The sequence below is a fragment of the Mycolicibacterium tusciae genome (assembly GCF_002086795.1).
In the GTDB taxonomy this organism is placed as follows: Bacteria; Actinomycetota; Actinomycetes; order Mycobacteriales; family Mycobacteriaceae; genus Mycobacterium; species Mycobacterium tusciae.
In genome coordinates, this window is the sequence record NZ_MVIM01000019.1 from 1 (window position 1) to 57311 (window position 57311).

Here is a 57311-nt window from a genome sequence, read left to right on the forward strand (position 1 = left end):
CTGGCCGGTATCTACGCCCAAGTCCTCGGACTAGAGCGCGTCGGGGTCGACGAATCATTCTTCGAACTCGGCGGCGATTCCATCCTGTCTATGCAGGTGGTGGCGCGCGCCGCCCTCGGTGGGGTGCGGTTGAAACCTCGGGACGTCTTCGTCGAGCAGACCGTGTCTCGGTTGGCCCGCGTAGCCAGGGTGTCCTGGGTCGTGGTCCGGGACGGCGACGAGGGTGGGCAAGGCACCGGCAAGGTGGAAGCCACCCCGATCATGCGATGGCTTCAGCAGGCCGAGGGCGCGGTTGATCAGTTCAACCAGACCGTCGTCGTGCAGGCTCCCGCGGGGGTGACCGAGACCGATGTGGTGAACGTACTGCAGGCCTTACTGGATCGACATGCCATGTTGCGGGCCCGCGTCGACGACAACTATTACCGCGGTGACGCATGGTCGTTCACGGTGCCCGAGGCGGGGTCGGTGAACGCCGGTGGGTGTCTCCAAACGGTCGATGTGTTGTCCGAGGCGGCGATGGCGGAGGCCCGCTCGCAGTTGAACCCGTTGGCCGGGGCAATGCTCAGCGGCGTGTGGGCGGCCTCCACAAACCAGTTGGCGTTGGTCGTCCATCACTTGGCAGTCGACGGGGTGTCATGGCGAATCTTGTTGGAAGACCTGAATATCGCCTGGGCCCAACAATTGAGCGGGCAGCCGGTAGCACTTTCTGCCGGAGGCACGTCGTTTGCCAGATGGGCGATGCTGTTGGCAGAACACGCGCGGGATCCTGCAGTTGTGAAGCACGCCGAGGTGTGGCGGCGCGTGGCGGCGACGCCTGCGGCGTTGCCTGCGGTGGAGCCTGCAGTCGATACCTTTGCCAACGCTGGGCACATGTCGGTGGACCTTGACGCCGAGTCGACGCGCATGCTCCTTGGTGAGGTACCCGCCGCGTTCCATGCTGGGGTCCAGGACATTCTGTTGATCGCCTTCGGTTTGGCGGTGTCGGAACTATTGGGGAATCGTGGGTCGCCGGTCGGTATCGATGTGGAGGGCCACGGGCGCGCCGATGAATTGGCCGACGATCTGGACTTGTCCCGCACAGTGGGCTGGTTCACGACCAAGTATCCGGTGGCGCTGAGCATTGGTGAACTGTCTTGGGCCCAGGTGATCGCCGGTGAAGCCGCGCTGGGCGCTGTAATCAAAGACGGCAAAGAACAGCTGCGCACCCTCCCGGACGGCCTCACGTATGGCGTTCTGCGTTACCTGAACCCTGACATCGATCTGGACGGGCCCGATCCCCAGTTCGGGTTCAACTATCTGGGGCGGCTTGGTGCTGCGGCCGGTGAGCTCTCCGACGAGTTTTGGCGGGTCAGTCCCGACGCCGGGGCGTTTGCCCGCGCCGCGTTGGACATCCCCTTGGCGCTTCCACACACCATCGACCTCAACGCCAGCACTGCGGACACCGACTCGGGCCCACATTTGCAGGCCAATTGGACGTGGGCCCCCTCGGCGGTCGAGGAGGAGCAGGTCAGCCGACTGAGCCGCTTGTGGTTCGAGGCGCTGGCCGGTATCTGCGCATACGTTCGCCGCGGCGGCGGCGGGTTGACCACCTCAGACATCGCTCCGGCTCGGCTGACTCAACGGCAGATCGACGAGCTCGAGCGGCAACACAGCATCGCTGATGTGCTGCCGTTGACGCCGCTGCAGCAAGGATTGCTCTTTCACGCCAGCGCCGCACGGGGATCCGGCGACGACGTTTATGCGGTGCAGCTGGACATCACATTGGACGGTCCGCTCGAAGCGGACCGGCTGCGAGATGCGGTGCGCACCATCGTCAACCGCCATCCGAACTTGGCAGCCCGATTCTGCGAGCAATTCGACGAGCCGGTGCAGATCATCCCGACCCATCCCGAGACATCCTGGCGGTACGTCGACCTGAGCACCGGCGTCGACGATATCGAACAGCAAGTCGAGCAGCTGTGCGCCGAGGAACGCACCGAGGTTTTCAACCTCGCCGAGCAGCCGGCCTTCAGGGCGGTCTTGATCCGCACCGCACCAGCTCGGCACCGGATCGTGCTCACCAATCACCACATCTTGATGGACGGCTGGTCGCTCTCGATCCTGCTACAGGAAATCTTCGCCAGCTATATCGGGCACCGGCTCCCCCCTCCCGTGTCGTATCGCCGGTTTGTCAGCTGGCTGGCGGGCCGGGACCGCGGCGCTGCCGAGGTGGCGTGGCGCGAGGTGTTGACCGGTTTCGAAACACCTGCCTTGGTGGGTCCGCCGGATCGCCTAGGGGTCGGCCCGCGAGACTTCACATCGTTCCGGGTTCCTGAAGAGACGACGCAGGCACTTGGCGACTTGGCGCGCTCGCACCACACCACCGTCAGCACTGTGCTGCAGGCTGCGTTCGCGCAGCTGCTGTGCTCGCTGACCGGTCAGCACGATGTCGCGTTCGGCGCCGTGGTCTCGGGTCGGCCGGCCGAGGTGACCGGCGCGGACTCGATCGTGGGGCTGTTGATCAACACTGTGCCGGTGCGGGCGCGCATCACGTCGGAGACAACGGCCGCCGACCTCCTCGAGCAACTGCAAACGGCACACAACCACACGCTCGAACACCAGCACTTGGCGCTCAGCGATATGCATCGCATCGCGGGTCAGGACAGACTGTTCGACGCGGTCTTCGTGTACGAGAACTACCCGACCGGTGCCGCCGCGTCGGGGAGCGTCGACGAGTTGGTCATCGCCGAAGTCTTCAACCGCGACTACTACCACTACCCGCTCACGATCCAAGCGGTGCCTGGACGCGAACTGGACCTTCGCGTCCAGTTCCGCACCGACCTTTTTGATGTGGCCGCCATCGATGTGCTGATCGACCGGTTTCAGCAGGTGCTGGTATCCATGGCCGCCGATCCCACACAGGCGTTGTCGACGAGCGAAGATGAGCTCGCTCGGCTGGACGGGCAAAACGGCCGAGCGGTCTACCAGCCGGAGGTGCCGACGCCGGCATCCGACCACCAAGACACCGTCGACGATTCTCGCCCCCCCGCCACCTTGGTCGAGCAGATCCTGGTCGGTATCTACGCTCAGGTGCTGGATGTCGATCGCGTCGGCCTCGAGGAGTCGTTCTTCGACCTGGGCGGGGATTCGCTGTCCGCGTTGCGCGCCATCTCCGCGATCAACAATGCCCTTGGTGTCCGGCTGACGGTGACTGCGCTATTCGACGCGCCGTCGGTTGGTAGCTTGAGTCGGTCGCTGGCGGACATGCCACCTCGGTGAGACGTCCTTCGGTTGCTACCAGACAGCCGGTACGAGGCGATAGCGAACCTTCTGCGTGTACTCGCGGTATCCGTCCAATTCTTGGCGGAGCAGTTTCTCCTCGTCACGGATGCGGAAGGCCAGCACGATCACCCCGGGTATGACGAAGACCAGCCCCCAGTAGGAGCCGAGCGCAAGCGGGATACCGACCATCATGATCACATTGCCGGTGTACATGGGGTGCCGCACCATTCCATAGAATCCGGTGGAGATGACCTTCTGCCCTGCCTCGACTCGGACCGTGGCGGCCGCATGGCTGTTCTGAATGACCACCAGCATCATCACGCTCAGGCCGACAGCCACCAGAACATCGCCGATCAAGCACAGTGCCGTGGGTACCGACGACCAGCCAAAGCGATGGTCGAGGGCGCTGACAGCGAACATGCCTGCGAGCGACAGCCATGAGCTCCCCATAACGATCTTCTGGGTCGTTCGAGTCTCTGCAGTGGGTCCCCCACGCATGCGCCGCTCTAGCGCAACGGGATTCGTGCGCATCAAGTAAATGCTGGGGACCCACCCCGAAACCGCAAACACCACCAGGAAAACCCACGCTTGCCAGTAGTCGAATGTGCCTGCCGCCAAGAACAGGATCAACCCGAAGACAACAGGCTCAACGAGTCCGAGTGCCAACATCTTGGGCACGGTTTTCACGCATCCTCCTTGACGTCCGTCCGGTACCGCAAGCCACTAGCGCACGTCGGGAGCGGGCAGCCGGTACTCCCCGGCTAAAACTACCGCTGCCTACCCGGACGTTGTGCGCGAACCCCCACTGCGCTCACGTTGTCCGGGCGCTGGAAAAAAGCATGCTCGATATTATCGACCGGTCCTGTAATCGAAGGTCTGCACTGTTTGGAGCGAAATCACATGACGTCACGTGTCGAGCAGCTGGAGTTTCAGGCGGAGGCCCGCCAACTGCTGGATTTGATGATCCACTCGGTCTACTCCAACAAGGACTCGTTTCTGCGCGAGTTGATCTCGAACGCGTCCGATGCACTCGACAAGCTTCGGCTCGAAGCGCTGCGGAACAAGGAACTGGACGTCGACGCCTCCGACCTCCACATCGCGATCGAAGCGGACAAGGATGCGCGGATTCTCGTCGTCCGTGACAACGGCATAGGCATGACGCGCGACGAGGTGGTGGATCTGATAGGCACTCTGGCCAAGTCAGGTACCGCCGAGCTGCGTCAGAAGCTGCACGAGGCCAAGAACGCCGCTGCGTCCGAGGACCTGATCGGTCAGTTCGGCATCGGCTTCTACTCGACGTTCATGGTTGCCGACAAGGTCGAGTTGCTGACGCGCAAGGCAGGCGAGAGTGGCGCCACCCGCTGGGTGTCCAGCGGAGACGGTACCTACACCGTCGAATCTGTCGGTGATGCTCCGCAGGGTACGTCGATCAGCCTGCACCTGAAGCCCGAAGACGCCGAGGACGAGCTGCACGACTACACATCGGAGTGGAAGATCAGGGAGTTGGTGAAGAAGTATTCAGACTTCATCGCCTGGCCTATCCGGATGCAGGTCGAACGACGTGCCCCGGCCACCGAGGATGGTGGCGACGAACAGCTCACCGTCGAAACGCAGACGCTCAACTCCATGAAGGCGCTGTGGGCCAGAGGCAAAGACGAGGTCTCCGAGGACGAGTACAAGGAGTTCTACAAGCACATTGCGCACGCATGGGACGACCCGCTCGAGGTGATCCCGATGAAGGCCGAGGGGACCTTCGAGTACCGAGCGCTGTTGTTCGTTCCGTCGAATGCTCCGTTTGACATGTTCACTCGGGATGCCAGAACCGGCATTCAGCTGTACGTCAAACGCGTGTTCGTCATGGCTGACTGTGACGAACTCCTGCCCAGGCATCTGCGTTTCGTCAAAGGGGTCGTCGATGCAGAGGACATGTCGCTCAACATCTCCCGCGAGATGCTGCAGCAGGATCGGCAGGTGTCTGCGATCCGTCGCAGGCTGACCAAGAAAGTTCTGTCGACGATCAAGACAATGCAGTCCGAGCGCCCGCAGGACTATGCCACGTTGTGGACACAGTTCGGCGCGGTCCTCAAAGAAGGTCTGATGTCGGACTTCGACAACCAGGAAACCCTCCTGAGTATCTCGTCTTTCGCCTCGACACACAGCGACGAGGCACTCACGACCTTGGCCGAGTATGTAGAGCGAATGAAGGACAGTCAGGAGCAGATCTTCTACGCCACGGGGCAGTCGCGTGAGCAGCTTGTGAAGTCGCCGCATCTCGAGGCGTTCAAAGCCAAGGGCTATGAGGTGCTGCTGCTCACCGACCCGGTCGACGAGGTCTGGGTGGGATCGGTGACCGAATTCGATGGCAAACAGTTGCAATCGGTCGCCAAAGGCGACGTCGACCTCGACTCCGAGGATGAAAAGGCGGCGCACGAAGCCGAGCGCCAGGAGCAGGAGCAAGATTTTGCCGAGCTGTTGACCTGGCTGAAGGAGACCTTGAGCGAGTACGTCAAGGAAGTGCGGTTGTCGACGCGCCTGACCGAGTCACCTGCCTGTCTGATCACCGACACCTACGGCATGACACCGGCCCTCGCGCGCATGTACCGGTCTTCCGGACAAGCGGTTCCCGTGGGGAAGCGGATTCTCGAACTCAACCCGAAGCATCCACTCGTCGTGGGGCTGCGGCAGGCGCACAAAAGTGGCGGCGGCGATGCCCAATTGCAGCAACTCGCCGATACTGCTGAACTGCTCTACGGCACAGCACTTCTCGCCGAAGGCGACATGCCAGATGATCCGGCGAAGTTCGCCGGATTGCTTGCAGATCGGTTGGCTCGCACCGTATAGCTCCGCCGGCCGCCAGTTGTCGACCGTGCGCGTTCACAGCGAACCGGCATATATCAACTTTGGTGGTAACGAACCGTATCGACTTTGACGGCTCCAGACACCAAGGCTATGTGGGTGGCAATGAACTCGTAGGCAACGGCCTTGGCCAACCGGCTATCAAGCAGTGGCCAATTTCTGGCCGTCCTCGACGACGGGCAGTGGACCCGTCATCCATGGCCGGAGGTGCACGCGCGGTCCCAGAACGTCGCGGAATGGCTGCTGAACGAGGACGTCGCAACGCTCGGTCTGACCGGTGAACCGACGGTCGAGTTCATCGCCGCGATTCTGGGCGCCTTGCAGGCCGGCGCGGCGGTTTCGATCACCCACGGGCCGGTCCGCGGCGCGGACACCGATCAGTGGGCACGCACGACGCTCGGCAGCTTTGCGAGGTCGGCGAGGTCATGATTCGCGGTACGTCGATGATGTCGGGCTATATCGGGGACGCCGCAGTGGGCGCCGACGAATGGTTCGCGACCGGGGATCTGGGTTACCTCGTCGACGGCGGGCTGGTGGTGTGCGGGCGCGCCAAGGAACTCATCACCGTCGCGGGCCGCAACATCTTCCCCGCCGAGGTGGAGCAGGTGGCCGCGACGGTCCCGGGGTGCGCGAGGGCGCCGTCGTTGCGATCGGTGTCGGTGAGCGGTCGATACGTGCGAGCGTCATGATCGTCGCGGAGTTCCAGGGGCCCAACGAGGCGGATCTTCGCGCCCAAGTCGTGCAGCGCGTCGCATCCGAGTGTGGTGTCGTGCCGTCGGATGTGGTCTTCGTACGCCCCGGCTCGCTGCCGAGGACGACGTCGGGAAAGCTGCGCACACTGGAGGTCAGGCGCGGTCTCGAGGCCGGCGAGTTCTAGAACCCGCCGAGACAGTCTCGGTGCGCGGAATGACAGGATGACGCGCGTGGCCGAGCGTGTCAGATTTCCGAGCACCACGGGACCCGTCCTGGCGGGCCTCGTCGATCTTCCCGAGGGCGACCTGCGCGGATGGGCTGTCTTCGCGCACGGCTTCACTCTCGGCAAGGACAGTCCCGCCGCCAGCCGGATCTGCAAGCAGCTCGCCGGCGAGGGCATCGGTGTGCTGCGCTTCGACAACCTCGGCCTCGGCGATTCCGAGGGGGACTGGGGCGACGGTTCGTTCTCGCACAAGGTCGACGACACCGTCCGCGCGGTCGAGTTCATGAACGAGTCGGGCCGCGAGGTTCGGCTGCTCGTCGGTCACTCCTTCGGCGGCTCGGCGGTAATCGCTGCCGCACACGAATGCCCGACCGTGGCGGCGGTCGCGAGCGTCGGCGCGCCGTACGAGCCCGGACACGTCGAAAAGAATTATGACGCGCTGGTGGCGCGGATCGAGGCCGAAGGTGAGGCGCCGTTCTTGGCCGGTGGAAAGGCGCTCACGCTGAAGCGGCACTTCATCGAAGACGTGCGCAATGCCGATCTTCGCGAGCAGATCCGGACCCTGCGCCGGGCGCTGATCGTCATGCATTCGCCCACCGACAACACCGTCGGCATCGCCAACGCCAGCGAGATCTTCCGCGCGGCCAGGCATCCGCGCAGCTTCGTCTCGCTCGAGGGGGCCGACCATCTGCTCACCGGCAAGAACCAGGCGGCGCGAGCCGCCAAGATCATCAGCGCCTGGGCCGACCCCTACCTCTGACGGACGAGGCGGCACTCGACGCCGAAGTGGTCGGAGGGAAACACTCGCGGCAGCTCAGGGGAGATCGGTTGCGTGCCAAGCAATTCGATACCGGCTGCGCGCCAGCGGGTTCCCTTGATTAGCACACGGTCGAACCGCACGTGTCGCTTCTTGTTCCGAGCGTCGAAGCGCATCAGATTGATCGAGGTGTTCTCGGTGTAGCCGGGGTTGTCCGGCCGCAGCGCGGGCCACACGTCGCAGAACGGCGCGGCGATCCGTTCGTTCTCTGTGTCGCGCATGTTGAAGTCGCCGAGCACCAAGGCATTTTCGGCGCTCCGCAGCGCCCGGAAGATCCTGCGCAACTGCCAACCGCGTAGCCGTGCCGAGGACTTGCCGCTGTCCAGGTGCACGCCGCAGACGATCTGCCGGGTGCCGTCGAGGGCCAGCTCCGCTTCGAGGAATCCGCGCGTCTGGCGCGTCGGTAGCTGTGAGTACGTGGCACGCACGATGGGCACCCGCGACAGCATCAGCATTCCGTAGTTGCCGGTGCCACCGCCGACCACCGACGCGGTCAGATACGCCTCGCGTATCCACGCCTGTTCGAGGAAGATGTCCAGCGCCACGGGCGTGACCTCTTGCAGGACAATGACATCGGGCGTGCGCTCACCCAGCAGATCGGCGATCGCATGGTAGCGCTGCTGGGCGTGGTAATCGTCGAACCAGATGTTGAATGTCGCTACGGTCAACTCGTCGCGGTCGGTGGCCCGTCCCTCATCGACGTCCACCCACGCAGCCGTCGCCGCATCGAAGCGCCGGACCGTGACGCGGCGTCGTCGCCGAAGGAGCCTCACCGCAGCTTGACGACGACTTTGCCCTTCGCGCTGCGGTCTTCCAGCGACGCGATCGCATCGGCTGCGCGCTCGAGCGGATAGATCTCGGGGGTGGGCGCGGAAACCTTGCCCGACGCCAGCAGCGGTTCGAGCTCGGCCCACTGTTTGAGCAGATAGCCCGGATGCGTGCCCGCCCAGGCGCCCCAACCGACACCGACCGCGTCGACGTTGTTGAGCAGCAGCCGGTTGACCTTGACCTCGGGGATCGAGCCGCCGGTGAATCCGACCACGAGCAGTCGCCCGCCCGGTGCCAGCGAGCGCAGCGAATCGGTGAACCGGTCGCCGCCGACCGGGTCGACGACGATGTCGACGCCGCGGCCTGCGGTCAGTTCCTTGACCGCATCCTTGAAGCCGTCGGCCAGTACGACGTCGGAGGCGCCGGCCGCCTTCGCGACCGCCATCTTGTCCTCGGTGCTGACGACCGCGATGGTGCGCGACGCGCCCCACGCCGGTGCCAACCGCAGCGTCGACGTCCCGATACCGCCGGCCGCACCATGCACGAGGACCGTCTCGCCCTCGGCGAGGCGGCCCCTGGTGAGCAAGGCGTGATGCATGGTGAGGTCGTTGAACAGCAAACCGGCCCCGGCCTCGAACGACACCGAGTCAGGCAGCTTGAACACCCGATCCGGTGCCAGCGCAACGACTTCGGCCATCGCCCCGCACAGCATCGTCAGGCCGCACACCCGATCGCCCGCAGAGACGTGTGCGCCGTCGGGTGCGCTGCGCACCACGCCGGCGATTTCGGCGCCAGGTGTGTAGGGCATCTCAGGCTTGTACTGGTAGAGCCCGCGCGACTGCAGCGCATCGGGGAAGGCCACCCCGGCGGCGTGTACGTCGATCAGGACAGCGCCGTCGCCCGCCGGTTCGTCGATCTCGACGAGCTTCGCCGCTTGCGGTCCGTCCAGGCTGGCTATCTGTATCGCGCGCATCGTGGCCTTTCTTTCGTCGACGCCACCATTTAACTCCTGCGGGAACTCCGACCAACCGACCGGTAGGCTGATAGATCCGGCAATGTTGCCGAGCGCGAGGGGAGTACCCATGGCGGGAGGTCAACGAGGCCGATCGCGGGTGAGAGGTTTCGCCGCGGCCGAGGCGTTGGGCCGCGGGCGCAGCGTCGGCGTGCGTTCGAAGGACGGCATCCGCCTGCACGCCGAGGTCTTCGGACCCGAGGACGGTTACCCCGTCGTGCTGGCTCACGGCATCACCTGCGCCCTTCGAGTGTGGGCCTACCAGATCGCCGACCTGGCGAAGGATCACCGTGTCATCGCCTTCGATCACCGCGGCCACGGCCGCAGCGCAATACCCGTCGGGCGCAGCGGCTACAGCCTGGACTGCCTGGCCGGCGACGTCGACGCCGTGCTCGAGGCAACGTTGAAGCCGGGGGAGCGCGCCGTCATCGCGGGCCACTCGATGGGCGGCATCGCGATCTCGTCGTGGGCGGAGCGTTATCCCGGTCGGGTGTCAGAGCTTGTCGATGGAGCCGCTCTGATCAACACGACCACGGGCGACCTGCTGCGTCATGTGAACTTTCTGCCGGTGCCACCACCGTTGGCCGCCGCCCGCGTCCTCACTGCGGGCACATTGCTCAAGACGTTCGGTGAGGCGCCGCTGCTGCGAGTGGCTACGCGCACGAGCCGACGATTCGTGTCTTCCCTGGCGGTCGGCCGCGACGCCGATCCTGCGATCGCGGAGTTCATCTACGAACTGTTCACCGCGACCCCGCCCGCCGGACGAGGCGGTTGGGCCCGCACGCTCGTCGACCATCTCGGACCGCAACACATCGGTTTGACGAACCTGTCGGTGCCGACGTTGGTGATCGGCAGCGAGCAGGACAGGTTGTTGCCGATGGTGTCATCGCGCCGAATCGCCAACGAGGTCCCGAATCTTGCGCAGTTCGTCGAACTGTCCGGCGGTCACTGCGCGATCCTCGAGCGTCCCGATGCGGTCAACAAGCACCTGCGTTGGCTCATCGACTCGGTCACCGAGGAGCGACGGGTCAGCTCCTAGCCGACAGCTCCCGGTCCACCTCGTCGGCCGCGCGCTGACCCGAGCGGATCGCACCGTCGAGGAAGCCCGTCCAGGTATCGGCGGTTTCCGTTCCGGCCCAGTGGATGCCGTCGACCGGCCTACGCAACCACGGCCCGTACGTCGTCCACGAACCCGGCGGCACCGCTGCCGTAGGGCCGCCCGGCGCGAATTCCTCTGCGCTCCAGCAGTGATCGAGGTAGTCGATGGGGTGCAGCGCGGCATCACCGAACAACGCCGCGAACCCTTTCAGCGCGCGGTCGCGCCGGTCGGCGGGGGGCAGCGGGTCGAACGTCCGCGAGTCGGTGAATCCCAGTAGAACACCGGGACCTTGAACATCGGAGTCGCCGGGACTGACGTCGAACGTGATGAAGACCGGGCCCTCGTCGGACAACGCCTCACCCGAACAGCCGTTGGCACGCCAGAACGGTGTCTCGTAGGCGGCGTAGGCCTTGCTCAGGTTGCCCTGCGGCCAGTGCTGTGCGAGCTTGCCGTACTCGGGCGGCAGCTCCGGTAGGAATGCGATGCCCTTGCGATGCTCCGGCGGAATGGCCACGATGACGGCCTTCGCGGTGACCGTTCCCTTGTCCGAAATGACTGCCAACGTGCCGTCGGTGTGGCGTTCGACCGTGCGCACCGCGGCGTCCAGCACCACACGCGGACCCAGCTCTTCAGCCATCCGGATCGCGATCTGCTGCGTGCCGCCGGGGAAGCGGTCCTGCTGGGCGCCGCCCTCGACGTCGAGCATGCGGCCGAGACCGCCTGCGGCCTTGACGTAGCGCACGGCGTGCAGCATCGACACCGCATCGGGCTCGCACCCCCATGTCACCCGGGCCATGATCGTCATGAGGTCCCTGGTCCCGGCGCTGGCGTGCACGTATCGCAGCCACTGGTCCAGCGTCTTCGAGTCGAGGATGTCGGCGATCGGCGACGTCCACGGTTCGTCCACCGGCACCCGCCGGCACACCCGCTCGAACCGCCACTGGATGCGGGATACGTCGAGTAGTTCGAGGATGGACAGCCTGGGAATCGTGCTTCGATAGGCGCGGACCTTGCCGCGCCACCGGATGAGGTTCTTTCCGCGGCTGTGGGTCGGCACCGTTTGGCAGCCCAGCTCGTCGGCCATCGCGACGACCGCGTCCTGGGTCGGCCCGACGAAGGTGCCGCCGAGGTCGACGGGAACGCCGGCGATGGTAGCGGTCGACGATCGGCCGCCGACGCGGTCGCGGCCTTCGAGCACTACGACGTCGCGGCCGCGTTTGTCCAGTTCGCGCGCGGCCGCCAAGCCTGCGAAGCCGGCACCCACGACGACGACGTCGGCATTCGTCGGGTATGTCACGCCACTAGGCTCTCACGCTGTGAAGATCATGACAGCGTTGTTCGGCCCGACGGATGCGATCGAACGCGCGCACGCGCTGCGCGAGGCGGGAGCCAGTGGCGTATTCACGTTCGAAGGGCCGCACGACGTGTTCGCCCCGTTGACGGTCGCTTCCACCGTCGGTGGCCTCGATCTCATGACGAACGTGGCAATCGCGTTCCCGCGCAACCCTGTTCAGCTCGCGCATGAGGCCAACGACATGCAGCTGCTGGCGCAGGGACGCTTCACGCTGGGCCTCGGCACGCAGGTGCGCGCCCAGATCGAGAAGCGCTACGGCACGGACTTCGACAAGCCGGTCGCGCGGATGAAGGAGATGGTCGGCGCGCTGCGCGCGATCTTTGCCGCGTGGAACGACGGCGAGCGTCTCGATTTCCGCGGCGAGTACTACCGGCACACCCTGATGACGCCGACCTTCAACCCGGGACCGAATCCGTTCGGTCCGCCCCCGATCTACCTCGGGGCGCTGGGTCCGTTGCTGACGCGGGCGACCGCCGAGGTCGCCGATGGCCTGCTGGTCATGCCGTTCGGGTCGAGGCGCTTCCTCGACGAGGTCACCATGCCCAATGTCCGGAAGGGACTGGCAGCGGCCGGGCGCGCCGCCGCGGACCTCGCGATCGTCCCCGAGATCATCGTGTCGGTGGGAGAAGACCACACGGCCGCTCGCCGCCTGCTGGGCTTCTACGGATCGACGCCCGCGTACCGCCCCGTCCTGGACGTGCACGGCTGGGGTGACCTGCAGCCGGAGTTGAACACGCTGTCCAAGCAGGGTCGCTGGGAGGAGATGGGCAAGCTCATCGACGACGACATCCTGCACACCATCGCGGCCTGTGGAAGTCCCGCCGAGGTTGCCGCACACATCCGCGGCCGGGTCGACGGCGTCGCGGACCAGATCTGCCTTTACCAGCCCGGACCGATCGCGGTCGAGTCATTGGCGTCGATCGTGGACGCGCTCGGGTCCTGACCCATATCGTGGTACCCAGCCGAACCAAAGGAGGTTGCGGATGGACCAGGGCGGCGAGTACTTCGATGTGTTGATCATCGGCGCCGGGATCTCCGGGATCGGGGCCGCGTATCGAATCCACGAGAAGAACCCGAACCTGACCTATGCGGTGCTGGAACGCCGCGCCCGCATCGGCGGTACCTGGGACCTGAATCGCTATCCGGGTATCCGGTCCGACAGCGACATCTTCACCCTGAGCTACCCCTTCGAACCGTGGCGGCGTCCGGAGAACGTGGCCGACGGTGAGGACATCCGCGAATACCTGGTCCAGACGGCCCGCAAGCACGGCATTGAGGAGCACATCCGGTTCAACACCCGAGTGCTGTCGGCCGATTGGGACTCGAGCACCGACACCTGGACCGTGCACACCGAACATGACGGCGACGCAACGACCTACCGGTGCCGCTTTCTGTTCTTCGGCACCGGCTACTACAACTACGACGAACCCTACCGGCCGGAATTCCCTGGCCTCGAACAGTTCTCGGGCGAGGTGATCCATCCGCAACACTGGCCCGAATCGCTCGACTACACCGGCAAGAAGCTCGTGGTGATCGGTAGCGGCGCGACGGCGGTGAGCATGATTCCCTCGCTGACTGAAAAGGCCGGCCATGTAACCATGCTGCAGCGGTCACCGACGTACATCCTGTCGACGCCCCGCATCAACCCCATTGTGCAATTTCTGCGCAAGCTACTGCCCGGTCGACTCGGCTATTCTGCGGCCCGTCTCTACAACACCTTTTTCACGGTGGTCGTCTACGCTTTCGCGAGGACGTTCCCGCGGCTCAGCAGGTCCTACGTACGCAGCAGCGCGAAACGTCATCTGCCGCAGGGCTATCCGGTCGACACGCATTTCAAGCCACGCTACGACCCGTGGGATCAACGACTGTGCGCCATTCTCGACAACGACTTCTACGACACGATCGCAGACGGCCGCCTTGACGTGGTCACCGACGCGATCGACCACATCGACGCCACCGGGATCGTGCTGCGCTCGGGAAAGCGAATCGACGCGGACATCATCATTTCCGCCACCGGAATCCAGCTGCAGGCGCTGGGCGGTGTGGCGTTGAGTGTCGACGGCACAGAGGTCAAGCCGCAGGATCGGTTCGTCTACAAGGAGCACATGCTCGAGGACATCCCCAACGCCGCGTGGAGCGTCGGTTACATCAACGCCTCCTGGACGTTGCGTGTCGATCTGACGGCGCGAGCGGTGGCAAAGCTGTTGGCGTACATGGATGCCCACGGCTACACACATGCGTACCCGCATCTCGGTGACAAGCCGATGCCCGAGAAGCCGGCATGGAACATCAACGCCGGTTACGTCCAGCGTTCTGGACATGTGCTGCCCAAATCGGGCACTCACCGGCCGTGGAACGTGCGGCACAACTATGTGCTCGATGCCATCGACCACCGCTTCGACCGGATCGAGGAATCGATGGTCTTCGGCCGTGCGCATGACCGGGCTGTGAAGTCCGCCTAGGAGGTTCGCCATGACTGACTACAGCGACGTGCTGATCATCGGTGCGGGTTTCTCCGGCATCGGAGCGGCCTACCGCATCCGCGAGGAGAACCCCAACCTGAGCTACACGATCCTGGAGCGGCGTGAGCGCCTCGGCGGCACGTGGGACCTGTTCCAGTATCCGGGCATTCGATCCGACAGTGACATCTTCACACTGAGCTTTCCCTGGGAGCCGTGGACGCGCGAGGAGATGATCGCCGACGGCGGCGACATCTGGCAGTACATGGCCGACGCGGCACGCAAGCACGGCATCGACGAGCACATCCGTTTCAACACCCACGTCATCTCCGCCGACTGGGATTCAGCCGGCGACACCTGGACCGTGCAGACGGAACAGAACGGCGAGCCGAGGACGTACCGCGGACGGTTCCTGTTCTTCGCCAGCGGCTATTACAACTACGACGAGCCCTACACACCACCCTTCCCCGGTATCGAGGATTTCACGGGCGATGTCGTGCATCCCCAGCACTGGCCCAAAGGATTCGACTACACGGGCAAGCGATTGGTGGTCATCGGCAGCGGCGCGACGGCCATCAGCATGATCCCGTCGCTGGCCGAGGGGGCCGCGCACGTCACCATGTTGCAGCGCACGCCGTCATACCTGATGTCACTGCAGCGAGTACAGCCCGTGATCAACGGCATCCGGAAAGTGCTGCCGCGCAGAGTTTCCCATGCGGTGGCGCGCGTGATCTTGTCATTGTTCGGCTCGGTGCTCTGGCTGGTCGCACGAAAGGCGCCCGAATTCAGTAAGCGTCTGCTGCGCAGGGACGCGGAGAAGTACCTGCCCGCGGGTTACGACATCGACACCCATTTCACGCCGCCCTACAACCCGTGGGATCAGCGGCTGTGCTTCATCCTCAACGGCGATTTCTACCAGGCTGTGGGCAGGGATGACGTCGATGTCGTGACCGATCAGATCGACCATGTGGACGCCTCCGGCATCGTGCTGAGATCGGGTCGACGCATCGATGCCGACGTGATCATCACCGCGACCGGCATTCAGCTGCAGGCGCTCGGTGGCGTCACGGTCAGCATCGACGGTGAGAAGATCGACCCGCACGACCGGTTCGCGTTCCGGCGTCACCTCCTCGAGGACGTGCCGAATGCGGCTTGGTGCTTCGGATACTCGAACGCGTCGTGGACGTTGGGCGCTGACATGACGGCGCGATCGGTCGCGAAGCTGTTGGCGTACATGGACTCCCACGGCTACACGCATGCCTACCCTCATCTCGGCGACGTCCACATGCCCGAGCAGCCGGTATTCAACCTCACATCGGGCTACGTCCAGCGAGCACCGAATGTGCTGCCGAAGTCGGGCGTCGAGCGGCCGTGGGCGGTGACGCACAACTATCTGCGGGACGCCATCGGCAAACGGTTGGAGGACATCGAGGAATCAATGGTGTTCGGCCGCGCGACTACGGCGTCCGCACCTGCAGCCCAGTCTGAAGCAGTCGGCTAGCCGAGAGCCCGAACGTCGACTTGAAGCGGTCGGCGAGATGCGACGGACTCGCGAAGCCGGACTTCATCGCGGCATCGGTCAGGTTGGCGCCGCCCGCGATCGCGGTGCCGGCATGCATGAGCCGCACCCAGATCCGGTAGCGCCGCAGGCTCGTTCCCAGCTCGTCGCGGAACAGGTGGAGGAACCGCGACTCTGAGAGCCCGGCTTCGGCGGCGAGTTCGCGCGACGGGACTGCCGTCGCAGGGTCCGTACGGATCCGGCGCGCTGCGGCCGCGATGCGTGCATCGATTTCCCGCTGCGCGGCTGGTGCTGCCAAGTCGAGCCAGTGGCAAGCGCTTTCGTCGTCGGCCGGAGTGAACGTCAGCTCGGGCTCGGCACCGTGGGCGCCCCCGATGTCACCGGCCCACTGCGACATCCGGCTCCGGCAGGACTCGGCGCGAAAAGATGTCGGTTCCAGATAGCAGGAGACCAGCCCGCTGCCCAGGCACGTCAGCTGGTGTGTCAGCCGCGGAGGGATGAGCAGGCTGGGTCCTTCGCGGGTGCGTCCCCCCGGCACCGTCACCGCCAGCGGTCCCTCGATACCGACGGCGAAGCACCAGACCGACCCCGAATGGGGTTCCAGGTTCAGGCTCGGACCGGCGTACAGCGCTTGGCCCGGCCACAGCCAGACCGTGGGGCAGCACGTTTGTGGAAGCGCCGCCGCCGTCCCTGCCGTCATGCTGATCTCCTAGGTCAACCGCACAGGAGGCTACCGTGACGATCGCGGTCATCGCCGTAATCGGCGTGTTCTTCGCGGGCATGGGCTGCTACGCGCTCGCGGTCCCGGACGCGATCATCCGCCCGTTCGGGATCGCCCTCGGGTCGGCGGCGGCGCGCTCGGAGGTCCGCGCGGTCTACGGCGGGTTCGGGCTCGCGATCGCAGGCGTGCTCGGATACGCGGCGGTCGCCGGCGGCGCCATTCGTACGGGCATCGTGATCACCGTCGGCGCCGCGCTGGCCGGCATGGCGTTCGGCCGCCTGGTGTCAGCGGTGCTCGACGACCGAACGGCGTTCTATCCGAACTGGTTCTACTTTCTGGTCGAAGCCGTCGCCGCGGCCGCCCTCTTCATTGCGAATTTGGCGCGCTAATCAACCGCGGCGGTCGGTTAGCGCGCCCGATTCGCCAGTTACGGGGCGACGGTGAGCCAGTCGGCGAAGCCCGACGGGTCGTGCCGGCCCAGCGCACCGTGCTCGAACAGGCCCCAGCCCTCGACGGACTTGCCGTTCTCGGTGCACACGGCGCGCCCGACGTGGTCGATGACGCCGAAGCCCGCCCGTCCGACGATCGCCGGATCGGTCATGTCGTAGGTCAGGCGCTCGGTGAACTTGTCGCCCTTCCACATGCCGTGAATCCAGTCGGAGTCACCGCCGTAGCCGCCGCCGACGTGGATCGGCACCGGCAGCTTGGACTCCACGGCGAAGCGCACGGCGGAGCCGTCCGCCGCGGTGGCATCGATGGTCGCACCGGTCGGAATCCGCGTGCCCGACGTGTAGTGGATCTTGACTCTGGGCCAGCCCATCTGCTCCACCCGCCCGTCGCGCCAGATCCGGGTGACATCGTTGAGGCTGCGAAACCCGTTGGGCTCCTCCTGGATGATCAGGCAGATCGCGAAGTCGTCGAACGCCATCGGCACGTACAGCCACCACATGCCCTCGAAGGGCGGATCCGCCGGCCGCCCCGCGGGTTCGGCCTCACCGATCGGCCGGATACCCCAAGAGCGATCACGGCTGCCGATCCACACATCGGGATCGACCTTGATCTCATCGCCGTCGATGGCGATCGATCCGGCCCAACTGCCGACCTGGGCGAACCGCTGCGCATCCAGCGTCACGCGCGTCCCCGACCGAAGCACGTGGCGCTGTTCCTGGATCACGTCGAAAAGCCCGTTCCAGGTGAGGTCGACGGCGATGCCGTCGGTCTCCTCGAGGATGATCCGCAACTTGTGCAGCGGTTCGCTGACCTCGACGCGGTAGCCCAGCACATGCTGGTTCAGCCGGTCGGAGTCGATGCCGTCGCTCAGATGGACGGCAGTCTGGGTGTCGCCGCGGCGGACGAGGACGAACGCGTCCTTGACGCCGAGGTTGGGGTAGTAACCGATGCCGGTGATAAGGAAGATGTCGCCGGTGCGATCGTGAGCGTTGAAATAGGAGCGGTCGTAGAAGTTCCGGTCAGACGCTCCTGGCCACGAAATGGGTTGCGGGATCTGGTGGATCGGAAATTCGTCGGTGGGGCCGAGCATCAGGCGTCATCTCCAATGAGTCGTTTGAGTACAGAGCCGTGGTAGAACAGCGATTCGATGGCCTCGGGTGCTTCCATCTCGCCGAAGCGGACCCGCCGCGCGGTGGTCCGCATGAATACGCAGCACCAAATCACGCCGGAGTACACGTAGAACCATTTCAGGTCGCCCAGCTCGACGCCGCTGTGCTGGGAGTAGACGGCGCGGACGTCCTCTTCGCGCATGACGTCCGGCAGTCCGGGCAGGCCCGCCAGTCCGGCCAGCTCCTGAAAGACCATGTGAGCGAAGATAATCCATGCGACGTCCATTTCGCGCGGACCAAGCGTGGCCATCTCCCAGTCGAGTACGGCGGTTGGTTTGAACCCGTCATAGAGCACGTTGCCGATGCGCGAGTCGCCCCACACCAGAACGGGATCGTTGGCGGCGACGTCCTCGGGCCAGTTCGCCTCCAGCCACTCGAGGGAGCGCTCCACCAGCGATGAGGTGCCGATGTCGGGAACCGCGAACTGGTACCAGGACTTCAACCAGTTGAAGTTGCGGCGCAACGCATTCGGCTCCGACCCGTCGTCGAGAAAGTCGAACACCTTTGCCGGCTCGGGGATGGCATGCAGCTTGGCGATCACCTCGACGGTGCTGTCCTGCAGTTCGCGCTGGTTCTCGTAGGAGGCATCGGCAAACCAGTTGCCGCCGAACGTATATGGCATCACATCGGGTGGCACGCGTCCGTCGACGTAGTCCATCAGGAAGAACTGCGTCCCAAGGACCGAGCCGGTGGCTTCCAGCCAGCGCACCGGGGGCACCGGCACGTCGGTCTTCTCGCCGACGATTCGGATGACGTCGAACTGATGGTCCATGCGGTACGACGAGAACACCGGAACGTCCTGCTCGGCGGGGGCGACCCGGGCTACGAACTTCTGCTCGCGGCGTTCGCCGTCTTCGTCCCAGCGGCCGGTCAGGATGATGGTCTCCGACGACATTCCGTTGGAGTCCACCCCGCTTTCCACGGTGATCTCGGGAACGGCGCCGCCGGGCATCACCGTCGACAGCCATTGCGACATCACCTCGGGTAGCGCGGTCAGGTCGCGGCTTGAGTGTTCTAGACGGCTGATGTCTTCGACAGCCGGTTCGCTTGGCATCAGAACTGTTCCTTCGGCCGATAATTACGATACGATCCGTAGCGATATGAAATCAGACGCGTCGATCGTTGACAAGACCCCGGGCGCCGGGCGGCCCCGCGATCCACGCATTGACGCTGCCATACTTCGCGCCACCGCCGAACTACTTGTGGAAATTGGCTATTCGAATCTCACAATGGCCGCCGTCGCCGAGCGGGCGGGCACCACCAAGACGGCCTTGTACCGGCGATGGTCGAGTAAGGCGGAGCTGGTGCACGAGGCGGCCTTTCCCGCAGCACCCACGGCGATCGAGACGCCGCCCGGAGACATCACCGCCGACCTCCGCGCGATGATCGACGCCACCCGAGAGGTGTTCACCAGCCCGCTGGTACGCGCCGCGCTGCCTGGACTGATCTCCGACATGTCCGCCGACGCCGATCTCAACGCCCGTGTCATGGCTCGCTTCACGGGTGCGTACGCCGCAGTGCGTACCCGATTGGCCGACGCCGTCGTGCGCGGCGAGGTACATGCCGACATCGACCCGGACAGGCTCGTCGAGGTGATCGGCGGTGCCACCCTGCTGCGGATGTTGTTGTGGCCCGACGAACCTCTCGGGGCCGACTGGGTTGACCAGACCACCGCGATCGTCGTCCACGGTGTGGTCGCATAGCAGGCGTGGCTGAACCGGCAGGTGGACATGACGACCGAGCCGCGGCCGGAGTTCAACGGTCGCCGCACGGTCGAGTTCATTCTCAAGCGATCGCGCTAGCTCTCTATCTGGCCCTTGTTGCGCTCGGTCACCGCGCGGAACCGATCGCCGAGACCAGCGAAGTCCCGGGAATCGCGGCTCTGCGCGTTCGCGATGCTGTCTTCTGCCGCCAGCGCCGGATCGATGACGGCGGCCGCACCCGTCGTGTAGATCTCCTTGAGCCCCAGCATCGTTGGGCCGGGGACCTCGGCGATCTGCGACGCCAGCTCCAGCGCCCGGTCGAGAAGACGGTCGTGGGGGACGACCTCGGTCACCAGGCCGATGCGCTCGGCGCGCGCCGCATCGATGACTTCGCCGGTCATCGAAAGGCGCCTGGCCATCCCGAGGCCGACGAGCTGGGGCAGGCGTGCCGTCATTCCGCCGCCGGGCAGGATGCCGACGCGGGCGTGCGTGTCGGCGAACACCGCCCGCTCGGATGCGATGAGAAAGTCGCAGCCGAGCGCCATTTCCAGGCCACCGGTGAACACCGCCCCGTTGATCGCGGCGATGATCGGGGTGCGCATTCTCCCGGTGGCCTCGATGCAGCTGTGCGACCGGAATTCCGCGAAGTACTCGGTGCCGTCGCGCTGCGCCTCCTTGAGGTCGACGCCCGCGCAGAATGCCGGGTCGGCGCCGGTGAGTACGACGGCGCGCACCGAATCGTCGGCGTCGGCGTCGGTCAACGCGGCGTACGTCGCGCGGATTAGGTCGCGGCTCAGGGCATTTCGGGCTTCGGGGCGGTTGAGCGTCAGCACGCGCACCGGACCGTGGTCGGTGACGAGAACGAGCGGGGCGGTGGTCATGACACGAATGTAGCGGGCTGCGATTCAAAAAGAGTACATTGCATTACGCATCCGTTTCGTAATTGTAGAGAGGTTGTCCGATGGAGCAGGTGTTGGTGGTGGGAGCCGGTCCGGCGGGCTTGGGCCTGGCGTGTGCCCTATTGCAACACGGCATAGCCGTCCGGGTAGTAGACAAGTCCGACGGACCTGCGACGACGTCACGGGCGAACTTCCTGCATGCGCGTGGATCGGAGGTGCTCGACCGACTCGATGCACTCGGTGATCTACCGCAGCGCTCGGTGCGCGCCATGCAGATCACCAACTTCTTGGGCGACAAGCCGATTGGGCGGATCCGCTTCGGCGACCCAGGTATGAAGACGGCCGCTCCACCGATGGTGATCTCGCAGGCCGAGGTCGAGGCAACGCTGCGGAGCCGGCTCGCCGAACTCGGCGGCACGATCGAGTGGGGCACACCGCTGGTCGGCATGCGACAACACGCTTCCGGTGTGGTCGCGACCATCGGCGACGAGGAGACGACTACGGCATGGCTGGTGGGCTGCGACGGCGCGGCCAGCGCCACCCGCGGGCTCGCCGGTATCGGCTTCCCCAGGGTGAAGATCAGCGAGCGTTTCCTGCTTGCCGACGTCGCATTGGATTGGGATCTGGATCGCTCGGGCACCACTGGCTGGATCCACCCGAGCGGATTGATCGGCGTGATGCCGATGCCCGGGGGGCTGTGGCGTGTCTTCGCCTACGATCCTGGTCAGCAGGCCGACAAGCCGAGCGAATCGGAAATCCTTGCTCGACTCGTGCAGATTCTCCCCGAGCGGACCGGCCGTGACGTTCGTGTTCTCGACGCCCATTGGTTGTCGATGTTCACCGTGCACCGAGGGCTGGCCGACACATATCGGCGTGGCCGGGTGCTGATCGCCGGAGATGCGGGCCATATCCACGCCCCGTTCGGCGGGCAAGGCATGCTCACAGGGCTCGGTGACGTGGAGAACCTCGCGTGGAAGCTCGCCCTCGTCGTCGACGGCCGCGCCGACGTGGCGCTGCTCGACACCTATGAATTAGAGCGTCGGCCGCTGGCCACCGAGGTGTTACGCGGCACCAGCGCGGTCACGCGGATCAATGTGGCCCAAAGCCGTATCGGGCGCTTCATCCGCGATCGGGTCGTCGCGCCCATCTTCAAGATTCCCGCCCTTCAACGGTTGGTCACCTTTCGAGCCTCGCAGCTGTGGGTGAGCTACCGACGGGGTCCGCTGGCCGAAACTTCCCTCTTGAAAGGGAAGCTGACAGAAAAGCCCGGACCGGGAGACCGCGTTGCCGACCGGGACTGCTTCCGCGCTGACGGTGCGTCAACACGCCTCTATGTGGAGTTGCGTGGACGGTGGGCGCTGCTCAGCGCCGACGAGTCGCTGCTGCAGACCGCCCGTGCACACTTAGGAGATCGAATTGCCTTGTTGCGCAGTGTAGATCACGACAGCTGGCTGGTGCGTCCGGATGGCCACTTGGCTTGGCGTGGTGATGATCGCGACGCGTTGGCACGTTGGCTGCGGTCCGCTCTGAGAAGCGGATGCGTTCGATGACAACGGCTGCGCGCGGCCGGCCGCGCGACCCCGCACTGGACAAGGCGATCATGACCGCCGCGCTGGACTCGTTCATCGAACATGGCATCGCGGGGATGAGCATCGAACAGGTCGCCAAGCGCGCGGGCGTCGGAAAGCCGACTGTCTACCGTCGCTGGTCGAGTAAGGAGCAACTCGTCGCGGATGCGATCGAGGCGTTTGTCGTCACCGGAGTGCAATGGCCGTCTCGCGACGAGATCGACGCCGTCAGACCACAGGAGCTGATCCGCCGCAACATCGATGCCGCCGCGCGCACCGCCGCCGACGCGATGTTCCGCGCGCTCGTCGCGCAGATCTACGGCTCTGCGGTGACGCATCCCTTGTTGATGCAGACGTACTGGGACCACTACGTCGGTCCCCGCCGCACATTGGCGATCGCGATGCTCCAGCGGGCTCAAAGCGAAGGCTCGGTTCCACCCGACGCCGACCTCGACGTGCTCGTCGATATGCTCGCGGGCGCCGTCACTTATCGTGTGCTGCAGCCCAATCCGCCCAGTGCTCGGCAGATGCGGCGCTACCTCGAATCCGCCTACCGTCAAGTCGGGCTGCTGCCGTGACGCGCTAGCGCAGGAACTGGTTGGCGGTGTTGGCCAGATCCAGCAGCGGCTGCGGCAGGGCGCCGAGGGCGAACGTGACGGCGGCGGTGACGGTGACAACGGCGGTGCTGAGCACGCTGGGCACCACGACGGTCGGTGCGTCGTCGGGCGGGTCGGTGAAGAACATCAACACGATGACCCGCACATAGAAGTACGCGGCGACGGCGCTGGCGAGCACGCCGACGATGACCAGTGGTATCGCGCCGCCTTCGCCCGCGGCCTTGAAGACCGCGAACTTGCTGACGAACCCGCTCGTCAAGGGGATACCCGCGAACGCCAGCAGGAACAGCGAGAACACCACCGCCACGACGGGATACCGTCTGCCGAGCCCCGCCCAGCGCGCCATCGCGGTGTCTTCTTCACCCGCAGAATTTCGGACCAGGCTCACCACGGCGAAGGCGCCGACGGTGCTGAATCCATAGGCGAACAGATAGAACAGGGTCGACGACAGGCCGGACTCGTTCTCGGCGATCACACCGGTGAGGATGAACCCGGTATGCGCCACCGCCGAGTAGGCCAGCATGCGCTTCACGTCGGTCTGCGTGATGGCGGTGACAGTGCCGACGACCATCGTCAGTATCGCGATCGCCCACAGCACCGGCCGCCAGTCATCGCGCAGTTCGGGCAGCGCGACGTAGAACACCCGCAGCATCGCACCGAAGGCGGCGATCTTGGTGGCGGCGGCCATGAACGCGGTGATCGGCGTCGGAGCGCCCTGGTACACGTCGGGGATCCACGAGTGGAAAGGCACGGCGCCGACCTTGAACAGCACTCCCACTAGCAGCATCGCCGTACCGAGCAGGGCCAGTGACGTCTTCCCGGACCCGGCGGACACGACCGCGGCGATCTCACGGAGGTCCAGGGTCCCCGAGTAGCCGTACAGCATTGCGGCGCCGAACAAGAAGAATGCCGACGAAAAGGCGCCGAGCAGAAAGTATTTTAGCGCGGCTTCCTGCGAGAGCAGACGGTTGCGACGGGCGAGACCGCACAGCAGATACAGGGGCAGCGACAGCACCTCGAGCGCGATGAACATCGTCAGCAGGTCGTCGGCGGCGGGGAACAGCAGCATGCCGCCGATGGCGAACATGGTCAGCGGAAACACCTCGGTCTGGATCACCCCGGCCTTGGTGACGAGCTGCTCGGCCACCGAGCCGGGTATCGCGGACGCCTGCGGCGTGAACCCGTCCAACCCCCGAGCTCCGTTGCCGCCGTCCGTGTCTGTCCCGATCTGACGTTCGGCGATGAGCAGGATGCCCAGCACCCCGACGAGCAGGATCGTGGCCTGGAGGAACAACGCCGGCTTGTCGATGACGACGGCGCCCATGACCGCGGAGTGGCCGATCGTGCCGTGCAGATCGCGGGCCAGCATCACGACGGCGACCAGCGCGGCGATCAGGCCGCCGAGGCACAGCATGAGCTGAGCGGCGTACCTGCGCTGGCGCGGCAGAAACGCCTCGACGAGCACGCCGAGGATGGCCACGCCGAACACGATCAGCATCGGGGACAGCAGGTCGTATTCGACGACGGGCGTGGGCAGATTCATCGCGTCGGCCCTTCTGCGAACTGAGGAACCGGGTCAGGTTGATCGATTGTGGTCAACGTGTGCGTGACCGCCGGGTTGATCACGTCCAGCGCGGGTTTGGGATAGACGCCCAGTACGATCAGCAGCGCGATAAGCGGTGCGACGACCAGGATTTCGCGTGGGACGAGATCGCGGATCTTGTCGTTGCCGTCCTTGACGGGCCCAGTCATCATCCGCTGGTACATCCAGAGGATGTAGACCGCGGACAGCACCAGCGCGGTCGACGCGAACACCGCGAACGCCGGGTAGCGGGTGAACGTGCCGACCAGCACCAGGAATTCGCTGATGAACGGTGCCAGACCCGGCAGTGACAGGGTCGCCAGCCCCGACACCAGGAAGGTGCCGGCGAGGATGGGTGCGACCTTCTGCACCCCGCCGTACGACTCGATGAGGCGACTGCCCCTGCGCGACACCAGGAATCCCGCGATCAGGAACAGCGCCGCCGTCGACAGGCCGTGGTTGACCATGTACAGCGTCGACCCGGACTGGCCCTGGCTGGTCATCACGAAGATGCCGAGGATGATGAAGCCGAAGTGGGAGATCGACGTGTAGGCGATCAGGCGCATCACGTCGGTCTGGCCGATTGCGACGATGGCCCCGTAGACGATGCCGATCACGGCCAGCGTGATGATTATCGGCCGGAAATACGTTGCCGAGTCGGGGAACAACTGCAGGCAGTACCGCAGCATGCCGAACGTGCCGACCTTGTCCATGATCGCCATCATCAGCACGGCGCTGGCGGGCGTGGCCTCGACCGCGGCGTCGGGCAGCCAGCGGTGGAAGGGCCATAGCGGAGCCTTCACCGCGAACGCGAACATGAAGCCGAGGAACAGCAGATTCATCACGGCCGGATTGACGACGAACTCGCCGCTGGACACCGCGTCGACGATCAAGCGGAAGTCGAACGTGCCCGCGTCGAAGGCGTCGCTGCCCGCGGTCACCACGTAAAGGCCGATCACCGCGGCCAGCATGACCAGACCGCCGAACAGGTTGTACAGCAGGAACTTCACCGCCGCCTTGGATCTGCCCTCGCCACCGAAGCCACCGATGAGGAAGTACATCGGGATCAGCATCGCCTCGAAGAAGACGTAGAACAGCAGGATGTCCAGCGAGACGAGCGACATGATGACCATGCCCTCGACGGCCAGCGTGAGCGCGAAATATGCGTGGGTGGAGCGTCCGCCCCAGGCGGCCTGGTCGCTGACGTCGTTCCAGCCGGCGATCAGCAGCAGCGGCACCAGCACCGCGGTGAGGGCAACGATCGCCAGTGCGATGCCGTCCAGGCCGAGGATGTAGCCGGTGCCGAACGACGGTATCCACTTATGGGATTCGACGAACTGGTACTGGTCACCGGCTGGATCGAAGTTGACCGCGAGCAGCACCGTGATGGCCAGCACCACCACCGAGACGACCAGCGCCAACCACTTGGAGGCCGCGCGCAGCGACGCGGGCAGCAGGATCACGATCGCGGCACCGACCATCGGCACGGCCCACAGCACCGTCAGCCACGGCAATGAGGTCACCACAGTTGCACCGCCAGGATCGCGCCGACGACCAGGAAAGCGCCGACCAGCATCGTCAACGCGTAGGAACGCGCGTAGCCGGTCTCCGCTAATCGCAAGCGCCCCGACGACCGGGACACCAACGCCGCCAATCCGGTTCCCGCGCCGTCCACTACCTCATCGTCGATTTCGACCAACCCCTTGGCGACCAGCTGACCCGGCCGCATGAACAACTCTTCGTTGAGCGCGTCGCCGTAGAGGTCCCTGCGTGCCGCGCCGGTGAGCGCCGAACCGGCGGGCACCTCGACGGGAATCTCGCGCGTGCCGTACATCCGGTAGGCGATCACGATGCCGACGGCCACGACGGCCAGGATCACGGTGGTGACCACCCAGACCGGTGCGACATGGTGAATCTCATGGGTGCCGACGACGGGCTCCAGCCAGTGCTCCAGCGTGCCGCCGATCGCGAACGCGGCGCCCGAACCCACGGAGCCGACAGCCAGCAGGATCATCGGCCACGTCATCACTTTCGGCGATTCGTGCGGATGTGCGACTAGTTGACCCGCCGTCGCTTCGCTCGCCTCGGAAACCCAACGCTTTTCGCCGAAGAACGTCATCAGCATCACCCGGGTCATGTAGAACGCGGTGATGCCCGCGCCGAGGATCGCCGCGCCGCCGAGGATGTAGCCCTTGACCCCGCCCGCGCCGAGGGCCGCCTCGATGATGCCGTCCTTGGAGAAGAAGCCGGCCAGCGGGGGAACGCCGATGATCGCCAGGTAGCCGAGGCCGAACGTCGCGAAGGTGATCGGCAGCGCCTTGCGCAGGCCGCCGTAACGGCGCATGTTGACCTCGTCGTTCATACCGTGCATCACCGAGCCTGCACCGAGGAAGAGGCCCGCCTTGAAGAAGCCGTGGGTGAGCAGGTGCATGATCGCGAAGGCGTAGCCGGCCGGTCCGAGGCCGGCCGCCAGCACCATGTAGCCGATCTGCGACATCGTCGATGCGGCAAGCGCTTTCTTGATGTCGTCTTTGGCGCATCCGACGATCGCGCCGAACAGCAGTGTCACCGCGCCGACGATCACGACGCCCAGTTGCGCATTCGGTGCGAGGTCGAAGACCGGGCCGGATCGCACGATGAGGTAGACGCCCGCGGTCACCATCGTCGCGGCGTGGATGAGGGCCGACACCGGCGTCGGACCCTCCATCGCGTCCCCGAGCCAGGACTGCAGGGGCACCTGCGCGGACTTGCCACAGGCGGCCAGCAGGAGCAGCAGGCCGATGGCGGTGAGCACGCCCTCGCCGACGTCCGGTGCGGCGGCGAAGACGCCCTCGAAGGAGATGGATCCGATGTAGGCGAACATCACCATCAGCGCGATCGCCAGGCCGATGTCACCGACACGGTTGACGACGAACGCTTTCTTCGCCGCGGTCGCCGCCGACGGCTTGTGCTGCCAGAACCCGATCAGCAGATACGACGCGAGACCCACGCCCTCCCAGCCGACGTACAGACCCAAATAGTTGTCGGCAAGCACCAGCAGCAGCATCGCCGACAGGAACAAGTTGAGGTAGGCGAAAAAGCGCCGCCGCTCGGGATCTTCGGCCATGTAGCCGATGGAGTAGATGTGGATCAGCGAGCCGACGCCGGTGATCAGCAGCACGAAGCACATCGACAGCTGGTCGAGGTGCAGCCCGAAATCGACCTGCAGGCCGGCCACCGGCACCCAGCTGAACAACGCCTCGTGAACGGTGCGATGTTCGGCGTCGCGGCCGAGCATGTCGCTGAACAGCATCGCGCCGACCACGAACGAGCCGAGTGAGGCCGCGGTGCCCAGCAGGTGGCCCCAGCCGTTCGTGCGCCGTCCGCCCAACAGAAGTATCGTCGCGCCCGCCAGCGGCAGGGCGATAGTGAGCCACACTGGAATCGTCATCGCGCCTTAGTGTTTCAGCAGACTGGCGTCGTCGACCGAGGCCGAACGGCGGGTGCGGAAGATTGTCATGATGATGGCCAACCCGATCACCACCTCACAGGCGGCGACCACCATGGTGAAGAAGGCGACCATTTGGCCATCGAGATGCCCGTGCATGCGTGAGAACGTCACGAAGGCCAGGTTGCAGGCGTTGAGCATCAGCTCGACGCACATGAACATGACGATGGCGTTGCGGCGCAACAGCACTCCGGATGCGCCGATGGTGAACAACAACGCCGACAGGTACAGGTAGTTGTCGGGGTTCACTTGTCGTCACCACCGTCGCTGGTCACGGTTCGCTTCTGCAGGAGCGCGCTGACCGACAACTCGGACGCCGAACCGTCGGGAAGACGGGCGGCCATGTCGACGGCGTTGTTGCGTGCGTAGACACCGGGGTTGGGCAATGTCGTCGGGTGTCCGCCCGGCTGGAGACGCTCCTGCGCCAGCTCGCGCTGGGTCTTGCGTCGTTCGAAGCGTTCGCGGTGTGCCAGCACCATCGCGCCGAGGGCGGCGGTGATCAGCAGTGCGCCGGTCAGCTCGAACGCCCACAGGTACTCGGTGAAGATGAGGACGGCCAGGCCCTGGACGTTGCCGCCGGCGTTGGCCTGCGTCAGACCGACGAAGCCGCCCACCGAGACGCTGCCGATGCCCGCGATGAGCAGAATGCCGAAGCCCAGACCGACCACCATCGCCGCAATGCGTTGTCCCCGAATCGTTTCGACCAGAGACTCCGACGTGTCGACGCCGATGAGCATGAGCACGAACAGGAACAGCATCATCACCGCGCCGGTGTAGACGACTACTTGCACGACGCCGAGGAACAGCGCGTCCTGTGCGATGTAGAAGACGGCGAGCACGATCATCGTGGTGGCCAGGAACATGGCCGAGTACACCGCCTTCGGTGCGGCGACCACGCCGATCGCCCCAGCGACCGCGACGGTACCCAGTACCCAGAACAGCACCGCTTCGGTGGTGGAGGTGTGACCGGCGACGTCGGCGGTCGCTGACGCGAGGAACTCCAGTGTCACGTCACATCCTCGGCGACGGGCTTGATGTTGCCGCGGTAATAGTCCTCGTCGGTGCTACCCGGCGCCATCGGATGTGGCGGCGGAAGCATGCCGGACTTCAGCGGGGCGAGGAGTTTGTCCTTGCCCCAGATCAAGTCGGCGCGGTTGTCGTCGGCCATTTCGTACTCGTTGGTCATCGTCAGTGCCCGGGTCGGGCACGCCTCGATGCACAGCCCGCAGCCGATGCAGCGCAGGTAGTTGATCTGGTACACGCGGCCGTAACGCTCACCGGGGGAGAACCGTTCGTCCTCTTTGTTGTCCGCGCCCTCGACGAAGATCGCGTCGGCCGGACAGGCCCACGCGCACAACTCACAGCCTATGCATTTCTCCAGCCCGTCGGCGTAGCGGTTGAGTTGGTGCCGCCCGTGGTAGCGCTTGGCGACCGGGCCCGGCTTCTCCGGGTACTCCTCGGTGATCCGCTTCTTGAACATCGTGGAAAACGTGACCCCGAACCCTGCGATCGCGTCGAGGAACTTAGGCATGCGTCTTCTCCTTTGAAGCCATCTCCTTGGTGGGCAGCGGTGGTACGGGGAATATGCCCGGCTCCATCGTCGGCTCAGGGATCTTCCGAATGTTTCTGGCGCGCATGGTTCTCCACAACGCGAACAGCACCAGCAGTCCGACCGCCACGGCGATAGTGATCAGGTAGGTGGTCAGTTGATCGACGCCCTGGTTGCGCAGGCCGCGGGCGGACGACACGATCACGATCCAGGCCAGCGAGATCGGAATCAGGATCTTCCAGCCCAGCGCCATGAACTGGTCGTAGCGCATGCGGGGCAGCGTTCCTCGTAGCCAGAAGAATATGAACATGAAGCCCCATACCTTCGCGACGAACCACAGCAGCGGCCACCAGCCGGTGTTCGCGCCGTCCCACATGTTGATCGGCCAAGGCGCATGCCACCCGCCGAAGAACAACGTCGTCGCCAACGCCGACACCGTAAACATATTGACGTATTCGGCGAGCATGAACATCGCGAACTTGATCGATGAGTACTCGGTATGGAATCCGCCGACCAGTTCCCCTTCTGCCTCGGGCAGATCGAAAGGCGCGCGGTTGGTTTCGCCGACCATCGAGATCAGATAGATAAAGAACGACGGCAGTAACGGGAAGATGAACCATAGACCCTGCTGTGCGGCGACGATGCCCGATGTCGACATCGTGCCCGCGTATATGAAGACCGCGACGAACGACAGGGCCATCGCGATCTCATAGGAGATCACCTGTGCGCTCGATCGAATACCACCCAACAGCGGATAGGTGGAACCGGAAGCCCAGCCCGCCAATACGATTCCGTACACCCCGATCGACGTCGCGGCGAGCACGAACAGCACGGCCATCGGCATGTCGGTCAGCTGTAGCGCGGTGCGATGTCCGAAGATCGACACCTCGCCGCCCATCGGGATCACGGAGAACGCGATGAACGCCGGGACCACCGAGATGACGGGCGCCGCCAGATAGATGAACTTGTCGACGCCTGCGGGGATGAGCCCCTCCTTGAGGGCCAGCTTGACGCCGTCGACCAGCGATTGCAGCAGGCCCCACGGACCGACACGGTTGGGGCCGGGCCGCATCTGCATATAGCCGAGGATCTTGCGTTCCACCAGGATCGCCACCAGCAAGGACAACATCAGGAATACGAAGATTCCCAGGGCTTTCAGCAGGATCAGCCACCACGGGTCGTGCCCGAAGAGCGTGGGGTCGGGGTAGGTCATATCGAAGCCCGTTCGATCGAGACGACGGTTCCGGTGGTCACGCCGAGCTGCCGGTACACCGCCGACTGGGGTGAGTTCATCGGCAGCCACACGGTGCTGTCGGGCATCTCGGTGATCACGAGTGGCAGCGTGACTTCACCGCGTTCGGTGCGCACGGTCACCAGATCGTCGTCCGCAGCGCCGATTCCGGCCGCCGTGGCCGCCGACATCCGAGTGACCGGTTGGCGGGCGGTGCCCGCGAGATGCAGTTCACCGTCCTGCAGGCGTCCGTCGTCGAGCAGCATGCGCCAACCGGCGAGCAGCGCCTGGCCTTCGCCGGGCTTTTCGGGCTGCGACGACGACACCGTCGGTGCGCCCGTCCGCTCGCCCGCCCACAATCCGAGCTGCGCCAACTCCTCACCCGCGGCCAGTGCGGTCGGCATGTTGAGATCGACGCCGAGCTCGTCGGCGAGGAATTGCAGGACCCGCCGGTCGGGGGTGGCGTTGGTTTGCAGCGCGGGTTCGAACGGGCGAATCCGGCCCTCCCAGTTGATGAACGCTCCGCCCTTCTCGACGACCGGCGCGATCGGGAAGACCACGTCGGCGCGTTCGGTGACGTCACTCTCGCGCAGCTCGAGGCTCACCACGAACGGCGCTGCGTCGATCGCTGCCAGGGCCGCGTCCGGGTCGGGCAGGTCGGCAAGCTCGACGCCGCCGACCAGAAGGGCACCCAGCTCACCCTTGCGGGCCGCGTCCAGAATGCCCGCGGTGTCGCGGCCGCGGGTGCTCGGTAGCTCACCGACGTGCCAACCGGCGGCGGTCTGCTCGCGGGCCGCGGTATCGCTGACCGGTCGGCCACCGGGCAGCAGGCCGGGCAGCGCACCCGCCTCCAGCGCGCCCCGCTCACCGGCCCGTCGCGGTATCCACGCCAGTCGAGCACCGGTCGCGGCGGCCAGTTTGCCCGCTGCGGAGAGCGCCCCGGGTGAGGTGGCCAGCCGCTCACCGACCACGATGACGGCACCGGGCAGTTTCAGCTGAGCGTCATCGGCAAGCGCGTCGAGTGCGGCGCCTTCACCGCCGGGCACCGTGGCGATCAGTTCGCCCCGCAGCTTGCCCAGCGACCGGGTGGCGAACGGCGCGATCGACTTCACCTGCAACCCGTGCTTGCGGACGGCTTTACGCAGGCGCAGGAACACAATCGGTGATTCTTCTTCAGGCTCCAACCCGGCCAGCAGCACCGCGGGTGCGTTCTCCAGGTCGGCGTAGGTCACGGTCATCGGCCGACCTGCGATGTGCGCGGCGAGGAACTCCTCCTCTTCCGCACTGTGCGCGCGGGCCCGGAAGTCGATGTCGTTGGTGTCAAGCACCATTCGGGCGAACTTCGAGTACGCGTAGGCGTCCTCGACGGTCAGTCGCCCGCCGACCAGTACTCCGGCGTTGCCGCGTGCCGCGGCCAGCCCCGCGCATGCCACGCTGATGGCCTCCGACCACGACGCCGGTCGAAGCTCACCGTCCTCGCGCACCAGGGGGGTGGTGATGCGATCGCCCAGGGTCGCGTAGGTGAACGCCCACCGTCCCTTGTCGCAGTTCCATTCCTCGTTCACTTCCGGGTCGTCACCGGCCAACCGGCGCATGACCTTTCCGCGGCGGTGATCGGTTCGTTCGGCACACCCGTCTGCGCAGTGTTCACACACGCTGGGGCTGGACACCAGGTCGAACGGCCGGGCGCGGAAGCGGTAGGCCGCACTGGTGAGGGCACCGACCGGGCAGATCTGGACGGTGTTGCCGGAGTAGTACGACTGGAACGGTTCGCCGGGGGCGATGCCGACCTGTTGCAGCGCACCGCGTTCGAGCAGATCGATGAACGGGTCGCCGGCGATCTGTTCGGAGAAGCGGGTGCAGCGCGCGCACAGCACGCAGCGTTCCCGGTCGAGCAGCACCTCCGACGAGATGTTGATCGGTTTCGGGAAGGTGCGTTTGACGTCCTCGAAGCGAGTTTCGGGACGGCCGTTGGACATCGCCTGGTTCTGGAGCGGACACTCGCCGCCTTTGTCGCACACCGGGCAGTCGAGTGGGTGGTTGATCAGCAGGAGTTCCATGACACCTTGCTGCGCCTTGTCCGCGGACTCCGACGTCAGCTGGGTCTTCACCACCATGTCGGGTGTGCACGTGATGGTGCACGAGGCCATGGGCTTGCGCTGGCCTTCGACCTCGACCAGACACTGCCTGCACGCGCCGACGGGGTCGAGCAGCGGGTGGTCGCAGAACCGTGGGATCTGGATGCCGATCAGCTCGGCCGCGCGAATCACCAAGGTGCCCTTGGGGACACTGACCTCCGCACCGTCGATGGTGAGGTTCACCATTTCGACGGGCGGGGCGTCGTTGGCCGGTTCGGTCACGGTCATCTAGACCCCCACCCCTTCCGTTGCCATCAGAGCCGAGGCATGCGGATCGAACGGGCAGCCGCCGGACAGATGCTGGTAGTACTCGTCGCGGAAGAACTTGATCGACGACAGGATGGGCGCTGCCGCGCCGTCACCCAGAGCGCAGAACGACTTCCCATTGATGTTGTCGGCGATGTCCAACAGCTTCTCGATGTCGGCTTCGGTGCCCGTGCCGGTCTCCAGTCGTGCATAGATCTGCGCCAGCCAGTAGGTGCCCTCCCGGCACGGTGTGCACTTGCCGCACGATTCGTGTGCGTAGAACTGGGTCCAGCGGCGCACCGCGCGGACGACGCAGGTGGTTTCGTCGAACACTTGCAGCGCCTTGGTGCCCAGCATCGTTCCGACCCTGGCCATGCCTTCGTAATCCAGTGGCACGTCGAGGTGTTCGTCGGTCAGCAGCGGTGTGGACGAACCGCCGGGCGTCCAGAACTTGAGACTGTGGCCGGCCCGGACACCACCTGCGTAGTCGAGCAGTTCGCGCATCGTGATGCCCAGCGGCGCCTCGTACTGGCCGGGGGTGGTGACGTGACCGGACAGCGAGTACAGCGTGAAGCCCGGGGACTTCTCGGTTCCCATCGACCGGAACCAGTCCACTCCGTTGAGCAGCACGGGCGGCACGCTGGCGATGGATTCGACGTTGTTGACCACCGTCGGTGAGGCGTACAGACCGGCGACGGCGGGGAACGGCGGACGCAGGCGCGGCTGCCCGCGACGGCCCTCCAGGGAGTCCAGCAGCGCTGTCTCCTCACCGCAGATGTAAGCGCCCGCTCCGGCGTGCACAATCAGTTCCAGATCGAAGCCCGAGTCGAGGATGTTCGTTCCCAGATAGCCGGCCTCGTACGCCTCGGCCACCGCGGCCTGCAGTCGCCGAAGTACCGGCACCACCTCGCCGCGGACGTAGATGAACGCGTGATGCGCGCGGATCGCGTACGACGCAATGATGACGCCCTCCACCAGGAAGTGCGGGGTTGTCAGCATCAGCGGAATATCTTTGCACGTACCGGGTTCGGACTCGTCTGCGTTGACGACGAGGTAGTGCGGCTTGGCGCCGGCGCCGGTGTCGTCCTGCGGGATGAACGACCATTTGGTGCCCGTCGGGAAGCCTGCGCCGCCGCGCCCCCGCAGGCCCGAATCCTTCACGGTGGCGATGAGGTCGTCGGGGTCCATCTTGAGCGCTTTGTCGAGTGCCTGGTAGCCGTCATACCGGCGGTAGGTGTCCATCGACCAGGGTTCCGGCTCGTCCCAGAACCGGCTCAAAACGGGAGTCAGTGGTGTCATGTCTTCGATTCCGTTGCGTCCGGGTCGGTTTCGGGCTCGTTCGGCTGGGCCGGCACGTCGGCGGACGGTGCGGGCGCCGCTTGATCCTTCGTCGCCTCGGTCGCGACCTTCTCGTCGTCAGGCCCGCTGTGGGAGTCCGTCGCCGCGTCGGCCGCGGGCGCCTCCATGCCACGTTCCTTGGCGATCCGCAGCCCGGCCAGGGTCGCGTCCCCGGTCGGGGTCTGCGCGGCGGCTGCCTGCGGATCGGGCAGGCCTGCAAGGACTCTCGCAGTCTCTTTGAAGTTGCACAGGGGCGCGCCGCGCGTCGGCATGGGCGGTTTGCCGTCGCGTAAGCCGTCGACGAGGTCGCGGGCCGATGACGGTGTTTGGTTGTCGAAGAACTCCCAGTTGACCATGACGACCGGTGCGTAGTCGCATGCGGCGTTGCACTCGACGTGCTCGAGGGTGACCTTGCCGTCTTCGGTGGTCTGGCCGGCGTGCACGCCCAGGTGGTCTTCGAGCGCTTCGAGAATCGCGTCGCCGCCCATGATGGCGCACAGCGTGTTGGTGCAGACGCCGACCAGGTATTCACCGGTCGGTGTGCGGCGGTACATGGAGTAAAAGGTGGCCACCGCGGTGACTTCGGCGTCGGTCAGCCCCAACTGCTTGGCGCAGAACGCGATACCCGCGGGTGTCAGGCATCCGTCTTCGGACTGGACGAGGTGCAGCAGCGGCAACAATGCCGAACGGCTCTGCGGATAGCGGGCGATGACCGTCTCGGCGTCTGCCGCCAGGCGTGCGGCCACCTCGGCCGGATAGATCTTGGCGCCGTGAATCGGCGGGCCCGGCTCATCGGGGCGCTGACCGAGCTCGAGGAACACAGTCACCTGTCCACGCCTCCCATCACCGGGTCGATGGACGCCACCGCGGTGATCGCGTCGGCGACCATGCCGCCCTCGCACATCGCGGCCACGGCTTGCAGGTTGTTGAACGAAGGATCCCGGTAATGCACGCGGTACGGGCGGGTGCCGCCGTCGGAGACCATGTGCACTCCGAGTTCGCCGCGCGGGGATTCGATCGCCACGTAAACCTGCCCGGCGGGGACGCGGATGCCTTCGGTGACGAGTTTGAAGTGGTGGATCAGCCCCTCCATGGAGTGGCCCATGATCTTGGCGATGTGTTCTTCGGAGTTGCCGAGCCCGTCGGGCCCGAGCTTCAGGTCGGCCGGCCAGGCCAGCTTCTTGTCCTGGATCATCACGGGTCCGGGATTGGGCACGTCGAGTCGGTCGACGCACTGCGCGATGATCTTCAACGACTCGTGCATCTCCTTGACCCTGATCAGGTAGCGGCCATACGAGTCGCACGCGTCGTCGGTGATCACATCGAAGTCGTAGGTCTCATACCCGCAGTAGGGCTGCGACTTACGCAGGTCATGGGGCAGGCCTGTGGAGCGCAGGCAGGGGCCGGTGATGCCCAGCGCCATGCACCCTTCCAGACCCAGATAGCCGATGCCCTGGGTGCGCGCCTTCCAGATGTAGTTCTCCGAGAGCAGGTCCTCGAGGTCCTTGAGCCTCTTGGGCATCAGCTTGAGCATGTCGCGGATCTGCGGGATGGCCTCTTCGGGCAGGTCCATCGCCACGCCGCCGGGACGGATGTAGGAGTTGTTCATCCGTAGCCCAGTGATGGTCTCGAACAGCGACAGGATCTGCTCACGCTCGCGGAACCCGTAGAACATCGCGCCCATGGATCCCAGCTCCATACCGCCGGTGGCCAGGGCCACCAGATGGCTGGAGATGCGGTTGAGTTCCATCATCATCACGCGGATCACGCTGGCGCGTTCGGGGATGTCGTCGGTGACGCCGAGGAGTTTCTCGACAGCCAGGCAGTACACCGTTTCGTTGAAAAGCGGTGACAGGTAATCCATTCGGGTGACGAAGGTGACACCTTGGGTCCAGGTGCGGAACTCAAGGTTCTTCTCGATGCCGGTGTGGAGATAGCCGATGCCGCAACGGATCTCGACGATCGTCTCACCCTCGATCTCCAGGATCAGGCGCAGCACCCCGTGGGTGGAGGGATGCTGGGGGCCCATGTTGACCACGATGCGTTCCCCGGCGTGGGAGGCCGCGCTTTGTTTTGCGGCTTCCACGACCTGTTCCCAGTCCTGTCCGCCGACGACGACCACCGTTTCGGTACCGCCCGAGTCGGGCGGGGTGTCAGGTGAATTCATCAGTTGTATGACCTCCGCTGATCGGGCGGCGGAATCTCAGCGCCGTGGTACTCGACGGGGATACCGCCGAGCGGGTAGTCCTTGCGCTGCGGATGCCCTACCCAGTCGTCGGGCATCTCGATGCGCGTCAGCGCCGGATGGCCGTCGAAGATGATGCCGAAGAAGTCGTAGGTTTCGCGCTCGTGCCAGTCGACGGTCGGATACACCGCGTACAGCGACGGGATGTGGGGGTCGGCGTCGGCAGCGGCGACTTCCACGCGGATGCGACGGTTGTGGGTGATCGACATCAGCGGATACACCGCATGCAGCTCGCGTCCTTCGTCGTCGGGGTAGTGCACGCCGCTGACTCCCAGGCACAGTTCGAACCGCAGGCCCGGATCATCACGCAGCGCCTGGGCCACCGCGGGCAGCTGCTCGCGCCGAACCTCCAACGTCAGCTCATCGCGGTAGACCACCACCCGCTCGATCGACTCCGCGTAGCCGTCCTCGCCCAATGCCGCGGCCAATGTGTCGACCACCTCGTCGAAAAACCCGCCATAGGGGCGTGGCGAACTGCCCGGCAGCGCGACGGACCGGACGAGGCGGCCATAGCCCGACGTGTCACCGGAGCCCTGGGCGCCGAACATGCCGCGGCGCACACCGATGACCTCGGGCGGATCGATGTCGGCCTGTGGGCCGTGACCGGTGCCGTTGCTGTGTTCTGTCACCTCAGCAAACCCTTGAGCTCGATGGTCGGCGTGACCGACAGGGCTGCCTTCTCGGCTTCGCGAATCGCCTCCTCGCGATGAACACCTAGTGGCATCTCCTGAATCTTGTCGTGCAGCTTGAGGATTGCGTGCAGCAGCATCTCCGGGCGCGGCGGGCAGCCGGGTAGATAGATGTCGACCGGTACGACGTGGTCCACACCCTGCACAATCGCGTAGTTATTGAACATCCCGCCCGAGGAGGCACACACGCCCATCGCCAGCACCCACTTGGGCTCGGCCATCTGGTCGTAGATCTGGCGCAGCACCGGAGCCATCTTCTGGCTCACCCGACCTGCGACGATCATCAGATCGGCCTGCCGTGGCGTCGCCGAGAATCGCTCCATGCCGAAACGCGAGATGTCGAACCGCGGACCCGCCGTCGCCATCATCTCGATCGCGCAGCAGGCCAGCCCGAAGGTCGCGGGCCACAGCGAGCCCTTTCGGATGTAGCCGGCGACCTTCTCGACCGTCGACAGCATGATTCCGCCGGGCAGTTTCTCTTCTAGTCCCATGCCAGGCCACCTCTCCGCCAGACGTACGCGTAGGCCACGAACACCACCACCATGAAGAGAAGCATCTCTACCAGCGCGAACAGTCCGAGATTGTCGAAAGCGACCGCCCAGGGATAGAGGAAGACGATCTCGATGTCGAAGATGATGAACAACATCGCGGTCAGGTAGTACTTGATCGGGAATCGCTGGCCCGCCGAGTGGGCACTGGCCAGTTCTGGGACTGGTTCGATACCGCACTCGTAGGCCTCGAGTTTGGAGTGGTTATAGCGCCTCGGGCCGACCAGCAGAGCAATGCCGACCGAGCCGACCGCGAACACCGCCGCGATTCCGCCGAGTACCAGTATCGGGGTGTACAAATCCATGCCGAGCAAACGCTCCCTCGTGGGCTGTCGATGTGAGCTTACCCACACCCTAGCGGGCTCAGCGATGAGCGCCACACGTTGGGGTTAGTATGGCTAAGATCACACTTCGGCTATGTCGTCGTGCCACGAATGGGCAAGTGCGACAGCGAGTTTGGTGTTTTGGGTTACTGCACGGGTGTGCGCAACAGCGAGACCACCGCGTCGCCGAGCCGGATCGGGTCGATCGGATGGGGGACAGCGGCCTCGGCGCGCGACCAGTTGGCCAGCCAAGCGTCGTCGGGGCGTCCGGTGAGCACGAGGACGGGCGGGCAGTCGGCGATCTCATCCTTGAGCTGCTTGGCAATTCCCATGCCGCCGGTCGGAGTGGCCTCTCCGTCGAGGATCACCAGATCGAAACCGCCCTCGTCCATCTGTCGGATGACCATCGGACCGGTGGCGATCTCGACGTATGTCAGCTCCGGCAGGTCCGGGTGCACGCGCTTTCCGAGCGCGAGCTGCACCTGCTCTCGGGTCCTGGGATTGTCGCTGTAGACGAGGACCCGAAGTGGTGATTGCTCGACCATGCGCCCGATCGTACGGCTAGGTCGCGCGTCGGAACACGAGGTCGCCGGAGATCGTCACGTTGTCAGTGATCATCCCCATCAGGTTGCCGTCGACTCCGAAGTCCTGGCGGTTGATGGTCGCCTTCGTCGTCAGCCGCATCGCGCCGTCGCCGACGGGCGTCACCTTCGCCTTCAACTCGACCGGCTTCGTCGTGCCCTTGATGGTGAGCTGCGCACGCAGTCCGACGGTGTCGGCGGTCACCGAATCCGCGGAGCTGACGACCACGCTGATGTCTGGAAACTTTTCGGCTTCAAAGAAGTCGGCGGAGCGCAGATGCTCGTCGCGTTTGCCGATGCCGCTGCGCAGCGATGCCGCCTTGATATCGATGCGGCCGGAAACCGTTTGCGGGGCAGTGACTTGGCCCTCGGCGTCGAACTCGGTGAACCGTACCTTTACCGGCATCACACCCCACAGTGATTTGCTCGTCACCGCGACGGTCGATTGATCTGCGACGGCGGTCCAGGTTCCGGCCGACGCCGGATCGCTGAAAAATTCGCTGAGGCTTGCCATGTCGTCTCCTGTCAGTTGGATGTATCGAGCAGTGGGGCCATCTCCGCCGGATCGAAGTACTCGTCGATCCGGGTGATCAATCCGGCGGTGCCCACTTTGATGACGATGCAGACACGCATATGGATCGATGTCCCGTTGCGGCCGTCGGCATGCAGGATGTGCTGCTGCACGAAACCGCCTTCGAAGAACTGGCGCTCGAGTACCTCGTAGCGGCGGGAGGTCGTCGCATTGATGAACCAGTCGATGATCCGCGCCGCCCGCTCTTTCGCGCTGTCTCGGGTGTCGCCCGAGTGCCAGACCAGCACCTCCTCGCTGAACAGTTGCTTCACCGTGACGATGTCGCTGTGGGCGATCGCCTCGAAGAGCCGATCGGCGACGTCGACGAGCACGCCCGATTCCGTAACGGACATTTACCTGACCTCTCTTGACCTAAAGCAAGGTTGAGGTAGAACCCTGGACTTCATGGATTCCACCCCAACCTTCTCCCGATTCGACGATGCCTACAAGACCCGAACCGCGCCGTGGGTGATCGGCGAACCGCAGCCCGCGATCGTCGGCGTCGAGCGGGCCGGTCTCATCCGCGGTGCCGTACTCGACGCCGGTTGCGGGACCGGTGAGCACACGATCCTGCTCACCCGCCTCGGTTATGACGTGCTCGGCGTCGATGCCGCCCCGACGGCGATCGAGCAGGCCCGCGACAACGCGGCAGCCAAAGGCGTCGACGCGCACTTCGAGGTCGCCGACGCGATGAAACTCGGCGACGAGCCGCGCTACGACACGATCGTCGACAGCGCGTTGTTCCACATTTTCGACGACACGGACCGCGCCCGATACGTCGCCGGCCTGCACGCCGTGTGTAGGCCGGGAGCGGTCGTGCATGTGCTGGCGCTGTCCGACAAGGGCCGCGGATTCGGCCCCGAGGTCAGTGAGGCGGTGGTTCGCGACGCGTTCGGAGACGGCTGGACGCTGGAGGCGCTGAACGAGACCACCTATCGCGGCGTCGTCCAGGAACCGCACGTCGAGGCGATCGGCCTGCCGGCCGGGACGGTGGTCGACGAACCGGCCTGGTTGGCCCGCATCCGCCGCCTCTGAGTGATTTGTGCACATTTGGGAGCGCTCACCGCTCCTGAACGTGCACAAATCGCTACGATTCGGCATAGCCGGGGTGGTTGACGTCGAGGCGTCGTCGCACGATCGTGCGCAGTCCGGCCAGCAGTTCGTCGGGCCGATCGTCGAGGTTGCCGGCGCGGATGGCCATCGCGAGTTCGGTCTCGTCCGCGTAGCCCAGCCCGTTGAGTGCAGCGACGACGTCATCGGCGGACGCGTCGAGCAGTTCGCGCTCGACGATGCGCAGCACATTGGCGGCGACGCGGGCGTGGAAGTTGACCGGCGACCCGACAGCTGCGCGCACTTCGTTGTCCAGAAAGTCGGCGACTGCCCCGACCAGTTCGGCCGCGGTCGGCCGGCCGTACAGCCCGCTCATCTCGGACCACCTCCCGTGAGCAGATCCAGCACGTCCCATTCGGTTTCGGCGACACGGCGACCGATCGCCGCCAGTTCGACCGACCGGTTCAGGCCCGAAAGATGCCGTTCGGCCTGGAATCGACAGATGACACCCCAGCGCAGGGTCGCCACGGTGAGCCACCAGCGGAACACGTCGCGATCCAGCTCGGTTTCCGCCGCGGATTCGTAGGCCGACAGGAAGCTCTCGACGCTGCCGAGACCACCCGCGCCCATGTCTTCTGGCGCCCCGAAGCGCCAGGCGCGGATGCAGAACCACGCCAGGTCTTCGTACACCTCGCCGGTATGAACCAGCTCCCAGTCCAGCACCGCCGCCAACCCGTTCGCGTCGACGATCAGATTGCCCATTCGGAAGTCGCCGTGCACGAGCACCTGCCGGGTGGGCGCAGGACGATTCGCGGCCAGCCAGCGGAACGCCCACTCGAACGTTGCTGTGGTGTCCTTCATTTCGTCGAGCCGGTCCCGCCACTCGGCAAGGTCGTCGAACCCGGCGAGTCCGGGCACGTCGGTGTCTGCCCGGTGGATGGCCGCCAACGCCTGTGCACACTGATGCAACAGCCGGTCCCGGCCTGCGTCGTCGAGTGTGCGGTAGATCCGCCGGACGATCGTCTCGCCGGCGATCGCGTTGCAGATCAGGTACGGATTACCCAGTGCCTCAGGGGAATTGTCGGCCGCCACGATATGGGGGACGGGGGCGCCCGCGGCCGCGGCACGCTGCTGCACAGCCGCCTCCAGCTCCATGCTTGCGTGCACGTCGTCGGGCGGCCCGGTGCGCAGGATCAACGGCCGCCGCTCATCGGTGACGGCGTCGAACGCCCACGTCGTCCTGCTCGCCCCGCCGGTCAGGGCGCGCAGGTTCTCGACGACCACGCCGTCGCCCAGTTCCGGGCGGAGCACGGCCTCGAGCTGATCCTTCACTTGCGCCCGAATCCGAACAGCCGCTGCGCCACCCGCCGCATCTGGATCTCCTCAGCGCCCTCGGTGATTCGGTACCGGCGGTGATGACGGTAGATGTGCTCCATCGGCTCGTGACGGCTGTAGCCGATGCCGCCCAACACCTGCATCGCCCGGTCGGCCGCATCGCACACGAGCCGGTTGGCGCGATAGTTGGCCATCGACACCTTGTCGGAGACCTCCATGTGGTGGTTGCGGTCCAACTCGGAGGCCGCGTACCGCACCAGCAGCCTCACCATCTGAGCCTCGGTGTGCAGTTCGACGAGCGGCCACTGCACAGCCTGGTTCACCGACAGCGGCTTGCCGAACACCCTGCGCTCGCCCGCGTAGGCGACGGCGCGGTCGATACAGTGCTGCGCGGCACCAAGGCTGCTGGCGGCCTGCCGAATCCTGTTCTCGTGCAGGAAGGTCTGGCCGACCTCCAGGCCACGGTCCACTTCCCCGAGCACCGCATCGATAGGCACTCGCACGTCCTTGAGCTCGACCTCGCCGTGGTCGGTCGGCATGTTGAAGGTCCACCAGTAGAACGGCACCGTGAAGCCAGGTGTATCGGTCGGGACCAGGAACGCGGTGATGCCGCGGGCCTGGCCCGGCTCACCGGACGTACGGGCGAAGACGAGGTCGTGGGTGGCGCGGTGCACACCGGTGTTGAACCGCTTGGCGCCGTTGATGACCCACTCGTCGCCGTCCGGTATCGCGGTGGTCTCCAGCCAGGTGGCATCCGACCCGTGGTTGGGCTCGGTCAGCCCGAACGCCATCGACCGCTCGCCGGTCAACATGGCCTCGATCCACTCGGCCTTCTGCGCGTCGGTACCGAACCGGTCCATCATGATGACCTGCGGGAAGTTGCCGACGATGGACGATTCGTCCTGCAGGTCGTTGTGCAGTCCGAGTCCCTTGTGCGCCAGGTGTTCCCGGATGACGGCCATGTCGATGTTGGAGCCGCCGCGGCCGCCGAACTGCGACGGCAGGCCGTAGCGCAGCCAACCGGCCGCATCGGCACGCCTGCGCATCTCGCCGAGCAGGTCCTCCCATTCCCGCCGCGGGATGCCGCCGTTCTCCCAGTCGGTGCGGGCGTACTCCCGGCGCTGGTCGAAATACTGCATGTTCTCGCGTTCCAGCGGCTTGATCTCCGTTTCGATGAACGCATCCATCTCGGCGAGCAGGCCCGGAAGATGCTCCGGGAGGGCGAAATCCACTGTTTCTCCTTAGCGTCCTGGGTCTCTAGAACCCGTACAGCGTCTTCTTCCAAATCCTCGACAGCGTGGCGATTGCGTCCTCGTCACTCATCTCCAGCCCGAGACCGGATGTGCCGACGAATACGGTGGTGAAGTTCTCGAACAGCAGCGCGATCGCCGCGGCGGTGTGCTCGGGATGCAGTTCGCTACCGTGTCCCTGTTCCTGGGCACGGCGCACCGAGGCGGCGACGATGTCGATGCCGAAGCGGCGGAACTCGTTCTGCACCGCGGCGAAGCGGGGCTGCGTGGCCGCGAGTTGGGCGACCGCGATCATGATCCCGATGTTCTGCTTGAACATGTTCCAGTAGCCGGTGACCACGGTGCGAAAGAACGCATCGTCGTCCGGGGATTCCGGCAGCTCGACGCGCAGTCCGGACGGCGCGACCACCTCGTGCAGGAAGGACTCTGCGAGCACGGCCAGCAGATCTTCCTTGTCGGCGAAGTAGCGGTAGAACGCCGCGGGTGATTTGCCGGCCGCCGACGTGATGTCACCGAGGGTGGTGCCGTGAAAGCCGCGCTCGGCGAAGAGCTTCCGGGCGGCCTGCTCGATGGCCTCCCTGGTCTGGCGGCCCTTGGCGCTCAGCGTCTCGACGGGCACGGCTAGGTGTCGAGAATCCGGTCGCCGGCGCGCAACAGCGAGCTCGGTAGGTCGTGCCCGACGACCTTTTGCGCGACGCGCGCGGCGGCGATGGCGCCCTCCAGGTCGACATCGACGCCAATCTTGCTGTCCCGTAACAGGTAAACCAGGTCTTCGGCGGCGATGTTGCCGCTGGCGCCCGGCGCGAACGGACAGCCGCCAAGCCCGCCGACCGACGCGTCCAACCGGGTGATACCGGCCTCGACCGCGGCGTAGGCACTGGCCAGTCCGGCACCGCGAGTGTTGTGGAAATGCGCCCCCAGCGGGATGTCACCGATGAGGGGACGAACCTGCGCCACCAGAGCGCTGACCCGGCGCGGGGTGGTGGTGCCGATGGTGTCGGCGATCGCGAGGCGATCGGCGCCGTCGTCGCGGGCGGCGGTCACGATGTCCAACACTCGTTGCGCGGGTGTTGGGCCGTCGAATGGGCAGTCCCACGCCGTGGCGATGATGACCTCGACGGTGACCCCGCTGTCGTGGGCGATCGAGACGATCTCGGGAATCTGCGCCGTGGCTTCCGCCGTGGTGCGACCTACGTTCGCTTGGCTGTGGCCGTCGGCGGCCGACACCACGTACTCGATCGACCGCAAACCCGCCGCGATTGCGCGCTTGGCGCCGTTGGGGCTGGCCACCAGCGCCGAGAACTCGATGTCTCCGAAGTTGTGCAGCTCGGCGGCGAGCTCAGCCGCGTCGGCCAGCGCGGGCACCTTCGACGGCGAGACGAACGCCGTCGCCTCCATCTCCCGCACGCCGGTGGCGGCGACGGCCGCGAGTAGTTCGAGCTTGGCCGACAACGGAATCGGATCCTCGATCTGTAGTCCGTCGCGCAGTGAGACGTCGCGAATGTCGACATGTGTCGGAAGCACACTCATAACACGCCCTCCTCTGCCAGCTTCATGATCTCGGCGTGGCTGCGGCCCAGCAGATCACCGTAGATCTCGTCATTGTGCTGGCCTGGCCGGGCCGAGCCGGCGTTACGAATCGTGCCCGGCGTATCCGAAAGTACCGGTATCACCCCGGGACCCTTGATGTTTCGCCCGATGCGTTCGTCCCAGTGGTCGGCGATCATCCCGCGGGCCTGCAGCTGCGGATCCTCGACGACCTCGGCGACGGTGTTGATGGGTCCGCTTATCACCCCGGCTTCTGAGAGGGTGGCGATGATGTCGGCGGGCTGACGGGTGACCGCCCAGTCGCCGATGATCTTGTCGAGCTCATCCTGATTGCGGCCGCGGGCAACGTGAGTGACGAATCGGTCGTCGGTGGCGAGTTCCGGTTGTCCCATCGCGGCGCACAGCCGACGGAACACGGTGTCCTGGTTGGCGGCGATCACGACCCAGCTGCCGTCGGCGGTCGGGTAGATGTTCGACGGGGCGATACCCTCCAAACGGGTGCCGGACGGCCCGCGGATCACGCCGCCCACATCGTAGTCCGGAATGGTGGATTCCTGTACGGCCAAACAGGATTCGGTGAGAGCAGCGTCGACGACCTGTCCCTTGCCGGTGACCGAGCGTCGATACAGCGCGGCCAGAGCGCCCTGGGCGGCGAACATCCCGGCCAGGCTGTCGCCGAGCGAGAGGGCGAGTCGCGGGGGCGGACCGCCTGGGAACCCGTTCATATGCCGCAGGCCACTGGCCGCCTCGGCGACCGACGCGTAACCGGCCTTGTGCGCCTCGGGTCCGGTCTGCCCGTAGCCGGAGACCCGTACCAGGATGATGCCCTGGTTGCGTTCACGCAGCAGGTTGTAGCCGAGGTTCCACTTCTCCAGCGTGCCGGGCCGGAAATTCTCCACGATGATGTCGGAGCGCTCGACGAGCTCCAGGAACAGTTCGCGCCCGGCATCCTCGCGCAGGTTCAGCGTGACGGCCTTCTTGTTGCGCGCGTGCACGGTCCAGAAGAAATGGTGGCCGTCGAGTTCGGCCTGCCCCCAGGTGCGCAACGGATCGGGGGCCCCCGGCGGCTCGATCTTGATGACCTCGGCCCCCATGTCACCGAGCAGCCGGCCGGCGAACGGTCCGGAAATCAGCGTGCCGACCTCGATAACGCGGATGCCGTCGAGCGGGCCGGTGACAGTCATGTCGAAAACTCGTGCCTGTGTAGCCAGTCGGTGCAGATGCCGACAGCCTCGCGCAGCGTGCCGCGCTGGTCGGGTCCGGAGTAGTAATGGTTCGCGCCGGGGATCTGGTACATCTCCTTGTCAGGATGCCCGATCGCGCTGAACAGGCGCTGGGTGTGGCTGGGTGTGCACGCGTCATCGGCCATGTTTCCGATGACCAGCGTGGGCACCGCGATGTCGGGGCCGCACTTGACCGCATCACCGTTGGCGTCGTCGAAGCTCCATTGCGAGAGCCAGCTGCGCAGCGTGCAGAACCGGGCCAATCCGACGGGACTGTTGTTCACCACCTGAGGATCGCCTAAATAGCACTGTCCGGGGGTGCGTTCGTTCGGATCGACCGTGGGGTCGAGCCACCGCGGGTCAGCCATGGTGCCGTGCACGACGAACGCGAACTCGTCCTCGGGACGGCCCTGCGCCTTCAAGTCGGCCAGTTTGCCTTTGACCCACTTGGTGATTCGGCGATTGCGTGCGATCTGGGCGGCACGGTAGCGCTCGAGAAACTCGGCGGTGTAGGGCGGCTGGTTCGGGTTGTCGGGGTTGTACAGGTCCAAATCGGGGTCGCGGTTGGACGGGTCGGACTCGTCGAGGATCGACGCGTCCAGCCATTCGGTCATCGTGCCGTGGCGGCTGACGTGTGCGGCCAGCAGCATGATGCCGTCGGCCGGGATCAGGCCGAGCTCGGTGAGGTCGGGGCCGTCACCGGAGGGGCTGGCAGTCACGGTCGGGTGCTGAGCCTGCTGTTGATAGAACACCGACAGCGATCCGCCGCCGCTCCACCCGGCGAGGACCACCTTCGAGTAGCCCAGCCGGTTCTTGGCGTCCTTGATGCACTCGCCCAGGTCCTCGACCACCTTCTCCATCAGCAGCGCGGAGTCGGTGCCGCGGAAGCGGCTGTTGCAGTAGATGACGTGGTGCCCCGCGCGGGCGAGCGCGTTCATCATCGGCAGGTAGGCACCTCCGCCGATGGGATGCATGAACACCAGCACGGTGTCGCTCGGCTTGTCTTTCGGCCGCAGCAGGTGGCTTTCCAGCACGACGAGCTCGGCGACGCCGCCGTACACGTCGCGGACGCCCGAATTGTTGGCATAGGCAACCAGATAGGGGATTCGGTCGTACTCGTGCTTCACGGCGGTGTCCCCTGCCCTTCGGGCGTGAGCCCTCATCAATGCTGCCCCAGGTCGTTGGCCAGTACTTCGTCGGACGGGATGAGTCTGCGTCGCGTGTCGATGGCGATCACCGACCAGTCGACCTTGTCGTAGTCATCGAACTTGCGGCGGGCCCGCTCGCGTGCCTTCTCTGGCGCACCGTGGTGAACCCCTTGCGGCGCATGGGAAACCAAGCCGGGCGGCATCGGGATCCCGTACAGCGATCCACCGTGGAAGAACGCGATCTCGTCGAAGTCGACGTTGCGGTGATACCACGGCGTGCGCTCGGTGCCCGGCACGCTTTCGGCGGGCTTGGGCAGGAAGTTCATCACGTAGACGCCGGTGGCCTCCATGAACAGATGCACCGTGGGTGGCAGGTGCACGCTGTTCGACGTCACGACGTTGTAGTCCTCGATGTTGAAGGTGAAGGCGAAATTGTCGCCGCGCCAGCCCTCCACGTCGAGCGGATGATGTTGGTAGAAAAGAGAAGTCGGGCCACCTTCGTGAACAAGCCGGACCTCGTACTCGTCACGCCCATCGTCGTCGATGGGCGACGCCTCCGGGATGACGGCCTGCGATGGATCGAAGGGAAAGTGCCGACCCAGGTACCCCGGTGCCGGCACCCGGAACTCGTCGGTGGCCTGGATCATGAGCAGCGTGGATGCCCCATTTTCGCTGTCGGGAACCTGACGGAACGTGCACGCCTTCGGGATGTAGACCCAGTCGCCCTCGCGGTAGCGCAGCGGGCCGAACTCCGTCTCCAGCAGACCCGAACCCTTGTGGACGAAGCTGAGCAGGTCTCCGTCGACGTAGCGGACGAAGAACGGCATCGGCTCGGTACGCCGCGACAGCATGACGAGGCAGTCGGCATTGCTGAACATCAGCAGTGGGCCGCCGGCGGCGTCGCTGGCGTCGCCGGGTTTGAGCTCCGAGGACAGCACGTCGACGGGTCGCAGCGGGCCGACCGAGCGGAACGCCGTCGGGTCGTTGCGGCGATACATGTTCGCCGTGCGGCCGGTGAAGCCGCCGCGCCCGAGCTCGTCGTCTTTCAGCCCATCCAGATCGGCGTGCAGGCGTCGGGGAGTACGGCCTTTTCGCAGGTGAACAAAGGATTCCATGGTGTCTCCATCGACAATGGGCGAGCCAAACTAAAACTGAGGTTAGTTTTACTTTTAGGCGCGGGTCAACCCCGGATCAACTCTTGAGGTCGACCCGGATGGTCAGCAGGTTGGTGCCGAAGGTCCGCACGCCGAAGCTGTTGAACTGGGGCAACGAGCGCAGTCGTGCCTGCGGGTCGTCGTCGGGCACCAGGTGGGCCGTGCCGCGATGCCACTTGCCGTTGATCCGGACGCGGACGTTCGGATTCGCCTGGATGTTCTTGACGTACTGCGATTTGTCTCCGAATTCCGAGACGAACCAGAACTGGTCGCCTTCGCGGCGTCCGCCCAGCGGCGTGCGGCGGGGCTCACCGGTCTTGCGGCCAGTGGTTTCCAGCAGCGTCTGGAACGGCATCAACCGCATCATTCGGTTGGCGACGTTCTTCTGGAAGGTTTTCGTGATTCGATCACGCAAATCGTCGGCCATGATTCCCCTTTGTTAGACCATCGCGGTGCGCGAGACCTTCATGCCCAGTGTGAGCGCTCCGGCGAGTTCGCGACTGGTGTCGTAGTCGAACACCACATGACCGGCAAGAACATCGACGTCGCGCTTGATGCGCTGCAGCGGATTGTCGGCGAAGTGAACGCTGGCGCCGGACGCCTCCAGCAGATCGGCGATCACCGACCGCGACTCGTGCACGATGTGCGCGGCGGCGAGGCGGGCCTCGGCCCGCACCGGCCGCGGCACCGGGTTACCCGACGCGACAACGTCTTCGATATTTCCGACGGTGTCGGCGAGCAGCCCGCGCAGCGCGCGCAGCCGGACCCGCGCCTCGCCAAGCCGTGCCTGTGCCAGCGGTTTGTCCTTCTGCGCGACGCCTTCGTACGCGAGGATGCGCTCGCCGAGCCGCTCGGCGTAGATCTCCGCGACGCGCTCGGCGCTGCCCAGCGCCGGCATGGCCGCCAACAGCGACAGGGCGGGCACCATCGGCCACCGGTAGGTGTCGGCGTCGTGCAGTCCGGCGCCCGGCGCGGTGCCGGAATAGATGTCGGCCACGCGGACGAGACGGTGATGGGGGACGAACGCATCGGCGATGACCACGTCATTGGACCCGGTGGCCCGCATGCCGTCGGTGTGCCAGACGTCCTCGATGCGGACGTCGGAGATCGGCAGTAGGGCCAACGCCGGATAAATGGCGGCCGGATCCCCCTCGGGGCCGCAGATCGCGCCCACCATGATCCAGTTGCCGTCCATCACGCCCGTCGCCCACGACCACCGGCCGGTCAGTCGGATGCCGTCGCCGGTCGGCACCCCCCGGCCCGTCGGCGCCAGGGGCGCCGGCGCGAGGAACGGACGCGTGGCGAACGCCTCCTCTTGGGCGCGTTCGTCGAACAGGGCAAGCATCCAGTTGTGCAGGGCATAGAAGCCAAGCGTCCACGCGCTCGACGCACAGCCGTGCGCCATCCGCCGAACCGGATCGAGGATCGACGGCCACTCGGCCTGCTGACCGCCGAAGCGCGCGGGCACCAGGAGTTCGGTAAAGCCCGAAGCGGTGAGGTCGGCGACCGTCTCGGCAGGTAGGCGGCGCATCCGCTCGGCTTCCTGCGCGCGCTCGGCCAGCCGGGCGACAAAATCGGGGGTGATGGCCGGGGTGGCCGAAACCGCGGTCATGATCGCGACGCTACCATACTATTTGGTATGGAAACTGTGCCGTTCGCGGCTTGCTGGCCTGGTCAGCGCGTCAGCATGATGTCGAGGAAGCGTTCGCGCCGCGCGGCGCCTCGGGCGCTGGGTTTCGCCCCGGACAGATGCAGGAAGCCGATTCCGACCGCAAAAGTGGCGGTTGCGCGCAGGTCAGCCTCCTCGGCATCGAACCCGTAGTCGAGAAATGCCTGCCGCACCGCGGCAAGGACACGCCGGTCCGCGGCGCGGACGCTGGCGGCCACCCCCTCGTCGGTGCGGGCCCATTCCCGCATTGCGCGCTCCAGCGTCCAATGCCGAGCGTCAACCAGCGTTGTCATCATTTGCGAGAGCCGCTCCCGGGCAGGCGCGTCGTTCGACGCGCCGAAGTGGCGCCGTTCCTCGTCTCTGGAGGCGCCCCACGCGTCGACCAGCGCGACGCGATAGCTCGCGATATCAGCGAAATGCCAGTAAAAGCTGCCTTTGGTGACGCCCAGGCGGGTGCACAACCGGTCAACCTTCAGCGACTTGATACCTTCTTCGGCAAGGACCGCATAGCCGGCCTGGAGCCAGTCCTCCACAGCCAGGCGAGTGGCGCGAGCCTTTGCCATAACCAGAAGCCTACGGTGCCAATGGCCGGTCATGTCGGCATCGACACCAGACAGAATGTTCACAGGAATCTCGCCGACGCCGCCGGTCGGACTTTCTCCTCGCGCTGGTCACATGTTTTACTGCACACGCGACAACTGAAATTTTCTCGGTCCGCTCCATGGGCCACAGGGCTCAGTCGAGCGGGCACGACAACGCAGCAATCCGCTGCGCTGTCGATGACGATTGCTTGATCGTGGGAAAAGCGGAAACCGGAAGATGGATGGGTTTGCAGTATGAGCTTCATTGACAAGATTCGACGTCCCTGGGCGCGCCGGCTCACCATGGCTGCCGTAGCGGCGGCCCTGCTGCCAGGCGTAGTGGGCCTCACGGGGCAGTCTCCGACCGCCGAGGCGTTCTCTCGGCCCGGTCTGCCGGTGGAGTACCTCATGGTCCCCTCGCCGTCGATGGGCCGCGACATCAAGATCCAGTTCCAGAAGGGAACCGGGTCGAAGGCTGTGTACCTGCTCGACGGTCTGCGTGCCCGCGACGACTTCAACGGGTGGGACCTCGAGACCCAGGCGTTCGAGTGGTATTTCGACACGCCGTTGTCCGTGATCATGCCCGTCGGTGGCCAGTCCAGCTTCTACTCCGACTGGTATGCACCGGCCTGCGGCAAGAGCGGCTGCCAGACCTACAAGTGGGAGACGTTCCTGACGAGCGAGCTGCCGAACTGGCTGGCCTCCGAACGCGGAGTGTCCACGACGGGCAACGCTGCCGTCGGTCTGTCGATGGCGGGCAACTCGGCGATGATCCTCTCGGTCTATCACCCCCAGCAGTTCATCTATGCCGGGTCGCTGTCGGCCTTTCTCAACCCGTCCGAGGGCCAGTGGCCGTTCCTGATCAATATGGCGATGGGTGACGCCGGCGGATACAAGGCCAACGACATGTGGGGCCCGACCGAAGACCCGAACAGCGCGTGGAAGCGCAACGACCCGATGCTGCAGATCCCTGCGCTGGTGGCCAACAACACCCGCCTGTGGGTCTACTGCGGCAACGGAACGCCCAACGAGCTCGGCGGCGCGAACCTGCCCGCTACGTTCCTCGAGGGTCTGACCATCCGGACCAACGAGACGTTCCGCGACAACTACATCGCCGCGGGCGGCAACAACGCCGTGTTCAACTTCCCGCCCTACGGCACGCACAGCTGGGAGTACTGGGGTCAGCAGCTTCAGGCGATGAAGCCCGACCTGATCTCGCACCTCGGTAGCTGACGGTTCGCAAGGTCCCCGACACTCGGCTTGCCCGGGTGATCGGGGACTTTTGCGTTCCCCTACCTTCGGTGTGGGCCCAGATGAGAATGAGTTCCATGTCTGAAGTCAATGCGTTGGTCGCACACCAGGACGCCGAGGGCTCCATCACGCTGCGGCACGAGGTCGTCGACGCGTCCTTCCTGCCCGATGGCGATGTGCAGATCGCCGTCGAATACTCGGGGATCAACTACAAGGACGCCCTGGCCATTACGCCGAAGGGGGGAGTCGCGCGGGAGTACCCGCTGATTCCGGGCATCGACGTCGCCGGAACCGTCACCTCGAGCTCGTCCACCGAATTCGCGGTGGGTGACCGCGTCGTCGCCCACGGTTATGACATCGGCACCGGTCGCCACGGCGGCTACGCGGACACCGCGCGCTACCCCGCCGACTATCTGGTGAAGCTCGACGAGTTGACGACCGCCGAGGCCGCGGCTATCGGCACGGCGGGATTCACTGCGGCCATGAGCGTCAATGCAATTCGCGCGGCGGGTGTACAGCCGGCCGACGGCCCGATTCTGGTTACCGGTGCGACGGGCGGGGTCGGCAGCGTCAGCGTCGATCTATTGGCCGGACTCGGGTACGAGGTGGTCGCGTCGAGCGGTAAGGCCGAAGCCCACGACTGGCTGATGGAACTGGGCGCCACGCAGGTGATCGGTCGGCTCCCCGCAGAGGGGGAGAAGGTACGGGCGCTCGGCAAGTCGCAGTGGGCCGGCGTCGTCGACAGCGTGGGCGGCGACACCCTGGCCTACGCATTGAGCACGTTGAATTACGGTGCGATCGCAGCGATCTCAGGTCTGGCCCGGTCGGCTGACCTACCGACGACGGTGATGCCGTTCATTCTGCGCGGCGTAACCCTGGCCGGCATCGACTCGGTACAGCTGCCGATCGGGGCGCGTCGCGACGTGTGGCGTCAACTCGCGGGCGAACTCAAGCCGCGTCACCTGGGCAGTATCACCAAGGACGTCTCGGTGCTCGAAGCGCCGCACACGCTGCGCACGATCATCGGCGGCGGCGTCACCGGCCGCACGCGAGTCGTCGTACACGACGGATTCTAGTTTGACGACGAACGTGGGTTACCCGCACGCATTTTGCGCATGAGGCGTGCTTCAAGTCCACACTCGACGAACTGAACCTACTTCAGTTCGGACGACGACAGGCCCAGCAGCCGACGGGCAACCACCAGCTGCTGAATCTGCTGTGTGCCCTCGAAGATGTCGAGGATCTTGCTGTCGCGGGCCCACTTTTCCAGCAGCGTCTGCTCGGAATAGCCGACGGTGCCTGCCAATTCGACGGCCTTGAGCGTGATGTCACTGGCGACGCGGCCGGCCTTGGCCTTGCCCATCGACGCTTCCTTGGAGTTCGGGATGTTGTTGTCGGCCTGCCACGCAGAGCGCACCATCAGCAGATACGCCGACTCCCAATCGGACTCCATCCGCAGGAACTCGGCGGCGGGCGCGCTCTGCGCGTGCGAGGGCTTGTCGTAGGAGATCTCCACACCGGCTTCGGTGAGGATCTTGCGCAGCTCCTCGAGTGCGGCACGGGCGATGCCGACGGCCATCGCGGCAACGACGGGCCGGGTGTTGTCGAACGTCTCCATGACGCCCGCGAAGCCCTTCTCGACCTCGACGTCCGGGCTGCCGAGCAGGTTTTCCTTCGGGATGCGCGCGTTGTCGAACCGGATGGCGGCCGTGTCGGAGGCCTTGATGCCGAGCTTGTCCTCGAGGCGTTCGACGGTGACGCCGGGGTGTTCGCGCGGCACGATGAACGACTTGATCGCCGCGCGGCCCATCGACTTGTCCAGGGTCGCCCACACCACGATGTGGGTGGCGCGCGATCCCGCGGTGACATAGATCTTCTCGCCGTTGATGACGTACTCGTCGCCGTCGAGCTTCGCCGTGGTCGTCACCGCGGCCGAGTCGGACCCGAAGCCCGGCTCGGTGATCGCCATCGCCGCCCACACGTCCTTGCCGAGCTTGTCGAGCTGTTCACGAGTCGCCACGCTGGAGATCGCGGCGTTGCCGAGGCCCTGGCGCGGCACCGACAACATCAAAGCCACGTCGCCCCAACTGACTTCCATCACGTTGAGCACGGCCGACATGTTGGCGCCATTGTGGTTGACGTCTCTGGCTTCTCCGGCCGCGAACGCTTCGGCGCCCGCGAAGGCGATGGCGTTGGCGCCCGAGATACCCTCGAAGAGTGTGGCCAGCGTGTCGAGTTCGACCGGGTACTCGTGTTCCCGCAGATCCCACTTGCGTGAGATCGGCCGCAGCATCTCGGCGGCGCCGTTGTGCGCCATGTCGATCACTGCTTCGAGCTTCTTCGGCAGTTCCAGATTGATTGCCATGATTCGACTTTCGTTAGAAGACTAGATAACGACGACACCCTCGGCGACGCCGATCGCCCGCAGATCGCGGTACCAGCGTTCGACCGGGTGTTCCTTGGTGTAGCCGTGGCCACCGAGCAGTTGCACTCCGTCGAGTCCGATCTGCATGCCTTTGTCGGCGCCGAGTCGCTTCGCCAGCGCCGCTTCCCGGGCGAACGGCAGACCCTGGTCGGCGCGTGCGGCACCGCGCCAGGTGATCAATCGCAGACCGTCGAACTCGATCGCGATGTTGGCACACATGAACGCGACCGCCTGCCGGTGCGCGATCGGTTCACCGAATGCATGCCGCTCCTTGACATATGGCACCACGTAGTCGAGCACCGCGTGCGCCGTGCCGACCGCCAGCGCGGCCCAGCCGAGGCGGGACAGCGCGATGGCCTCCGAATAGTCCTGATCGCTGGCCCCGCCCTCGCCAAGACGAGCCGACAGCGGAACGATGACGTTCTCCAGTTCGACCTGTCCGAGAGCGGCGGCGCGGATACCCATGCTCGGGTCCGCCTTGACGGATACGCCGCGTGACGACGATTCGACGATGAACAGCGCGGGCTTGCCGTTGAGTTGTGCTGCCACAATGAATAATTCGGCGTTCGCGGCGGCGGGCACCAATGACTTGACGCCGTCGAGACGGTAGCCGCTCGGGGTGCGCACCGCCGTCGTCTTCAGCGCGGTCGGGTCGAACAGGGGGTGCGGCTCGGAGATCGCCACGCACGCCTGCGGCACATTCTCGCCGGCGAACTCCTTCAGGTAGGTCGCCTGCTGGTCGGCGCTGCCCCAGTGCGTGAGGGCCGACGCGACGCCTGCGGGCGCCAGGATCGGCAGCGCGAGTCCCATGTCGCCGTAGGCCAGCGCCTCGGCTACGAGCACATTGGTGACGGCTGCGCGATGGGCGGCGATTCCGTCGAAGTCCTCGGGAATGTTGATTGCCGTGATACCGAGTTCGGTGGCCTTGGTGACGAGATCGGGTGGATAGGTCGCGGACTCGTCGGCGTCGTGGGCCGCGGGGCGCATCACTTCCTCGGCGAACTCACCGAGCGTGTCGACGATCATCTTCTGCTCGTCGTCGGGAGTCAGGTCGAAGTAGTCAGAACCGCTCTTCTTCAGCCGGGTCGGCCCGCCCTGGGCGCCGGATGCACGCTTGAACTGACGGCTCGCGGCGCCGGCGACCGAGAACACCTGCTTGACGCCGTACTGCAGACCGCGGTTCAGCGGCTCGCGCAGCTTGTAGCGGTCGAGGAACTCCTGACCGACCAGTGGGGTGACCAGCGCCAGACCCAGCTCGGTCGCGGTGCGCTTGCGCCTGCGCATACCAACCGAGCTTTCCTTGCCTTTGCGCTTGGGCCGCGGTGAAGATCCGCTTTTCGACGGCAGGCTTTCGGACATTTCAACTGCCTCGCTTAGAAAGATTGACGTTCACATTTCCGGAACTGACTCCAGAGTAAGGTATGCGAACTGACTCACCAGTAAGTTCGGTAGGAATGTTGCGTAGTTCACACGTCAGACCGTGGCCAGGAGCTCGTCGAATGCGGCCTGCATGCACTCGGCGTAGTGCGCGGGGTCTGGTAGTGCGTCGCGGTCCGCGGTGACGCCCATCGAGACGGTTCCGTTGTAGCTCGCAATGACGTGGAACAGGTTCAAGCCCGCGATCAACGGCCCCAATCCGGTGACCCGGATCAGGCGTGCGCCGTTGAAATAGATCGGCACTTCAGGTCCGGGCACATTGCTCAAGTTGGTGTTGGCGATCGGCGGACTGCTGAAGGGTAGCGCCGACGCCGCTTTGATGGTCAGACCGAGCAGCGTGGTGGGAACGAGGCCGACGAGCTCCATCAGCCGGTTGGTGTTGGACGTATCGGAGTTCTCACGAAACGCGGATGCCTCGGCCACGATCGACACGAGCCGCTTGTGTGGATCCGACATAGTCGTCTGCAGCGACTGCAGTCTGCCGAACAACCGGTTTCCGCCCGCCCCTTTCTCGCTGGAATCCCGTATCGACGCGGGGCACGCAGTGAGGAGTGTCTCTTCCGGCAACTCGTCATGGTCTTCGAGGTAGCGCCTCAACGCCCCGCCGACATAAGCCACCGCGACGTCGTTGATCGTCGCCCCCGGCACGGTCGATTTGATGCGCTGGAAGTCGGCGAGGTCATGGAACCGAGCCTCGAAAACCCGGTGGGGAGAAGCGGACCCGTTGAACCGAGTGGTCGGGGCGAATAAGGACGGCGGGTCGCCACCGAGCGCCGCGGCGACGCCACCGGCCACCTTGGCGGGCAGCCCGGCGACCTGGCGGAACGCCTTCAGCGCACTTGGCACGACGACGCTGCCCGCGCGCATTGGATACTGCGCGATATTGACCGCGGTCTTGGACACCAGAGTGGATGTTGACGGCAGTTCGTCTGGCTCCCAGGGTGTTTCGGGAGGTGCGGGGCGAGGACCGTCGGGTGCGAGATCGTGCAGGGCGGCCAGCAGCTCGACACTTTCCATGCCGTCGGCGGCGCAGTGGTGCAGTTTCACGCCGACCGCGAACGATCCCGGCGGGACACCGGGCACCGAGTTGAGTCCCTCGATGACGGTCATCTCCCACGGCGGACGACGCAAGTCGATCTGCCGGGCGTGGATGCGCGCGATCTGGATGCACAACTGACGCCAGTCTCCTGGCTGCGGCAGCGCAATGTGGCGGACGTGGTACTCGAGATCGAAGTTGGGGTCGTCCACCCAATACGGCTTGTGCAGGCCGCCGGGGAGTTCGGTCAGCCGCCGCCGAAATGTCGGCGCGAGGTGCAGTCGGCTGTCGACCTCTTCGAGGATGCCTTTGAAGGTGACCCGCCCGCCGGGCGCCGTCGCCGGGTCGTAGATCAGCAGCATCTGGATCTGCATCGGAGTCTCGGGACGCTCGGCGCGCAACATCATGTCATCGGTCCAGCTCAGCTGCTGCACGGATGCTCCCCTCTGAGCAGAATCGATCGACGCGACGGCGTCATCACATGATGA

At 65.5% G+C, this 57311-nt stretch carries 54 protein-coding genes and 1 pseudogene; 16 read left to right on the forward strand and 39 right to left on the reverse strand.

Going from position 1 to position 57311, the window contains the following annotated elements; all coding sequences use genetic code 11:
* Positions 1-3258: condensation domain-containing protein (locus tag BST47_RS25400; protein WP_083128461.1), on the forward strand; the 3258-nt coding region annotated here is incomplete at its 5' end.
* Between the two features lie 15 nt (positions 3259-3273).
* Here the strand turns inward: BST47_RS25400 and BST47_RS25405 are convergent.
* Positions 3274-3948 (reverse strand): methyltransferase family protein, encoded by a 675-nt coding sequence (locus BST47_RS25405; protein WP_083128462.1) that lies wholly within the window; start codon positions 3946-3948, stop codon positions 3274-3276.
* 213 nt (positions 3949-4161) lie between these two features.
* Between BST47_RS25405 and htpG the strand changes: the two genes are divergently transcribed.
* The 4 genes and pseudogenes from htpG (at position 4162) to BST47_RS25425 (ending at position 7793) form a co-directional block, all read left to right on the forward strand.
* On the forward strand, positions 4162-6102 hold the full coding sequence (gene htpG / locus BST47_RS25410) for a molecular chaperone HtpG (RefSeq protein WP_083128463.1): 1941 nt from the start codon (positions 4162-4164) through the stop codon (positions 6100-6102).
* Positions 6103-6243: 141 nt separating this feature from the next.
* Positions 6244-6546, forward strand: coding sequence for an AMP-binding protein (locus BST47_RS31700; protein WP_107529091.1), 303 nt, complete (start codon positions 6244-6246; stop codon positions 6544-6546).
* Positions 6528-6994, forward strand: a pseudogene (locus tag BST47_RS31705) (AMP-binding enzyme); the annotation flags it as partial. The gene BST47_RS31700 and the pseudogene BST47_RS31705, both read left to right, overlap by 19 nt.
* 46 nt (positions 6995-7040) lie before the next feature.
* Positions 7041-7793 (forward strand): alpha/beta hydrolase family protein, encoded by a 753-nt coding sequence (locus tag BST47_RS25425; protein ID WP_083128717.1) that lies wholly within the window; start codon positions 7041-7043, stop codon positions 7791-7793.
* Here BST47_RS25425 and BST47_RS25430 read toward each other — a convergent pair.
* Complete coding sequence (locus BST47_RS25430; RefSeq protein ID WP_083128465.1) at positions 7784-8623, reverse strand: endonuclease/exonuclease/phosphatase family protein; 840 nt, start codon at positions 8621-8623, stop codon at positions 7784-7786. The two genes, BST47_RS25425 and BST47_RS25430, sit on opposite strands and share 10 nt — an antisense overlap.
* Positions 8620-9591: an NADPH:quinone oxidoreductase family protein gene (locus BST47_RS25435; RefSeq protein WP_083128720.1), complete on the reverse strand. Its 972-nt coding sequence runs from the start codon at positions 9589-9591 to the stop codon at positions 8620-8622. Before BST47_RS25435 ends, BST47_RS25430 begins: the two co-directional genes overlap by 4 nt.
* A 109-nt stretch (positions 9592-9700) precedes the next feature.
* Between BST47_RS25435 and BST47_RS25440 the strand changes: the two genes are divergently transcribed.
* Entirely contained in the window at positions 9701-10669 is a 969-nt protein-coding gene (locus tag BST47_RS25440) for an alpha/beta fold hydrolase (protein ID WP_083128466.1), read from the forward strand.
* Here the strand turns inward: BST47_RS25440 and BST47_RS25445 are convergent.
* Positions 10659-12026: a flavin monoamine oxidase family protein gene (locus BST47_RS25445; protein ID WP_083128467.1), complete on the reverse strand. Its 1368-nt coding sequence runs from the start codon at positions 12024-12026 to the stop codon at positions 10659-10661. The genes BST47_RS25440 and BST47_RS25445 overlap by 11 nt on opposite strands.
* Before the next feature lie 19 nt (positions 12027-12045).
* Between BST47_RS25445 and BST47_RS25450 the strand changes: the two genes are divergently transcribed.
* From BST47_RS25450 to BST47_RS25460, 3 genes are read left to right on the forward strand one after another with little or no spacing between them, the layout of a single operon-like run.
* Positions 12046-13026: a TIGR03617 family F420-dependent LLM class oxidoreductase gene (locus tag BST47_RS25450; protein ID WP_083128468.1), complete on the forward strand. Its 981-nt coding sequence runs from the start codon at positions 12046-12048 to the stop codon at positions 13024-13026.
* A 40-nt stretch (positions 13027-13066) separates the two neighbouring features.
* Positions 13067-14545 carry a flavin-containing monooxygenase gene (locus tag BST47_RS25455; RefSeq protein WP_083128469.1) on the forward strand — a complete coding sequence of 493 codons (1479 nt, stop codon included), beginning with the start codon at positions 13067-13069 and terminating at the stop codon, positions 14543-14545.
* Positions 14546-14555: 10 nt separating this feature from the next.
* Entirely contained in the window at positions 14556-16043 is a 1488-nt protein-coding gene (locus BST47_RS25460; RefSeq protein ID WP_107529092.1) for a flavin-containing monooxygenase, read from the forward strand.
* Here the strand turns inward: BST47_RS25460 and BST47_RS30360 are convergent.
* A complete protein-coding gene (locus tag BST47_RS30360; RefSeq protein ID WP_107529093.1) occupies positions 16000-16761 on the reverse strand; it encodes a helix-turn-helix domain-containing protein in 762 nt (253 codons plus the stop codon). The two genes, BST47_RS25460 and BST47_RS30360, sit on opposite strands and share 44 nt — an antisense overlap.
* A 35-nt stretch (positions 16762-16796) precedes the next feature.
* On the opposite strand from BST47_RS30360, the gene BST47_RS25465 reads away from it, so the two are divergent.
* Positions 16797-17171 carry a DUF4345 family protein gene (locus BST47_RS25465; RefSeq protein ID WP_107529094.1) on the forward strand — a complete coding sequence of 125 codons (375 nt, stop codon included), beginning with the start codon at positions 16797-16799 and terminating at the stop codon, positions 17169-17171.
* A gap of 38 nt (positions 17172-17209) precedes the next feature.
* Here the strand turns inward: BST47_RS25465 and BST47_RS25470 are convergent, their stop codons facing one another.
* Together BST47_RS25470 and BST47_RS25475 are read right to left on the reverse strand one after the other, a co-directional pair.
* Entirely contained in the window at positions 17210-18322 is a 1113-nt protein-coding gene (locus tag BST47_RS25470) for an Rv3169 family protein (RefSeq protein WP_083128470.1), read from the reverse strand.
* Positions 18322-19455: a phosphotransferase family protein gene (locus tag BST47_RS25475; RefSeq protein WP_083128471.1), complete on the reverse strand. Its 1134-nt coding sequence runs from the start codon at positions 19453-19455 to the stop codon at positions 18322-18324. The genes BST47_RS25470 and BST47_RS25475 overlap by 1 nt, the downstream gene beginning before the upstream one ends.
* Positions 19456-19501: 46 nt before the next feature.
* Between BST47_RS25475 and BST47_RS25480 the strand changes: the two genes are divergently transcribed.
* Positions 19502-20104 (forward strand): TetR/AcrR family transcriptional regulator C-terminal ligand-binding domain-containing protein, encoded by a 603-nt coding sequence (locus BST47_RS25480; protein WP_083128472.1) that lies wholly within the window; start codon positions 19502-19504, stop codon positions 20102-20104.
* Positions 20105-20199: 95 nt separating this feature from the next.
* Here the strand turns inward: BST47_RS25480 and BST47_RS25485 are convergent, their stop codons facing one another.
* On the reverse strand, positions 20200-20985 hold the full coding sequence (locus BST47_RS25485; RefSeq protein ID WP_083128473.1) for an enoyl-CoA hydratase: 786 nt from the start codon (positions 20983-20985) through the stop codon (positions 20200-20202).
* A gap of 80 nt (positions 20986-21065) precedes the next feature.
* Between BST47_RS25485 and BST47_RS25490 the strand changes: the two genes are divergently transcribed.
* Complete coding sequence (locus BST47_RS25490) at positions 21066-22553, forward strand: FAD-dependent monooxygenase (protein WP_083128474.1); 1488 nt, start codon at positions 21066-21068, stop codon at positions 22551-22553.
* Entirely contained in the window at positions 22550-23149 is a 600-nt protein-coding gene (locus tag BST47_RS25495; protein WP_083128475.1) for a TetR/AcrR family transcriptional regulator, read from the forward strand. The genes BST47_RS25490 and BST47_RS25495 overlap by 4 nt, the downstream gene beginning before the upstream one ends.
* A gap of 4 nt (positions 23150-23153) precedes the next feature.
* Here BST47_RS25495 and nuoN read toward each other — a convergent pair whose 3' ends face one another.
* The 17 genes from nuoN to BST47_RS25580 all read right to left on the reverse strand — a co-directional run bounded on the left by nuoN (position 23154) and on the right by BST47_RS25580 (position 40069).
* On the reverse strand, positions 23154-24731 hold the full coding sequence (gene nuoN / locus BST47_RS25500; protein WP_083128476.1) for an NADH-quinone oxidoreductase subunit NuoN: 1578 nt from the start codon (positions 24729-24731) through the stop codon (positions 23154-23156).
* A complete protein-coding gene (locus tag BST47_RS25505) occupies positions 24728-26296 on the reverse strand; it encodes an NADH-quinone oxidoreductase subunit M (RefSeq protein ID WP_083128477.1) in 1569 nt (522 codons plus the stop codon). The genes nuoN and BST47_RS25505 overlap by 4 nt, the downstream gene beginning before the upstream one ends.
* The gene (nuoL, locus tag BST47_RS25510) at positions 26290-28200 is read right to left on the reverse strand and encodes an NADH-quinone oxidoreductase subunit L (protein WP_083128478.1); all 1911 of its coding nucleotides are present in this window, start codon (positions 28198-28200) and stop codon (positions 26290-26292) included. The genes BST47_RS25505 and nuoL overlap by 7 nt, the downstream gene beginning before the upstream one ends.
* Positions 28201-28206: 6 nt before the next feature.
* Positions 28207-28506, reverse strand: a complete 300-nt coding sequence (nuoK, locus tag BST47_RS25515; protein WP_083128479.1) for an NADH-quinone oxidoreductase subunit NuoK — start codon at positions 28504-28506, stop codon at positions 28207-28209.
* Positions 28503-29267, reverse strand: coding sequence for an NADH-quinone oxidoreductase subunit J (locus tag BST47_RS25520; protein ID WP_083128480.1), 765 nt, complete (start codon positions 29265-29267; stop codon positions 28503-28505). Before BST47_RS25520 ends, nuoK begins: the two co-directional genes overlap by 4 nt.
* The gene (nuoI, locus tag BST47_RS25525; protein WP_083128481.1) at positions 29264-29788 is read right to left on the reverse strand and encodes an NADH-quinone oxidoreductase subunit NuoI; all 525 of its coding nucleotides are present in this window, start codon (positions 29786-29788) and stop codon (positions 29264-29266) included. Before nuoI ends, BST47_RS25520 begins: the two co-directional genes overlap by 4 nt.
* Positions 29781-31019: an NADH-quinone oxidoreductase subunit NuoH gene (gene nuoH, locus BST47_RS25530; RefSeq protein WP_083128482.1), complete on the reverse strand. Its 1239-nt coding sequence runs from the start codon at positions 31017-31019 to the stop codon at positions 29781-29783. The genes nuoI and nuoH overlap by 8 nt, the downstream gene beginning before the upstream one ends.
* Positions 31016-33403, reverse strand: coding sequence for an NADH-quinone oxidoreductase subunit G (locus BST47_RS25535; protein WP_083128485.1), 2388 nt, complete (start codon positions 33401-33403; stop codon positions 31016-31018). The genes nuoH and BST47_RS25535 overlap by 4 nt, the downstream gene beginning before the upstream one ends.
* Positions 33404-34720, reverse strand: a complete 1317-nt coding sequence (nuoF, locus tag BST47_RS25540) for an NADH-quinone oxidoreductase subunit NuoF (RefSeq protein ID WP_083128488.1) — start codon at positions 34718-34720, stop codon at positions 33404-33406. It abuts the gene before it with no gap.
* Positions 34717-35586, reverse strand: coding sequence for an NADH-quinone oxidoreductase subunit NuoE (gene nuoE, locus BST47_RS25545; RefSeq protein ID WP_083128503.1), 870 nt, complete (start codon positions 35584-35586; stop codon positions 34717-34719). The genes nuoF and nuoE overlap by 4 nt, the downstream gene beginning before the upstream one ends.
* On the reverse strand, positions 35583-36926 hold the full coding sequence (gene nuoD / locus BST47_RS25550) for an NADH dehydrogenase (quinone) subunit D (protein ID WP_083128517.1): 1344 nt from the start codon (positions 36924-36926) through the stop codon (positions 35583-35585). Before nuoD ends, nuoE begins: the two co-directional genes overlap by 4 nt.
* Positions 36926-37633, reverse strand: a complete 708-nt coding sequence (locus tag BST47_RS25555; protein WP_083128519.1) for an NADH-quinone oxidoreductase subunit C — start codon at positions 37631-37633, stop codon at positions 36926-36928. The genes nuoD and BST47_RS25555 overlap by 1 nt, the downstream gene beginning before the upstream one ends.
* The gene (locus BST47_RS25560; protein ID WP_014208709.1) at positions 37630-38184 is read right to left on the reverse strand and encodes a NuoB/complex I 20 kDa subunit family protein; all 555 of its coding nucleotides are present in this window, start codon (positions 38182-38184) and stop codon (positions 37630-37632) included. The genes BST47_RS25555 and BST47_RS25560 overlap by 4 nt, the downstream gene beginning before the upstream one ends.
* Complete coding sequence (locus BST47_RS25565) at positions 38175-38546, reverse strand: NADH-quinone oxidoreductase subunit A (RefSeq protein WP_083128522.1); 372 nt, start codon at positions 38544-38546, stop codon at positions 38175-38177. Before BST47_RS25565 ends, BST47_RS25560 begins: the two co-directional genes overlap by 10 nt.
* Positions 38547-38710: 164 nt before the next feature.
* Entirely contained in the window at positions 38711-39109 is a 399-nt protein-coding gene (locus BST47_RS25570; protein ID WP_083128525.1) for an Rv3143 family two-component system response regulator, read from the reverse strand.
* Between the two features lie 16 nt (positions 39110-39125).
* Positions 39126-39659, reverse strand: a complete 534-nt coding sequence (locus tag BST47_RS25575; RefSeq protein WP_083128527.1) for a YceI family protein — start codon at positions 39657-39659, stop codon at positions 39126-39128.
* 11 nt (positions 39660-39670) lie between these two features.
* On the reverse strand, positions 39671-40069 hold the full coding sequence (locus tag BST47_RS25580) for a nuclear transport factor 2 family protein (protein ID WP_083128530.1): 399 nt from the start codon (positions 40067-40069) through the stop codon (positions 39671-39673).
* 52 nt (positions 40070-40121) lie between these two features.
* Here BST47_RS25580 and BST47_RS25585 point away from each other — a divergent pair, with 52 nt between their 5' ends.
* Positions 40122-40751, forward strand: coding sequence for a class I SAM-dependent methyltransferase (locus BST47_RS25585; RefSeq protein WP_083128533.1), 630 nt, complete (start codon positions 40122-40124; stop codon positions 40749-40751).
* Positions 40752-40803: 52 nt separating this feature from the next.
* Here BST47_RS25585 and BST47_RS31285 read toward each other — a convergent pair whose 3' ends face one another.
* From BST47_RS31285 to BST47_RS25640, 11 genes are all read right to left on the reverse strand, one after another.
* Positions 40804-41142, reverse strand: a complete 339-nt coding sequence (locus BST47_RS31285; RefSeq protein ID WP_083128546.1) for a DUF6285 domain-containing protein — start codon at positions 41140-41142, stop codon at positions 40804-40806.
* Positions 41139-42098, reverse strand: a complete 960-nt coding sequence (locus tag BST47_RS25595) for a phosphotransferase family protein (RefSeq protein WP_083128549.1) — start codon at positions 42096-42098, stop codon at positions 41139-41141. The genes BST47_RS31285 and BST47_RS25595 overlap by 4 nt, the downstream gene beginning before the upstream one ends.
* Positions 42095-43333 carry an acyl-CoA dehydrogenase family protein gene (locus BST47_RS25600; protein WP_083128551.1) on the reverse strand — a complete coding sequence of 413 codons (1239 nt, stop codon included), beginning with the start codon at positions 43331-43333 and terminating at the stop codon, positions 42095-42097. Before BST47_RS25600 ends, BST47_RS25595 begins: the two co-directional genes overlap by 4 nt.
* 25 nt (positions 43334-43358) lie before the next feature.
* Positions 43359-43970 (reverse strand): TetR/AcrR family transcriptional regulator, encoded by a 612-nt coding sequence (locus BST47_RS25605; RefSeq protein ID WP_083128554.1) that lies wholly within the window; start codon positions 43968-43970, stop codon positions 43359-43361.
* Between the two features lie 2 nt (positions 43971-43972).
* Positions 43973-44881 carry a hydroxymethylglutaryl-CoA lyase gene (locus BST47_RS25610; protein WP_083128557.1) on the reverse strand — a complete coding sequence of 303 codons (909 nt, stop codon included), beginning with the start codon at positions 44879-44881 and terminating at the stop codon, positions 43973-43975.
* A complete protein-coding gene (locus BST47_RS25615; RefSeq protein WP_083128560.1) occupies positions 44878-46083 on the reverse strand; it encodes a CaiB/BaiF CoA transferase family protein in 1206 nt (401 codons plus the stop codon). The genes BST47_RS25610 and BST47_RS25615 overlap by 4 nt, the downstream gene beginning before the upstream one ends.
* Positions 46080-47285, reverse strand: coding sequence for an alpha/beta hydrolase family protein (locus BST47_RS25620; RefSeq protein ID WP_083128563.1), 1206 nt, complete (start codon positions 47283-47285; stop codon positions 46080-46082). Before BST47_RS25620 ends, BST47_RS25615 begins: the two co-directional genes overlap by 4 nt.
* On the reverse strand, positions 47285-48385 hold the full coding sequence (locus BST47_RS25625; RefSeq protein WP_083128565.1) for a homogentisate 1,2-dioxygenase: 1101 nt from the start codon (positions 48383-48385) through the stop codon (positions 47285-47287). Before BST47_RS25625 ends, BST47_RS25620 begins: the two co-directional genes overlap by 1 nt.
* A 76-nt stretch (positions 48386-48461) precedes the next feature.
* On the reverse strand, positions 48462-48851 hold the full coding sequence (locus BST47_RS25630) for a nitroreductase/quinone reductase family protein (RefSeq protein WP_083128568.1): 390 nt from the start codon (positions 48849-48851) through the stop codon (positions 48462-48464).
* A 12-nt stretch (positions 48852-48863) separates the two neighbouring features.
* Complete coding sequence (locus tag BST47_RS25635) at positions 48864-50036, reverse strand: acyl-CoA dehydrogenase family protein (RefSeq protein ID WP_083128571.1); 1173 nt, start codon at positions 50034-50036, stop codon at positions 48864-48866.
* A 62-nt stretch (positions 50037-50098) separates the two neighbouring features.
* Positions 50099-50656, reverse strand: a complete 558-nt coding sequence (locus BST47_RS25640) for a TetR/AcrR family transcriptional regulator (RefSeq protein ID WP_083128724.1) — start codon at positions 50654-50656, stop codon at positions 50099-50101.
* A gap of 273 nt (positions 50657-50929) precedes the next feature.
* Between BST47_RS25640 and BST47_RS25645 the strand changes: the two genes are divergently transcribed.
* Together BST47_RS25645 and BST47_RS25650 are read left to right on the forward strand one after the other, a co-directional pair.
* The gene (locus BST47_RS25645; RefSeq protein ID WP_083128574.1) at positions 50930-51907 is read left to right on the forward strand and encodes an esterase family protein; all 978 of its coding nucleotides are present in this window, start codon (positions 50930-50932) and stop codon (positions 51905-51907) included.
* A 95-nt stretch (positions 51908-52002) separates the two neighbouring features.
* Positions 52003-53001 (forward strand): acrylyl-CoA reductase family protein, encoded by a 999-nt coding sequence (locus tag BST47_RS25650; RefSeq protein WP_083128577.1) that lies wholly within the window; start codon positions 52003-52005, stop codon positions 52999-53001.
* A gap of 77 nt (positions 53002-53078) precedes the next feature.
* Here the strand turns inward: BST47_RS25650 and BST47_RS25655 are convergent, their stop codons facing one another.
* The 3 genes from BST47_RS25655 to BST47_RS25665 form a co-directional block, all read right to left on the reverse strand.
* Complete coding sequence (locus BST47_RS25655) at positions 53079-54290, reverse strand: acyl-CoA dehydrogenase family protein (RefSeq protein ID WP_083128580.1); 1212 nt, start codon at positions 54288-54290, stop codon at positions 53079-53081.
* 21 nt (positions 54291-54311) lie between these two features.
* Positions 54312-55709, reverse strand: coding sequence for an acyl-CoA dehydrogenase family protein (locus tag BST47_RS25660; protein WP_083128583.1), 1398 nt, complete (start codon positions 55707-55709; stop codon positions 54312-54314).
* Positions 55710-55823: 114 nt separating this feature from the next.
* Positions 55824-57257 carry a WS/DGAT/MGAT family O-acyltransferase gene (locus BST47_RS25665; RefSeq protein ID WP_083128585.1) on the reverse strand — a complete coding sequence of 478 codons (1434 nt, stop codon included), beginning with the start codon at positions 57255-57257 and terminating at the stop codon, positions 55824-55826.
* Between the last annotated feature and the right edge of the window lie 54 nt (positions 57258-57311).

What these genes read in the sequence shown, in the direction of transcription:
- nuoN (WP_083128476.1), bottom strand. Translation starts at nt 24,731, where the DNA reads ATGAATCTGCCCACGCCCGTCGTCGAATACGACCTGCTGTCCCCGATG.
- BST47_RS31285 (WP_083128546.1), bottom strand. Translation starts at nt 41,142, where the DNA reads ATGAGCGGGCTGTACGGCCGGCCGACCGCGGCCGAACTGGTCGGGGCA.
- BST47_RS25570 (WP_083128525.1), bottom strand. Translation starts at nt 39,109, where the DNA reads ATGGTCGAGCAATCACCACTTCGGGTCCTCGTCTACAGCGACAATCCC.
- BST47_RS25630 (WP_083128568.1), bottom strand. Translation starts at nt 48,851, where the DNA reads ATGGCCGACGATTTGCGTGATCGAATCACGAAAACCTTCCAGAAGAAC.
- BST47_RS25625 (WP_083128565.1), bottom strand. Translation starts at nt 48,385, where the DNA reads ATGGAATCCTTTGTTCACCTGCGAAAAGGCCGTACTCCCCGACGCCTG.
- BST47_RS25565 (WP_083128522.1), bottom strand. Translation starts at nt 38,546, where the DNA reads ATGGATTTGTACACCCCGATACTGGTACTCGGCGGAATCGCGGCGGTG.
- nuoH (WP_083128482.1), bottom strand. Translation starts at nt 31,019, where the DNA reads ATGACCTACCCCGACCCCACGCTCTTCGGGCACGACCCGTGGTGGCTG.
- BST47_RS25490 (WP_083128474.1), top strand. Translation starts at nt 21,066, where the DNA reads ATGGAGCAGGTGTTGGTGGTGGGAGCCGGTCCGGCGGGCTTGGGCCTG.
- BST47_RS25435 (WP_083128720.1), bottom strand. Translation starts at nt 9,591, where the DNA reads ATGCGCGCGATACAGATAGCCAGCCTGGACGGACCGCAAGCGGCGAAG.
- BST47_RS25535 (WP_083128485.1), bottom strand. Translation starts at nt 33,403, where the DNA reads ATGACCGTGACCGAACCGGCCAACGACGCCCCGCCCGTCGAAATGGTG.
- BST47_RS30360 (WP_107529093.1), bottom strand. Translation starts at nt 16,761, where the DNA reads ATGACGGCAGGGACGGCGGCGGCGCTTCCACAAACGTGCTGCCCCACG.
- BST47_RS25655 (WP_083128580.1), bottom strand. Translation starts at nt 54,290, where the DNA reads ATGGCAATCAATCTGGAACTGCCGAAGAAGCTCGAAGCAGTGATCGAC.
- BST47_RS25645 (WP_083128574.1), top strand. Translation starts at nt 50,930, where the DNA reads ATGAGCTTCATTGACAAGATTCGACGTCCCTGGGCGCGCCGGCTCACC.
- nuoL (WP_083128478.1), bottom strand. Translation starts at nt 28,200, where the DNA reads ATGACGATTCCAGTGTGGCTCACTATCGCCCTGCCGCTGGCGGGCGCG.
- BST47_RS25660 (WP_083128583.1), bottom strand. Translation starts at nt 55,709, where the DNA reads ATGTCCGAAAGCCTGCCGTCGAAAAGCGGATCTTCACCGCGGCCCAAG.
- BST47_RS25635 (WP_083128571.1), bottom strand. Translation starts at nt 50,036, where the DNA reads ATGACCGCGGTTTCGGCCACCCCGGCCATCACCCCCGATTTTGTCGCC.
- BST47_RS25495 (WP_083128475.1), top strand. Translation starts at nt 22,550, where the DNA reads ATGACAACGGCTGCGCGCGGCCGGCCGCGCGACCCCGCACTGGACAAG.
- BST47_RS25640 (WP_083128724.1), bottom strand. Translation starts at nt 50,656, where the DNA reads ATGGCAAAGGCTCGCGCCACTCGCCTGGCTGTGGAGGACTGGCTCCAG.
- nuoF (WP_083128488.1), bottom strand. Translation starts at nt 34,720, where the DNA reads ATGACACCACTGACTCCCGTTTTGAGCCGGTTCTGGGACGAGCCGGAA.
- BST47_RS25485 (WP_083128473.1), bottom strand. Translation starts at nt 20,985, where the DNA reads ATGACCACCGCCCCGCTCGTTCTCGTCACCGACCACGGTCCGGTGCGC.
- BST47_RS25470 (WP_083128470.1), bottom strand. Translation starts at nt 18,322, where the DNA reads ATGCTCGGCCCCACCGACGAATTTCCGATCCACCAGATCCCGCAACCC.
- BST47_RS25475 (WP_083128471.1), bottom strand. Translation starts at nt 19,455, where the DNA reads ATGCCAAGCGAACCGGCTGTCGAAGACATCAGCCGTCTAGAACACTCA.
- nuoD (WP_083128517.1), bottom strand. Translation starts at nt 36,926, where the DNA reads ATGAATTCACCTGACACCCCGCCCGACTCGGGCGGTACCGAAACGGTG.
- BST47_RS25575 (WP_083128527.1), bottom strand. Translation starts at nt 39,659, where the DNA reads ATGGCAAGCCTCAGCGAATTTTTCAGCGATCCGGCGTCGGCCGGAACC.
- BST47_RS25615 (WP_083128560.1), bottom strand. Translation starts at nt 46,083, where the DNA reads ATGACTGTCACCGGCCCGCTCGACGGCATCCGCGTTATCGAGGTCGGC.
- BST47_RS25480 (WP_083128472.1), top strand. Translation starts at nt 19,502, where the DNA reads ATGAAATCAGACGCGTCGATCGTTGACAAGACCCCGGGCGCCGGGCGG.
- nuoI (WP_083128481.1), bottom strand. Translation starts at nt 29,788, where the DNA reads ATGCCTAAGTTCCTCGACGCGATCGCAGGGTTCGGGGTCACGTTTTCC.
- BST47_RS25620 (WP_083128563.1), bottom strand. Translation starts at nt 47,285, where the DNA reads ATGAGGGCTCACGCCCGAAGGGCAGGGGACACCGCCGTGAAGCACGAG.
- BST47_RS25580 (WP_083128530.1), bottom strand. Translation starts at nt 40,069, where the DNA reads ATGTCCGTTACGGAATCGGGCGTGCTCGTCGACGTCGCCGATCGGCTC.
- htpG (WP_083128463.1), top strand. Translation starts at nt 4,162, where the DNA reads ATGACGTCACGTGTCGAGCAGCTGGAGTTTCAGGCGGAGGCCCGCCAA.
- BST47_RS25455 (WP_083128469.1), top strand. Translation starts at nt 13,067, where the DNA reads ATGGACCAGGGCGGCGAGTACTTCGATGTGTTGATCATCGGCGCCGGG.
- BST47_RS25650 (WP_083128577.1), top strand. Translation starts at nt 52,003, where the DNA reads ATGTCTGAAGTCAATGCGTTGGTCGCACACCAGGACGCCGAGGGCTCC.
- BST47_RS25560 (WP_014208709.1), bottom strand. Translation starts at nt 38,184, where the DNA reads ATGGGACTAGAAGAGAAACTGCCCGGCGGAATCATGCTGTCGACGGTC.
- BST47_RS25460 (WP_107529092.1), top strand. Translation starts at nt 14,556, where the DNA reads ATGACTGACTACAGCGACGTGCTGATCATCGGTGCGGGTTTCTCCGGC.
- BST47_RS25585 (WP_083128533.1), top strand. Translation starts at nt 40,122, where the DNA reads ATGGATTCCACCCCAACCTTCTCCCGATTCGACGATGCCTACAAGACC.
- BST47_RS25440 (WP_083128466.1), top strand. Translation starts at nt 9,701, where the DNA reads ATGGCGGGAGGTCAACGAGGCCGATCGCGGGTGAGAGGTTTCGCCGCG.
- BST47_RS25610 (WP_083128557.1), bottom strand. Translation starts at nt 44,881, where the DNA reads ATGAGTGTGCTTCCGACACATGTCGACATTCGCGACGTCTCACTGCGC.